The sequence below is a fragment of the Streptomyces sp. TSRI0281 genome (assembly GCF_001905125.1).
In the GTDB taxonomy this organism is placed as follows: Bacteria; Actinomycetota; Actinomycetes; order Streptomycetales; family Streptomycetaceae; genus Streptomyces.
Genome location: NZ_LWLE01000037.1, coordinates 1 through 57,671, shown reverse-complemented (window position 1 = coordinate 57,671; position 57,671 = coordinate 1). Strand labels below are relative to the sequence as shown.

The following is a 57,671-nucleotide window of genomic DNA, read 5'->3' as shown; positions in this document are numbered from 1 at the left end:
GGCGCGCTGCCTCGCCGCCGATCTCCCCGCCGCGGTCTCGCCCGCACCCTCGGCATCCCCGTCACATCACCACGAGCCGCCGCCGGAGGCAGGGCGGATGGGCAGCCGGGATCAGCCGAAGGAAGAAGCGCAGAAGATCTCCTGTCACCGAAGGCTGAGGGGGCATCACGGTGCTTCGGGCCATTGCCGAGACCTGTGCACCGGCTCAGGCAGCGAACCACGGAACACGGCAAGCGTGGGGCGCCATTCCTTCCGGACACAGAGCTTTGATCACTGTCTTGCGGATCGCTCGCCATGTCCGCAGGGAACACTCCAGGTGGACGCGCAGTTCAACGGCTTCCCGCTCGCCGCTGTTCTGGCCAGGGTGTTCGAAGGCCCACTGTTCCGCCAGAGAGTCGTACATTTCAGCGGTCGTGAGGTCGCTGTCAGGATAGGTGCGCGCAACGTTCGCCCTGATGATCCGGGCGCTCCGGGAAGCTGTGGCCCCGTCGACGAGCTCCCTGACCCATGCCAGCCCCTGCTCGTCCGCGTACAAGCCGAACCTCAGAATTCGCGTCGTCATGATGGCACAAACCTACTGATCACCAGCCTTCAGCGACAACCTTTAACGCACCACGACCGACGACGGCCTCAAGAGCGGATCGAAGGCCATCCCGTCCGACCCCGACTGCTCCGGGAGCGGGCGACAGCGTCGACGGGGCCCAGCCGCGGTCGTTGATTGCCCCGCTACGGGAGGCGGGACATGCACTCCATGCCAAGGAAGCGTGCACTCTCGGTCAAGGACTTCTCGGCCCCCGTGATCGACAGTGGAACCGCTTCGCGACATGGACGCATCAACCCAACGGAGGAACGCATGTCCTTTCAGCGTCGGATAGCAGCGGGGGCGACCACCCTCGCGCTGGCGGGCGCGAGCCTGGTCGGCCTCGCGATACCTGCTTCGGCCGCCCCGCCCACGATCCAGGACTGCTATCACGAATACGTGCAGGGCAGCCTGGGACACCTGGGAGCGGCCGTCACCTGTCAGGGCGGGTCGAACGATTGGTTCTACGGCTCTGTCAGATGCCAGCGCTTCGACAATGGCGATCAGTACGACCACCACGGCCCGATCGTGCGGGCAGGACAGACCTCGACAGCGTGGTGTGACTACAACGCCAAGGTTGCCGAAGTGTGGTACACCCCGGCCTGACCAAGGCGCGTCGTCGGCGTGGCGGGTCAGTGGGCCGCCACGCCGACGGCCTGGCGGCCCACGGTGCCCGCGACCTGGTTCCCGCCGACACCATGACGGCTCCGGTACGCGAGCACAAGGAGGACCTGCAGGCCCCTGCCGATGTTCTGATCGCCGCCGGTGCGGTCATCGCACCGGCGGCGACGGGCGTCGAGGCAGATGACATCTGACGGCCGAACACGGGTCCGGTGGCCGCGTAGGGGCGCCTGCTCGGTCTGTGGCAGCCGTCGCGAAACGGCACTGCCTCCCAGGTAGTGTTGCGTAGCTCATCATCACGACGCCATTGATCAGGGAGCCAGCCCATGACCATTCGCCCCGTAGTGCGTCGCAGCGCGCAGGGAACGACCGAGCAATGGTCGGATGAGCGCGGAACGCTTGAGTTCACAACGATGATCGGCGACGGACTCACCCCGACCGAAGAGCTGACAGGAGGGACGTGCCGCGTCCCTCCTCACAGCTCGTTGCACAGGCACAGTCACGCGGCCACGGAGATCTACTACATCCTCAGCGGTTCCGGGGTCGTCGACCTCGCCGGCACCGCGCACGATGTCGGCGTCGGCGCCATGGTCTTCATCCCTTCGCACTGCGCTCACGGAATCACGAACACCGGCAGCGTGGAGTTGGAGTTCGTCTTCATCTACGCAGCTGATTCCATCGAGGACGAACGCACGACATACGCCTGAGCCCACAAATGACGCTGTTGCTCCGGGCTGGGTGTGACGTGGAGGCATCACCGAGGCAGTGTCGGCGCCGATCTGGACCGGGGGAGGCCGTGCACTGCGCACGTCACGTCCGTCTTACCTCGCCAGCATCCACCGTGAGGAGTCGCACCGGGAGTTGCTGCAAGCGGAGGTGAGTCCGGGTTGTCGTGGCGGGAGCGGGGGTCTTTCGGTGGGGAGCACGGCTGCTGGGGCGGCGGCCCGCGGCCAGTTCACCGATGAGTGCGGCTCACCCCCCACTCGCAGCCTGTGCGGCTACTCACCACGCTACGTTGCCGGTGAGTGCCGCTCACCATCCCGGCCGAAGGTCCGCGCACGAAGTGCCTCACACCCTCGCGCCGGAGTTATGTGTAGCGAGCCGAGCGTGCGCACCCCTTCAGGGCCCACGTACTCAAGCAGCCCGGCCTCCCACGCGCGGGTCGACCGGTGTGAGAACTCCGAGCCGGTCCTCGATCGCCTGGGCCGCCTCCAGGCACAGGTCCTCCCGGAACGCGCGCCCGACGATCTGCACTCCGGAAGGGAGCCCGTCGGCTGTCCCCGTCGGTACGGCCACAGCGGGTACGCCCACGAAGCTGGTCACGGTGCACAGACGCATTCCCGACCCGACCCGCTCCCTGCCCGACCTGTCACGTGACTCCAGCCCAGGCTCGACCGGTGGCTCGGTGAAGACCGGGCCGAGCAACAGCGGGTACTCGTCGAGGAATTCGGCCCATGAGCGGCGGATGTTCATCCAGGTGCCCATCAGTTTCATGAACTCGGCCGCGCTTGCGGGCGGGGTCTGCTCCATCGTCATCTCGATATAGCGGTCCCCGCCCTTGCCGAGCAGCTTGCGGACCATCGGCCAGGTCGGGGCGAACTCGGTCACGGTGATCCGGCCGTACACCTCAAGGGCCTCGTCCATACGCGGTACGTCCGGCACCTCGCGCACGTCGTACCCGGCGTCGCGGAGCGCGTCGGCCGCGGTCGTGACGGCTGCGCGGACCGTGGGGTGGACGCCGTGACCGCCGGGGTCCGCCACCACCGCGACCTTCACCGGCCCGACGAGCGGTTGGCCGTAGGCAGGCACCGGCACGGCGCGTGGGTCTCGCGGATCAGTCCCGGCCAGCACCTCGTAGGCAAGCCGAAGATCACCCACGCTCCGGGCCAGCGGGCCGTCGGTGACCAGTATCTGGGACGCCGGGCCGGGGTCCTCCGGGCCGAAAATACGGTGGTCGGCGGGGAACCGGCCCGTGGACGGCTTCAGCCCGGCCACGCCGCAGAACTGGGCCGGGATACGCACCGACCCGCCGGAGTCGTTGCCGAGTCCGAGCGCCGCCATGCCCGTGGCGACGGCCACGGCGTCGCCACCGCTGGAGCCCCCCGGGGTCCGGCTGCTGTCCCACGGGTTGACCGTGTCGCCGAACAGCTCGCTGCGCGTGTGCATCCCTGCCAGGATCAGTGTGGGGATATTGCTGTGCCCGATGGGGATGGCCCCGGCCGCGCGCAGCCGTGCCACCGGGGGTGCGTCGGCCGACGCCACCAGATCACGGAAGCGCTCCGAGCCGAACGTAGTGGGCACGCCTTCGATGGCGGTGCTCTCCTTCACCGTGAAGGGGACGCCCGCCAGGGGACCCAGCGCTTCACCGGCGGCCCGCCGACGGTCCATCTGTGCCGCGGCCTCACGTGCGCGCTCCGCCAGGAGCTGGGTGACCGCGTTCATCTGCGGGTTGACCTCGGCGATGCGATCCAGATGACTGTCGACCAGTTCGACGGCTGAGACCTCCGCGCTGCGCACAGCCTCTGCCTGCGCGGTGGCCGGCATCTTCCACAGGGCGTCCTGCATGGCTCTTCCTCCCTCATCCACGTACCAATGCGCTTGCATCGGAACCGTACCCCTGGAACCGATACGAGCGCATCGCATAAAGTGCGACGCAAAGCAGAGCACTGTGAAACGAAGGAGGTGACGGGCATGCCCAGGCAGGTCGATCATGTGAGCCGACGCCGTCTCATTGCCGAGGCCGTCTGCGAGCTCGCCGACGAACGCGGGCTGGAGGGTGTGACCCTTCGCGACGTCGCCTCCCGCGCGCAGGTGTCGATGGGCGCCGTGCAGCGGTGCTTCCGTACCAAGGAAGAGATGCTCGTGTTCGCGCTCGGGCACATCGGCGACCGGGTCATCGAGCGTGTACAGGCCCGCCTCGTCGGGAGCCCGGCCCAGTCGGCCGGCACCGCGCTGGGGCACGCGGTCACCGAGATCTCACTGCTCCGGGAAGAGCACCGCGCCGAGGCCAGGGTCTGGCTCGCCTTCGTCGCGCAGGCGGCTGTCAGCGAGGCGCTCGCAAAAACGCTGAAGGCGAACTACGCAACCCTTCAGACGACGTTCACCCGTCTCATCTCGGAAGCCGGTGAGGGCGCCGACCGCGCCGTGCCCCTCGACCCGCAACGCGAGGCCCGCACCCTGCTCGCCCTCGCTGACGGGCTCACCGCGCACGTCCTCATCGGCCACCTCACTCCGCAAGAGGCACACGACGTCCTCCACGCGCACCTGGCCAACCTCTGGGAGCAACCGGTCCGGCCTCCTCGTGCCACCGTGGAGTCATCGTCGTCATGGAGTGCCCCTCCGAGCGGCCGAAGGGGGAGTTGAAGATGGTGCGGTCCGTACTTCAAGGAGCGGCGGCCCTGTTTGACCTTGACACAGTGACAGGGCCTTTACTGCTGCCGAGGAGGTGATCTCGATGACGATCACGAGACAGGACACAGACGCGGTACGAGCGCTCCAGGGGCTGGAGGACGGCCGTCCGTCCGTGCGACTGCGGGCCGCACTGGCTGTCGGCACGACACCTGACCCGCGCTTCATCGACAAGCTCATCGAGCGATGTGCGATCGAGCCCGAGTTTTACGTCCGCGACATGCTGACCTGGGCGCTCACCCGCCATCCGGCGTCCCTGACGCTTCCCGAGCTGCTCCGCGAAGTCCGCTCGGAGCGCGCGCAGGCACGGAGCCAGGCGCTGCACACACTGTCCAAGATCGGGAACCGGCAGGCGTGGCCGGTGATCACACGGGCGCTGCTGTCCGACGCCGACGACGGGGTGGCGCGGAGCGCCTGGCGGGCCGCGGTCGTGCTCGTACCGGAGGGCGAGGAGTCCGGGTTGGCCGCGATGTTGGCGACGCAGCTCGGACGCGGCGGGAAGGAGACGCAGCTGAGTCTCAGCCGGGCACTGGTCGCGCTGGGTGAAGCGATCGTGCCGGCTCTGTGTGCTGCGACGACGGCTCCTGACCCGCGCGTGTGCGCGCACGCGCTCGCCACGCAACGGCTGCTGCGTGAGCCGGACGCCGGATTCGAGTTCGCGATCGAGGAGGCCAAGCGCATCGTGGCCCTCGGCGGGGCCGGCCAGGAGGGACAATAGGTCGTGTTGATCGGTGAGGTGGCCCGACGGTCCGGGGTCAGTGCCCGCATGCTCAGGCATTACGAGTCGCTCGGCCTGGTGCGGCCTTCGGGCCGTACGGGCTCCGGCTATCGGGAGTATTCCGGGGAGGACATCCGGCGTATCTTCCACATCGAGAGCCTGCGGTCGCTGGGGCTGTCGCTGCGCGAGATCGGGTGCGCGCTCGAAGATCCCGGTATACCTTCGGCGCTCGTCGGCGACCTCATCCGGCAGACGCACGAACGCATCGCCGCGGAGACCGAGCTGCTCACACGGCTGCGCCGGATCGATGCCGCCGACCCCGCAGACTGGGAGGACGTCCTCCAGGTCGTCGCGCTCCTCCAAGCACTGGGGTCGAAGAGCGCCGACGCGCGCCAGCGTGCGGCCCTCTCCGCGGCCGACGAGATTCCGGTGCCGGTGGAAGCCCTGGTCGAGGCGGCACTGAGCGAGACGGAGCCGAACGTCGCCGGAGCCCTTCGATGGGCGCTGGCGCGATCGGGCGACGGCGGCCCGGCGCTGCTGGCGGAAGGCCTCGGCTCACCGGTGGCAGCGGTGCGGGAACGCGCCGTTCGGTCCCTCGCCGAGATGCCCGGTGACGAGGCCACCGCGCAGCTGCGGGACGCGCTGGCCGGTCCCGACGTCGTGGTCCGCGGGTACGCGGCTCTGGCTCTCGGGACACGTGGAGTGGCCGATGCGGTCCCGACGCTCATCGACATGATCGTGGAGGGAGGGAACGACACCGATGCGGCCGACGCACTGAGCGTGCTGGCGAGTGACGGGGCGACGGCGGACCGGATCGCGACAGGGCTCGTCGACCGCCTCGCCCACGACAGCGCACAAGCGCCCGCACGCGGACGACTGACCCAGGCGCTGGCGGGCATTCCGGGGACGACGGCCTCACGTGCCCTCGTGGAGCTGTCGCACGACGGGGACCGTGCCGTCGCGCTGACTGCGGCGTACCTTCTTCAGCTACGCGACACACGGTGACGGACCTCTCCCGGGTGCCGCGTACGCGGTGCGGACGGGGCGGGACCTGTCGGGAGGTCCCGCCCCGTCTTCAACGGGTCATGCGGCAATGGGCCGTACGACCGGGCTCAGAAACGGTCAGGCGCGCGCTGCGGGAGCGGAGACCCGGGGCGCACGTCCTGCTTCTGGTTCTTCCGTGCCTCGGCGTTCGAAGCGGCCGTCGCCGTACAGGTGACGTCCTTCGCGGGGAGCTTGCCGGTGAGCAGGTAACCGGTGACCGTGCCGTCCGTGCACGCGTTGCCGTTCGGGTAGACGCCATGGCCCTCGCCGCCGAGGACGGTGACCATGCGCGATCCCTTCAGGTTCGCGTGCAGGGCCTGACCGCTGGGCAGCGGGGTCTGCGAGTCCCACTCGTTCTGGACGACCAGGGAGCCGACCTTGTTGTTCACCTTGGTGGCCGGTTCCACGGACTTGTCCCAGAACGCACAGGGCTTGATGCTGGACGTGAAGTCACCGTAGAGCGGGTACCGGCCCTTGTCCTCGATGGCTTCCCGCCGGTAGGTCTCGGGATCGCGGGGCCACGCGGCCGAGTTGTCGCCGCACACCACGGCCCAGAAGCTCGCCGTCATGTTGTCGGACGGCGCCTCGGCCGCACCGGCGGCGGCGCCTGCCGCCCCGGCCTTCCCGGATCCGGCGAACGCCGCGAGCTTCTTCGCGGAGGCGGGTACGCCGGCCGCTGCCTTCTTCAGCTCCACGATCGCCTCGGTGGCTTCCTGGGGAGAGAAGACCGCTCCGCGCATGCCGCTGCGGATGTCATCACCGGTGACCGGCTGCCCGTCCACCTCGATGGGCTTGTCGTTGGCCTGCGCGACCAGGTTCCAGAAGGTCCGGTCGACCTTCTTCGAGGTGTCACCGAGGTCGTACTTCTCCGAACGCCCGGCGGCCCAGGCGGTCCACCGGTCGAACGCGGGCTCGGCACCCTCCGCCCACCACTGGACCATCCCTCGCCAGGCGCGCGCCGGATCGACCGCGCTGTCCAGCACGAACCGGTCGGCCCGGCCCGGGAAGAGCTGGGTGTAGACGGCGCCCAGGTAGGTGCCGTACGAGTAGCCGACGTACGAGATCTTCTTCTCACCGAGGACCGCCCGGAGCAGATCCATGTCGCGCGCGGTGTTGCGCGTGGTGATGTGGGGGAGCGTGTCGCCCGCCTTCTCTCTGCACTTGTCCGCGACCGCGCGGGCCCAGGCGACGTCCTTGTCGAACGTCTCCTCCTTGTACGGTCGCAGCCAGTCCTCCTCCTCCGGCGTCAGGCCGCAGGAGACCGGGGTGCTGCGACCCACACCACGCGGGTCGAATCCGATGAGGTCGTACTTCTGCTGCGCTGACTTGGGGAGTCTGTCCTGCATCCCCAATGGCATGTAGATCCCTTCTCCACCCGGGCCGCCCGGGTTGGAGAGCAGGACACCGCGCCGCTTGTCGGGCGCGGTGCTCTTGATCCGGGATATCGCCAAGTCGATCCGCTTGCCCCCGGGAACCCGGTAGTCCAGCGGGACCTTGATCGTGGCGCACTCGAACGATGCCGGGGCGTCGGCTTCGCACCGCTTCCACTGCGGCTTCTGCTTCACATACCGGTCCAGCGCGCTCCTGGCGGCGGACGAGGACGAGGACGCGGTCGACGGGGCGGCGGCCGGAGCGGCGGTGGCCGTCGAGGTGGCGAGAGCGGGAGCCAGCGTGGCTGTGACACTCACGGCCAGCAGAGGCACGAGACGTCGTCTGCGCACGATATGGATTCCTTCCGGTCTTATGTTCGGACAGGAAAGATCCTTCAGGACCGGTCATGCCTCCGGATCCCCCCGCCGGGGTGCACCTCCCTCCACCCAGGGAATGACACAACGGTCGTGTGTGGTCCCGAAGTTGTAGGGGGAGCGATGCGGAAGCCTGACGGGGCGGCGTCGGGTCCGAGCCGGTCAGGGGGTTCGTGCGGGGCGGCGGGCAGTCCGGTGATGCCTGCTGGAGGGATGGGGCGCGTGCCGGCGCGGGACAGCGCCGCGAGCGCGGCCCCGGACGGCCGTCGGGCGCGTCCCGCCTGCTGCTGTGCGTGGGGGCCGGACCGGGCCCGTGGACCGTGGCTGCTAGAATGGTTCCTGTTCGGTTGAGGTCATCATCGAATCAGGGTTGATCACTTGATCCCCGTCACAGCATGAGTTGTCACAGCATGAGTTGCAGGCTCCAGGTCACCGACCTGGAGCCTTTTTTCTTGTCCCACCACGTTCTGGCTTCACGTCGCCGTCGCCGTACCGCAGGCCGCGAAGCCCTCGCAGAGATGGTCAAGATCATGGATATTGAAGGATTTCCCCGCCAGTTCGCGCGAACCCGCCGCTTCTCTCTCGGAGTCCCACGCGAGTTCACCGTCTCCCCGGACGGCGACCGGGTGCTGTTCCTCCGGTCGGAATCCGGCGTCGTTCCGCGCGTCCGACTGTGGATGTACGAGGGGGGTGACGAGCGGATCCTTGCCGATCCAACAGCCGGCGGCAGGGAGGGGGCCCGGGAATCCGAGCGCATCCGTCCCGAACCGATCCCTGTGCGCTCGGCCGGAGTGGTGTCCTACACGACCGACCGCCGCGTTCGGGTGGTGGCATACAGCCTCGACGGTTCGCTGTGGACGGTGCGTACGGACGGTGGCCCGCCACGTCGCATCCAGACCGTCGGCCCGGTGAGAGATCCCCGCCCCTCCCCGGACGGCACTCTGATCGCCTACGTCGCTGGAGGCGCCCTTCGTGTGGTGGGTACCGATGGGGCCGGAGACCGGCCGCTCGCCGTGCCGGAGACCGCGGATACCACCTACGGGCTTCCTGATTACAGCGCTGCCGCGTCCATCGGAAGATCGCGCGGCTACTGGTGGTCTCCGGACAGCGGTGCGCTGCTCGTCGCACGGGTCGACACCTCCGTGGTGGAGCGCCGCTATCTCAGCGATCCCTCGGATCCCGGCCGATCGCCCCGGTCGTTTCCCTATCCAGCGGCAGGTACGGCCAACGCCATCACCTCGTTGCACCTGGTGACGGTCGTCGGCGGTCACACGCCGGTACAACTGCCACGTCAGGCACGTGCGAGTGAAGCCCCCGCCAACAGCTGGGGGCTCGCTTTCGAGTACGTCGTCAGTGCCGACTGGCAGGGTGCGGGCCCGGTGATCAGTCTTCAGACCCGGGATCAGCGAACGATGCGGGTCCTGCGGGCCGACCCCGTGACCGGCGCTGTCGAGCGGCTGTCCCAGCACACCGATGAAGGATGGGTCGAGTTTCCGCCGGGTGCTCCGCTGCACACCGCATCAGGAATGCTGGTGCTGCCCCAGGTCCGCGGTGATGAGCGGACGATCCGGATGGGTGAGGTCCTCGCTCCGGCCGGACTCCAGGTACGCGCGGTACTGGGGTCGGTGGGCGAACGGGTGTTGTTCACCGCGAGTGAAGAGCCGACAGAAGTACATGTGTGGGCATACGAGGCCGGCCACGGCTTCGAACGGCTGACGCACACTCCGGGAGTGCATACGGCCACCGCCGGGGGTGACACCCTCGTGTTGGACAGCAGAACGCCGGACGGGCAGACGGTGACGGTGCTGCGGGGCGGCAAACAGGTCGGCCGGATCGCGGTCCTGGCGGAACAGCCGCTGGTCACACCGCGGCCGGCACATCTGTCGCTGGGGAAGCGGCAGTTGCGCAGCCGACTCCATCTGCCCTCCTGGTACGAACCGGGCATGGACAAGCTGCCCGTACTGCTCAGTCCGTACGCCGGACCCGGTATGCAGGTGGTGACGAAGGCGCACGATTGGTACACGGCGGTGTGCCAGTGGTACGCCGAGCACGGCTTCGCCGTACTGGCTACGGACGGGCGAGGCACCCCCGGGCGCGGGGTGCGGTGGCAGCGGGCCATCCTTGGTGACCGACTCACCCCTGTTCTCGACGACCAGATCGACGGGCTGCACGCCGCTGCTGAACGGTGCGAGGCCATGGACCTGGAACGAGTAGGCATCCGGGGCTGGTCGTTCAGCGGCTATCTTGCCGCCGGCGCCGTGCTGCACCGTCCCGATGTGTTCCACGCGGCGGTCGCGGGCGCGCCGCCGACCGACCGGCGCCTGTACGACACGTACTGGGAGGAGCGCTTCCTCGGCCACCCGCACCTCCAGCCGCTCGACTACGAGCGCAGCTCGCTGATCTCACTCGCTGAGAACCTGACCCGGCCCCTGATGCTCGTGCATGGACTGGCCGACGACAACGTGGCCCCAGCACATACGCTGCGCCTCTCGGCGAAGTTGCTCGCTGCGGGGCGGCCGCACAGAGTGCTGCTGCTCCCGGGGGTCGGGCACCTGGTGACCGGGGAAGGGGTCGCGGACACCCTGCTGCGGCTCGAACTGGACTTCCTGAAGAGCTCACTCGGAGAGTGAACAGGCGCCGGAGCACCGGCTGTTTCCGGGGCGGTATCACTTCGTCGCCTCCTCGGCGGTGGTTGTCGCGGTGGCCGCAGCGGTGCGCGGTTGGTAGCCACCGGCCTGAAGCGTGAACATGGCGGCGTAGTCGCTGCCCAGGGCCATCAGTTCGTCGTGGGATCCGGACTCGACGATGCGACCGCTGTCGAACACATAGATCCGGTGGCAGTCGATGACGCTGGCCAGTCGGTGGGAGATCAGCACGGTGATCTGGTCCTCGCGCAGCCGGCCGCGCAGTACCGCCTCGTAGACAGCGTGCTCGGAAGGGGGGTCCATGCTGGCCGTCGGCTCGTCCAGGAGGAGCAACGGTGCCTTCTTGTACAGGCCGCGGCCCACGGCGACTTTCGCCCACTGCCCGCCCGACAGCTCCTGGCCGTCCTTGAACCGCTTGGACAGGATCGCTTCCCACTGGCCGGGCAGGGCGGCGATGACACCGTCGGCGCCGGAGGCCCGCGCGGCGTCCATCGCCCGCTGCGGATCGACGTCCACAAGAGTGCCGGTCGAGATGGCGATGTTCGACAGGGCGCTGAAAGGGAAGCGGACCGGCTCCTGCAGCACACAGGCCACCTGCCGGTGGACCGACTGGGCGTCCATGTCACGCATGTCGACGCCATCCCAGCGCACGCTGCCCTGCTGCGCCTCGTACAGGCCCGCGAGGAGCTTGGCGCAGGTGCTCTTGCCCGAACCGTTGAGGCCGACGAATGCCACCGTCTCCCCGGCGCGGAGGCTCAAGCTGATCCCGTCCAGGGCCGGTGTGTCCTTGCCGGGGTAGGTGAAGCGCACGTCCTCCAAGGTGATCGTCTTCACCTGCGCGGGCGCCTTCAACGCAGCTTGACGAGGCAGTAGTTGGCGACAGCGCTCCTGCACGGCAAGGAGGTCGTCCACCCATAGGGCGTGCTCGTAGACGAGATGGGCGACCTCGACGAGCCGGGTCAGCGACGCCTGGCCTGCCTGGATGGCGATGACGGCACCGGCACCGGCTGCCAGGGGAAGCCATCCGGCGATCAGCATGGCACCCAGCACCGTGTAGGTGGTGCCGGTGCCGAGCCCGCCCACAGCCCGCCCGGCCAGATTCAGCATCGCGGAGTGCATGCCCAGCCGGCTGTCCTCCGCTGCGATCTTGGTGGTCAGCCGCCGGTGCTCTTCCAGGAGCGCACCTTGCGCGGTGTCGGAGCGCAGTTCGGCGGCCGAGTCCACGTCGAGCATCAGCCACGAGAAGACCCGGACCCGGCGCTGCAGCGTATTCCAGCGTTTGAAGGAGTGGAATCTGGCACGTGCGCTGCGGACGGCGGCCGCGCCGACCGGGACGACGGACAGCAGTAGCAGAGGCAACAGGAGCGGGTGCAGGAGGCTCAGCACTCCGGCGGTGCCGACGAGCCCCAATGCGGCGGACGCGAGGGAGACGACCTGCCCGACGATCTGCCGCGCGTGGAACAGCCCTCGGTCGTTGGCGCGGTGTACCTCGTCGTGCCACTCGGCGTCCTCGACCGCTTCGAGACGCACGTGCGCGGTGAGCCGGAAGAATTCGCATTCCAGGGCCGTGCGGATCTTGGGCGTCACCCTGGCCTGAGCAGCCGCGACGGCGGCCTCCATGAGCGCACGGGCCGCGAGGAAACCGACGACGAGGAGGATCTGGGGAATGGCGGCACGCACACGATCGGGCGTGGGGCCCTGGGCGAACAGGTGCTGGAGAACAGCGACCGAGGCGATCAGCCCGAAGGCGCTCATGGCCGCCGATGCCAGTTGGCAGACGATGACCGTGACCGTGGCGGCGGGGTCCGCACGCCGGGCGAGCCGCCCGATCAGAGCCGTGATCCTGGGCAGCCGGGCGAGGACCTGCCACACCGTGGCGTTCGCGGCCGCGCCATCGTGGACGGACCAGTACGCCTCCTTCATCCCGTCGGTCACATCGCCGTCCTGCGGGCCGGTGGGGAACGTCGCGGGAGGCAGCGGGAGCGGGACGGACCGCGGCGCCGGAACACTCCCGTCGACAGGGACCTTCGGACCGTGAGTGTTCGTCATCCCTCCCGCCTCGCATCCGGCCGTGTCGAGCAGTGGGTGGAGGTGCCGACCTGCCGCACATCAAGGGTGGGAGGAGCCGGGACAGGCCGCCGTCGTTCGAATTCGAGGGGCTGGCACGCGGGGGCGGGGAGCGGAGTCATCGTGTCCTCCAGCAGATCGTCGAATGGCACGGGTGCTCTAGAAACGGGTCACCCGGCACGCCGTAACGGGTGACGGCGAGGGGATTCCTGGACGCTTGTACGAATGTCGCCGCTCGCACCAGGAGCGCGGGGTCATGCCTTTGAAACGCCCTCGTTCGAGCGATGGTCGCCCGTTCGGCCGCTTCCTCCGAGGGTTTCCGGCCAACCTGATGCCCTGGCCGCCCCGTGCGGCGGCTGCGCCCGACCGTGCCCGGCGTACGGCGGCACGGCGGCGGCGATGGCCCGATTCCGCTCGGCCGCTCCAACGCCACGGAATCGGCGTGCCAGGCTGCCCACCCCGGAGCGCCCTCACCCACCCCGGAGGACCCTCACCCGCCTCGAACTCCGCCCGTGGGCCCGTCGTCTTGCGGCGAGCCGACGCGCGTGTCCACCGTCCCGGCCGTGCCGCGACAGCAAGGAACTCCCGTGTCCAGCGACCCGACATCCACGACAGAGGCATCCACCGGCGGCTGCCTGTGCGGCCACATCCGTTTCGAAGCGATGGGAGAGCCCTACGACCCCCACGTATGTGCCTGCCCCCACTGCTCCCGCCTCTCCGGCGGCCCGATCATGGGCTGGGTCGGCTTCCGCCGGACCGGCTTCAGCTGGACCGGGCCCGGAACCCCCAGCTCGTACCGGTCCTGGCCCACGATGCAACGCTGGTTCTGCGCCCTGTGCGGTACGCCCCTCGGGGCTGCCGCCGATGGTGCGGAATACCTCGGAGTCTGTCTCTCGGCCCTGGACAACGGTGCCGGGATCATCCCCATCGGTCACAGCTTCCGCCACAACACACCCGCATGGCTTCCGCCCATCCCCTCCACCCGACCGCCGTCCGAGTGAGCGCTCCTCGGCGTTCCATGGAGGGGATTTCGGGCGGACAGTGTCCGCGTGGATCTCGCCCGTTGTTTCGCTGGTCAGTCGGGGGTACGTGCTTCGGCTCCGCACTCCCTCGATGCGTGGGACCCAGGGCCGAGAACGGGTGATGCCCACACTCCGCTGCCGGCCCGGACCGAAGGCCGAGCGGTCATCCTCCCTTGTCTTCAAGGCAGTTGTTCTCGGTCAGGTGGTCGGCAGGGTTCGGTCACCGGACCTGCCGTAGCCGTCGGCCTGCAGGTGGAAGAGCTCTGCGTAGGTCCCGCCGAGGCGTATCAGTTCGTCGTGACTGCCGCTCTCCGTGATGCGTCCGCCGTCCAGCACGACGATGCGGTCGGCCATCCGGACCGTGGAGAAGCGGTGCGAAACGAGCAGGGTCACCGCCCCGGAGAGGGCTCCCTCCCGGCTCGCACGGGTGTAGCGCTCGAAGATCGCGTGCTCGGTCACGGCGTCGATGCTGGCGCTGGGTTCGTCCAGTACGAGCAGGAGAGGGCTGGTGCGCATCGAGGCGCGAGCCAGTGCGAGCCGCTGCCACTGTCCGCCCGACAGGCCCACGCCTCCGGCCCAGCGGGGGCCGAGCTGGGTATCCAGGCCGTGCGGCAGGCCGTCCAGCACTTCGGTGATGTCCGCCCGGAGCGCGGCCGCACGGACCCGTGACTCCTGCTCCACGTCAGCCAGTTGTCCTATGCCGATGGCCTCCCGGGCAAGGAGCTCGAAGCGTACGTAGTCCTGGAAGCAGGCCGACATGGCACCGCGCCACTCATCGGCGGGCAGTTCCCGGAGCTCCTGGCCATCGACGGTGATCTCGCCGCCGTCGGGTTCGTACAGGCGGCAGAGCAGTTTGATGAGGGTGGTCTTGCCCGCTCCGGTCTCGCCCACGACCGCGACGGTGCTGCCCGGCTCCAGACAGAGGTCGATCTCCCGCAGTACGTCGCGCTCCGCGCCGGGGTAGCGGAAGCTCACTCCACGCAACTCGATGCCGCGTGCCAGACGCGCGGGGACCTGCCCTGTCGCCGGCGGAGCGGGCGTTCCGGCGGCTTGATCGATGCCGTCCACCAGGCGAAGCAGGCGTCGTCCGTCGATCAGTGCCCGCCGCGCACCCGCCACGGCCATGGTGATGTCGTCCACCTGCTCGATGAGTCGCACCGCCAGACCCAGGATGATCAGCGCGGCGCCGACGCCGACCCGGCCGTGTATGGCCTCCTGGACGAGCAGGACGAGCGCGGCCAGCAGGCCGGTCGAGAACACCAGCCATCCGGCCGCCGTGATCCCAGCGGCCCGCCGCTCGGCGCGACCCCGGACCGCGGCAATGTGCGCGGAGCTCTCACGGAACCGTTCGCGCAGCAGCGGTCCGCTGCCGGACAGCCGGATCTCGGCTGTCGCCTGCGGCCGGGTGGCCAGTTCGAAGATGCGGTCGGTGTGTCGCAGAGGCTCGGCCAACTGCTCCTCGGCGCGCATCCGCACGGACTCCGCGCGCCCCGTGGCAGCGACGGCTGGTATCGCCACGAGCAACAGCAGGGCCAGCGCCCCATGCACGGTGACCAGGGCGGCCACGGTGATCGCCACCATGATCAGAACCTGCACCAGGGCGACCAGCCGGACCACCAACGCGCCCAGCGAAGACGACTGGTCCCTGGCCCTCTCGACCTGGTCCAGGTAGGCGGGGTGTTCCAGGTGACCGGTCGTCACCGGCTCGCTCACGGCTTTGACGACCCGGCGTTCAAGGAGGAAGTCGGTCTTCTCCCTGAGAGTCAGCTCCAATTTTCCCGCTGGGTGGTTGAGCGCCGAACTCCCCGCGTCGCACACCGCGAACATGACGGCATAGCCGAGCGATGCCGTGGTGTTCCCGCTCAGGGCCGCGTCGACGAGGAGCCCGAGGGCGACGGCGTCGAGCGGGGCCAGGACGCCCGCGGCGATCCGCAGGGCGATGACCGCGGCCGTGAGCCGCGGGTCGGCGCGCAGGGAGTCGGACAGGACCAGACGGATCAGCCGGAGTGTTTCCTTCACGGTGTCCTCCCGTCCGCGAGGTCCAGGGCTGCGACCTCAATGTCTCCGGCGTTCGGGTCGGGGACATCGAGATCTGAGGCGTCCGGGGCGGGGACGTCCGGGCGCCCTGCGGCCGGCTCCATGGCCTCATCGGTGAAATGGGCGGCCTGGAGACGGAACATCTGTGCGTACCGGCCGTTCAATCGCATCAGCTCGTCGTGGGTTCCCTCCTCGGTGACGGAGCCGCCGTCCAGGACGACGATGCGGTCGGCGCGCCGGACGTTGGCGAAGCGATGGGAGACCAGCACCGTGGTCAAGCCGGTGTCCGTGCCGATGATCCTCTCGAACAGCTCAGCCTCGGCGCGTACGTCCAGACTCGCCGTCGGCTCGTCGAGCACCAGCAAATGGGCGCCCGTCGCGGTGCCGGCCAGTGCACGGGCAACCGCTATGGACTGCCACTGCCCGCCGGAGAGTTCGGTGCCTCCCGTGAAGTCGCGGGACAGCACAGTGTCCAGTCCTCGGGGCAGCCGCCCGATCAGCTCCGACGCCCCTGCCTGCCCGGCCGCGCGCAGTACCGCCGCGTCATCGACCGGACCGGCCGCTCCGACGGCGATGTTGTCGCGGACCGAGAAGGGGTAGCGCACCTGGTCCTGGAAGACCGCGGCGACCCCGGTCCGCCACTCGCCGGACGCGAGGTCCGCGAGATCCGTGCCATCCGCTGTCACCCGGCCACCGGTGGGCCGGACAAGACCGCACAACAGGTTGATCAGAGTGCTCTTGCCCGCACCGTTGGCCCCGACCACCGCCAGGGTTCCGCCCGCCGGGACGGTCAGGTCGATGCCATGGAGAACCTCGTCGGCTGCCGCCGGATAGCGGTAGGTCACGTTCTCGAACCGGATGACGGGCCGGTGCGCGGGTGCGGGGCGTACGGCCCGGTGCGACGCGTTTCCGGTGGGCTCGGGCAGCCGCGCGGCCGCCGAGACGGCGCCGGCCCCGATGGCGAGCCGGGAGAGATCGTTGAAGCTCGGTACGATCCGCCAGATCTGACCGGCCGTCTGGACGTACAGCACCGTGGCGGTGAGCCCGAGCGTCCCGTTCGACAGCTCGCGGCCCATGGAGCCGTAGACCACGGCGTAACCGAGCGCCACCAGCGCCACGCGGGGAAGAAACCGTCGCAGATCGGTGCCGCGCCCGCGCCATACCGGGCTCATGGCCCGCCGGAAGTGCCTGGCGAACCGGTCGCCGACGAAGCCCGCGAGGCCGAAGATCCTGATCTCCTTGCCCGCCGCCGGGTCGAAGGCGAGGTCGCGGTAGTACCTGGCCCGTTCCTGCTCCTCGGTGCGGCCCGCCCAGCCCTTCGCGACCTTGGCGTGCTCCTGGCGGAAGTAGCGGTCCCAGGGGAGGAAGGTGCCCAGTAGCACCAGCGGCGCCCACCATTGGAAGGTGGCCAGGACAGCGGCCGCCGTCAGCCCGTGCAGACGTCCCGCGACCAGACCGGACAGTCCCCCCACCGCGGCGGACGGTCCGAACGCGGCGGTCCTGATGTCCCGCGCCCGCGCCACCGCCTCCCGAAGCCCTTCCCCGCCGTGCTCCTCGCCGTCCGCCGCCGCCATGACCCGCATCCGGGTCCGTTCCTCCAGCCGCGTACCGAGGGCACGGCACAGCGACCTCTGGAGCGGAACGGCGGCCTGCGCGGCGAAGAACACCACGGTCAGCACGGCGAGCACCAGCAGGAGGCGAGTGTGGGCCCTGGTGCCCGCACCGTGGCGCACGGCGTCAGGGAGCGAGCCGATCGCGATGCTGGTGAGCCCCATCTGGACCAGGGGCAGCAGGCCGGTCAACAGCGTGACGGCCAGGAGCCCGGCCGAGAGGCCCCGGCCGGCCCGGGGCAGGGCGGCGGCCAGGTCACGGACGGTGCCCGCAGCCCGCAGAACGCCGTCCGTCCGTGGCCGTCGCCATCGCCCGTGCGGCCGTTCATCGCGCCCGGCATGATCATCGGTGCTCATCGTCGTGCCCTCCTTTCCTGCGAAGTTTCCTGGGGTGTGCGTGATGTTGGTCAGCCAGCCTGTGAATGCTGAGCAGCTTGTGCTCAGATCGGGGCCCGGTTGTGCGGGGCGTGGGCCGGTCGTTCGGTGTCGGACACCAGGGCCAGGAACTCGCCCGGGGTGTAGTGCAGCGCGCAGCAGACGGGCCATCCGATCGCGTACTGCGCGCAAAGTACGGTGAAGCGCTCCCAGCCGACCGGCTGCCGTTCGGCGTACGGCGCGAGGTCAGGAACTTCGCGAACGTCAGGTCCTGCCCGGGGGTGACGTCTCCCGACCGCCGCGCCACCTGCTCCGCCGACAGGTCGTACCCACGGCCCGGCAGGAACTGATCGAGGCAGACGTCCTCGCAAGGATCAGTCCATTCCCGGCTGTACGGTCGCTGGTCACGCGTCACCTCCGGTCCGCCCGGGGAACGACCGGACGTCCTGCGCGATGGCGTCGTCCCCCAGGGTGTGCTCCACGACCGGGAGCACCTGGGGGCTGAGGAAGTAGGTCTCGAACAGCGCCCTCTTGGCGCGGGCGGTTCTCCAGGCGCATCGTGCCCAGCGGGCTGCGGCGCTCGGCTGCCACGCCGGGGTCATGGGCGTACAGATACTCGTCCCGTTGCCCGACCGCCGCCACGGCCGCCGGGTCGAGTACGTCGTCGACCACCGTGAATCCGTACAATTCCAAGCGCTTGGCCACACCCCGCTGGGACGCCTGCCACGACGCTCCTGCTGAACAGTTGAACGGATCGTGCCCCTCGGCCGATACATCAGCGCCGGGTAACCGCACCCTCACTCGTCCCGTCCCCAAACTTGTCCCCGAACAGGGCCGCCACCGAGTAGTAAATCGATCCACCGATGCTAGGAATCCGATCGGAGTGGCGTCAATCGCTTGTAGCCCATAATTTCAAGGAAGTTAACGGAGACGGCGGTTGGCAACATGTAGTGCATCGGTACACAGCCGCCCTCAGGGACTCCGAACCGGACGCGGTCGAGGCGCCCGTGGGGGCCAGCCATCCCAGGACTCTTCTCAGAGCCGGTAGTTGCTCGATGTGATGGAGGCCTCGGGGGCAGCATGCCCGCCAGCCGTTCCCGGGGAGCATAGAAGTCGACCAGGCCGGTGAAGCGCCTCAGTGTGCGTCAACCTCCGGACATGCTTGGACCCGTTGATGTGCCGGCCCGACCCGCCCCCGAGTCCACGACCCAGGGGCGGGCGACTGCCCAAGCACGGCGGTGAACTTCCGGTCGTCTCCGGCACCGTCAGCCGCCTCGGTTTCGAGCACTGGCCGTTCGACGGTGACCCGAAACCGATCAAGTGACCGCTGCCGGTCGAACGACAAGTTCAGGCACGGCGGACCCGCCAGAGCCATGTTGCCGTGCCGGCCAGCACGGCGAGCATCGCCAGGTTGGCCAGGAGCGCCGGGGTGTCGCCCGCCGGGCCTCCGCCGGACAGGTTCCAGGTGGCGATGACGGCACTCGGCAGGACCGCGGCAAGCAGAACGCCGGTGGTCTTCTGGACGGCGACCCAGTGCACCGAGGTGCAGAGCAGTACCGCACCGGTGACGCGCAACAGGACGCCGAACAGCGGCCCGGGGAGGTCGGGGAAGACCATCATGAAGGGCAGTGACAGGGTGAGCATCAGGAGCGGGACCAGGGGGTGCACCTTGCCACGCCGGGCGGGTGTGCCGACACCGTTCCGGGCCGGGGCTCCGGCGGCCCCGTTCCCCGCCTCGGCCAGCGCCGTCGCCGCGATCGTGCGGGGGTCCCCCAGCTCCGCCAGGACCTCTCCGATCGCGGTATCGGGGCGTTCGGCGCGCGTCACCTCGATGTGTTCGGCGAGGTCGGCGAGGAGTTCCTGGCGACGGTCGGCGGGGAGCGCGGAGGCCTCGCGCTCGACGGCGGAGAGGTAGTCGCGTACGGGGTCGGCAGAGGTCTTCATGCGGGGTCTCCGGTACTGGGGTGGGGGGTGGCCAGGAAGGCGTCGACGGCGTTGCGGAAGCCGGGTCGGACGCGGGTGAACTCGTGGAGGAGTTCCGCGTCGTAGCGGGGGCGGTTCCGCATCAGGGCGAGTACGCGGTACTCCAGGACACCCTTGTGCAGCTGGGTGGCTGCCCGGATCTGCCTGGCCGAATCACCTGGTTCCATGCGATGCAAGATACCTGGTGGGGCAAGTGGATGGGAAAGGGGGGCGCGGATCCCCTCGACCCGTCAGACCGGTGGTGCCGGTGCTCACGGCCTTCCGGGTCGTCACCGGGTCGTGTGCAGGCGGGTGGCTCCGACGAAACCCGGAAATCGGAAGCAACTTCTCACCGCCCCGTGCGCGATGGGCAGTCGGGCGCGTCAGTGGAGCCTGCTGTCACGGGGGCGAGGCTGTGCCCAGCGGGACGCGGCGGCGCGAAGGTGTCAGGGCCTTGCCGCACACGAGGTCGTTGGGCAACGGGGCCGGGTCAGCCGACCGGGCCCGCGTCCGCGTCGTTCTTCTTCACGCAGGCGTCGTCGAAGGCCGACAGGGTGATCACGCCGTCCTCCTGGAAGGTCCGGTACTCCGCGACCACGCTCCAGCCGCGCTGATTGAGGACCACCCGGGCCAAGTTGACCACCCCGTCGTCCGCGTCCTTGCGCTCATAGCGTTCCTGTGGCTGCTGCCAGTCGCGCTCGCGCAGCTCGCCCACCACCGCCTCGTAGCGGGCGATGTCCACCGGGGCGGTCTTGGTCCCGAACCCCTTGAAGGCGACGCTGCACGATTGCGACGCCGAGCCGGCCGGGGTGTCGTCGCTCATCCGCCCGTATTCCGGTGCGTTCGCCGGAACGCCCGCGTCCGCGGCCGAGGTGTCGAGGTCCGTACGCACGACTTCCTTCGTGAGTACCCCGGTGCCCTTGGGCCGGGGCGACTTCGGGGTGGCATCCACCTCGGTGCCTGCGTCGCTTGTGCCGCAGCCTGCGGCTCCGAGCGCGATGACTGCTACCGCCACGGTGGCCCACTTCGTTCTGCGCACAGTCACTTCCTCCCAGGTCGGGGGCAGTGCGCCCCGCGATCAAGGGGCGAGTGTGCCACGGCGTACGGGCAGTGCGGCCCCGGCTACCCGGCTGCTCTTTCTACGGGAACACCGGATGCCCGCCGGCCGACGGGCATTCGGCACTCTCCATCGAAGAAGGAGTTCCCGCTGCCGTGCCTCTGGAGCCCGCCGACCACGGGTCCTTGAGCCCCTTACCCACCTCGGGCGGAGGTGTGATGAAGGGCGGTGCTGTGGTGGGTCTGAGGTACATCCGCGTCGGGGCGCGTGCCCCGGGCGGACGCCGGCGGTCACCCCGTTCGATGCGGTGGCTTGTAGAGGTCGTCAAGGCGGAGCGGCGCGGGCTCGGGCAGGGGTGTGCCGTCCGTCGGCAGGCAGGACTGGAGGAAGTAGGCGAGCAGGCGGCGGGATGCGGCCATGGAGGCCGCCGGGGACTCTCGCGCGACGCCGTTGTTGGCCAGAAGCAGAAGGGTGACGTCGCTGGGGTCGAAGTCCTTGCGCAGCTGTCCGGTGTCCTTCGCGCGCTGTACCAGCGGGGCGAGGGATGTCTCGGCGCGGGCACGCTCACGATGGACGTCGGGCGCGTCGGGAAATGGGGAGAGGAACGCGGCGCTGAACCCGCGGTCCTGGGCCTGCATCATGCACACCTTGGTGAGGACGTTGCGAAGTCCGTGCCAGGGATCGTCGTCCTGGAGGGCCTCGTCGAGGGCTGCGACGCACTGGCTGAGTTGTTCGGAGAACGCGGCGGCGATCAGTGAGCCGCGTGTCGGGAAGTACCGGTAGAGGGTGGCGGCACCCACGCCCGCCCTGCGGGCGATTGCGCGCTGGAAGATATGTCGGTGCCGTTGAGGGCGTACGCCTCGCGGGTGGCCTGGAGGAGCCGGGCGCGGTTGTGCCGGGCGTCGGCTCTCTGCCCCGGGGCGGGGGTGCCGGAGGCGGAGGGGGCGGGTTCCGAGACGGTTGAGCAGGCATGTCTCCCGCTTACTGAGGTTTTCGTGTTGTCGTCGGGTGGTGACAGTTCATGATCCCTGCGGTACGCCGGTGGGGTGAGGTATGCGGAGGGTGGGGGCCTGACCGTCGAGCGTCGGGCGTTTCGTGAGGAGGTCCGGTGTCAGGCCGGGCAGCGGTTCGCGGCGGGTGAGAAGACCTCGGTGATCGCGAAGGATCTGCGAGTGAGCGTGCGGTCGGTGGGACGCCGGCGTCGTGCCTGGCGCGAGGGCGGCATGGAGGGCCTGCGTTCCGCAGGTCCGGCGAACTCGCCGACCCTCACCGATGCCCAGTTCGCCGTGGTGGAGGAGGAACTCGGCACAGGCCCGGCGGCGCACGGCTTCGAGGTCGAACGCTGGACCCTGGTCCGGGTCCAGGTGGTGATCCGCCGTCGGCTGTGAGTGAGCCTGCCGGTGGCGACGGTGTGGCGGCTGATGAACGGCACCGCTGATCCTGGCAGGCGCCCGCCCGCAGAGCACTGGAGCGTGACGAGCACGCGGTGGAGCTGTGGAAGAAGAAGGTGTGGCTCCGGGTAAAAGGCTCGCGGCGGCCTCTGGGGCCTGGAACGTCTTCGAGGACGAGGCCGGCTTCTCGATGACGCCGCCCCGTGCCCGTACCTGGGGCCAGCGCGGACATACCCCCGTCATTCGCGTGCGTGGCAGGTCCCGCCGCCGGACCTCGGTTGCCGCGCTGTGTTGCTGCAAGGCCGGAGGGAAGAGCCGTCTCATCCACCGGCCCCGCACGCACCTCCTGCTCAAGGGCGCCCGCGAGAGCTTCTCCTGGCAGGACTGTCGCGACCTCCTGGTGCGGGCACACCTCCAGCTCGACGGACCGATCGTGGCGGTCCGGGCCGACGCTGACAGCCGCTGGGTATGGGGAGCGGAGCACGCGACCGGCGCAACCGACGACGACCGATGGGCCGACGCCGTCGCCGCGAAAGCGGTCCTGCCGACCGGCACGTGCGACGACACCAGCACCATCACCTCCACACCCAGCCGTGAATCCGGCGCGCAATCGACAGCGTGCCTGCGCGGGACCGGGACAGCGGGTGAAATGGCTGGCGGGAGGACGACCGGACCGCCGTCGCTATCGGCCGGGTGGGGACGTTCCGACAGCCCCGGGGGAGTGGACAGTGGCAGTTTCGGCCGGAGCGAGTGGCAATGTCCATCTGACGCGCAGCCTGCGGAGCCGCACATCTTCCCGATCCGCGTGCTGCCTACGAGACCCTACGGCCGGGGAAACCGAGCCGCTTCGTCAGGGCGCGGTTCACCCTTGGGTCTCGTCCGGGTACATACGAGGAGCGCGGCGTGTATCCGCAGCGTTGGTAGAGCGCCAGGGCGTCGTGATTACGGAATCCGGTTTCCAGCACGAGCCGTATGGCGCCGTTGACGGCAGCGTGGCGCTCCAGGCATTCGAGGATGTGCCTGCCAAGGCCGTTTCCGCGTGCGCTCTCTTTCACGTACATGCGCTTGATCTCCGCGGTCTCCGCGTCGAGGAGGCGGATCCCGCCACAGCCGACGGCGCCCCCGTTGTGGTGGGCTATGAGGAACAGGCCCTGCGGCGGGTCGAATTGTGCGGCGGGGGTCTCTCCTGGGTCTTCGGCGAATCCGTAGGTCGCGACCTGGGCGAGATGCAGGGCTCGGGTGAGGTAGTGCGCGTCGGGGTGGTCGTAGGGCACCGTGCTCAGTCGGGGAAGGGCTGAGCCGACTGGGGCGGAGCTGAGGTTGGTCATGTAGTTGATAGTGCTCGGTCCCGGCCAGGTGGCGATGCTCAGGTTGTTGGCCTCGGTGGCGCCGCGGGTGAAGAAGACGTCTGAAGCCTTCAGGCCGATGTTCAGCTGGCTGCCCAGCAGTTCGGCCATGACCGCACGGGCGCCGCCCGTGCGGGGCCCGGCATACGTGGAGAGGTCCCCGTCACGGATGAAGCGGTTCAGCAGCGCGGAGAGGCAGTGGGCAAGATCCGGGGAGGGCGGGAAGCGGTTGCAGCCCTCCCCGTCTTTAACTTCAAGGCAGCGGGTGGGTCGGGCGGGGGTGTACCCCCAGCCCACCCTGCTGTCACGGCTTGTAGTCGTCAACCCTGGTCAACCCCGATCTACGTCGGCACGGTGCGGCCCCTCCGGTCTCTACGCTGTCGCCTTCCACCACCCCTGGGAGGCGCCCGGCTTCGTCACGAGGCCCCGGGCGACGTCCCCGGCGGCCATCAGCTGGTGGTGACCAAGGAACCCGGGGCTGAGCAGTCACCCCCCGGGAGTTGATTCGCTGGACTCGGCCGAGCTCGGCGCCTGAGTAGCCGTCCACGGCACCTTGGTGAAGTGGCCGGTGTGGTAGGCGCTGGTGACTGCCCCGCTGCGCGAGCGGCACGGCGAGCCGGGGGCGGCCTTGCGCTTCGGACACGGATGGCGCTCGACGAGATCGGCTTCGGACTCAGGTCCGGCGAAAGGTTCTTGAGGGGCCGTCACGGAACCAGGCCTTCGCACAACGGCCGTCTCGGACCCCCCTCCTGCCACCTTTGAGCGCGAACGGGTTCTGAGTGGGCGTTTGATGTTGATCTCTGCGGGCCATTTTCAGGCAGTTTGCACAGTCTTGTGACCACGCATCGCGCGGTGTGACATGGATCACCTTGGTGCATTGGGGGCGCCATGTGTTTACCTACAGCTGTCCAACATTTGGAGGTATGTATGGAGGGGTTGAGAGAGCCGCGTCGTGGCGCGACCCTGTCCGCCCAGGCCGCTGATCAACTACGGGAGCAGATCGCCTCCGGCCGCTGGCCGGTCGGTAGTCGGATACCTCCCGAACACGAGTTGGTCGCGATTCTCGGAATCAGTCGCAACACCGTGCGAGAGGCCTTGCGCGCTTTGGTGCACCTGGGCCTGCTGGAAGCCCGCGCCGGAGACGGCACCTACGTCCGGGGCGCCAGCGAGCTGGAGGCAGTGCTGGTGCGCAGGGCGGCAACGGCACACCTGTCCGATGTCTTCGAGCTGCGCGCGGTGTTGGAGGAGCATGCTGCGGGGCTGGCCGCGCAGCGTCGGACGAGCGCAGACGTGAAGCGACTGCGGGAGCTGCTGCACAAGGCGCAGGAGACCAACTGTGCCGGTGAGATGACCGCGTTGGCCGACGTCGATGGCTCATTCCACCTGGCGGTGGTGGAAGCAGGCGGGAACAGGTTGCTTGCCGAGGTCTACAAGCACTTGGGGAGCGCGCTGGCCGCAGCGGTCGCCGGGCTGACCTGGGGCAGTGATATCGCCGCCGAACACGACCACTGGCACACCACCCTCGTAGAGGCCATTGCGGCGGGAGATGCGGTGACTGCCCGCTCCGCCGCCTCCACGCTCGTACGGATCAGCCGCCGCGCCGCGCCGGGGCAAGAGGGGGTGCATGAGCGTGACTGTTCCGAAGGGCGCTGACGCCCCCGGGGTCGAATCCGACGGTCACCAGGGCGGAGCGCCTCGCATGGGGGTTGCTCCTGGTTGGGAACTTGCTTGTTGCGGCGAATCTGCGGGCGCCGCTGACAGGTGTCGGCTCGGTGCTGCCGATGATCGAACACGACACCGGCTTGTCCAGCCCCGCGGCAGGACTGCTCAACGCTTTGCCACTGCTGGCTTTCGCGGCCACGTCACCGCTGGTGGGCAGGAGTGCGCAGCGCCACGGAACCGAGCGTGTCTTGTGGATCGCTTTGCTGGTGCTGACGGTCGGCATTGTGCTGCGCTCGCTGCCAGGCGTGCTGACCTTGTTCGCAGGCACCGTGATCATGGCAGCAGCGATCGCCTACGGAACGTGCCGCTGCCCTCGCTGGTCAAGAGCACTGTTCCCGAACGGCGGATCGCCGCAGTCACCGGGCTCTACGTCACTGTCATGGGGTTGATAGCCGCGCTCCTCCGGGGTGTCCGTGCCCCTGGCTGACCATCTTCCCGAAGGATGGCAACTCCCCCCGGAGCGGGGCAGGCGCATACTCTGTGGCGTTACCCACTGATCTGGCAGGTCAGTGCGTTCATGGGACCGCAGTCCCTCGATTTCTCCACCACGATCGCGTGGTTACCCAGCATCGTGCACGACCACGGCGCCTCCGAAGGCGCCGCCGGCCGGCAGCTGTTCCTGCTCCAGGTGACCGGTCCGGTCTCCAGCAGTACTGTGCCGATCCTCGCCCGACAACTCACTGACCAACGGCTGCCGGCCGTCAGCGGTTCATTGACGTGCGCCACCGGATACCTGGGGCTGCTCCTGGCCCCCGAGATGGCGACCGCGTGGAGTGCGCCGATCGGCCTTGGCGGCGGAGCCTGCCTGGTGTTGACGCTGACGTTCCAAGGACAGCATGCGGCCGACGCGTCCCAGGCCGCCCCCCGTCCGGCATGGCCCGAAGCGTCGGCTACCTCCTAGCCGCCGTTGGGCCCCTGCCGTTCGGCTCAGCCCATTTGACCTCGCCGATGGGTGCACTGTCCCGCTCGGCCTTCTTGTCGCGCTGACCCTCGTTCAGGGCCTCTTCGGCCTTGGAGCTGGTCGCGCCGTCCGCCTTCCGCAATCAACGACTGCCCAGCCGGCACCGGAAAGGATTCGATCCGCATGAACGGAACGACCTGCTTCAGTTACTTGGACACTCCTATGGCAGCACCGCTGTCCATCACCGAACTCATGCCCGGCGCCTATAACGTCATGGAGTACACCGCCGTTGCCGCCGGCGAACAGGTGCTGATCCTGACGGAGAACTCCGTGGACCCTGTGGTGGTGCAGGCACTGGCGGCAGCAGCCGCCTACCGCAACGCCGAGGTGCACGTTCTGGCCGTTCCCCCGTTCAGCGCGGGTGGCTGGGACTCCGAGCAGCCATCACCCATGCTGTCGGCCATCCACGCCGAGGCCGATGTGGTGCTCTCCTGCACATGGTGGGGTGAGGTGCACAGCGACCGCTTGTTCTTCGACGAGGTCGCCAAGCGCAAGGCCAGGTTCCTCTCACTGCACCAGACCGCGACCGCATCGGCTCTGGCCACCGGTGCCCGCTTCCCACTGGAGCTGTATTTTGCTTTGGAAGCCAAGGCAACCGCACAACTCGCCGCAGCCGGCGAGATCCGGGTAACCACCGCTGCAGGCACCGATGTGACCTTCCGTGACTTCGCCACCAGTGGCCATCACGCTCCTCTCATCGCTGGAATGTGGCGGCCCTTCCCTTACGGTGGCGTCAACTTCTACCCCAACCGCACCGACGGGCTGCTGGTCATCGAGGAGTCCACGGTCACCGGCACACCGGCCGAGCCCACCACGATCGAACTCACCAACAACGTGGTAACAGCGATCGAGGGCGCGACTGCCGCCACCGAGCTATGTCACTATTCACCAAGGGGCTACTACCTGCGGCACGCCCTGATCGGACTCAACCCGAAAGTGCGCTCAAGCGGTGGCACCCAGTTCGAACGGGAGAAGCACGCCGGTGCGTTCTACCTTGGCCTGGACGCCCTGACCAAGGAGGGGGAGCCTGACCGTAGCGGGCCGGGACACGCCCACTGCGACTGCCAGTTCGACAAGCCGACCATCACCATTGACGGCACACCCTTTATTGAAGACGGCCGCCTCCGCCTTCTCGAAGATCCCGAAATCCGCGAACTAGCCACACGGTTCGGTCCCGCCGATGTGCTCCTCGATCCCAATCCCCGAATGGTGCTACCTGCCAGATACACACGGTATTAACCAACCCCCTGCGGTAGCCCAAGACATGGTGCATGGGCTCCCGAGGCTGAACTCTTGTCCGCATCGACGCCCAAGGAAACCCAACTCGTCCTGGACGCCCTGGACATGGGCCTTGGGGAACGCGACCGCGAGGGCCACCCCTCGCGGTCGCGTGGCTGGCCGGCCTGACGCCCCTTCAACCAAACAAGCAAGAACATGCAGCTCGGGTGACCACTGCCCGGCACGAAACCCACACCGCCGAATTTCGATTCTCGTGCTCTGCCCGTGGGTCCGTGCGTAGCTTCACGGCCCGGAAAAGTGACTCGAAGGGCGCCTGGCAGGTAAAACACCTGCTCAGGCGCCCTTTGCCTGCGGCTGGAAGAAGCCGAGCTTCTTCGGCGAGTACGGCACCAGGAGGTTCTTCGCTTGCTGGTGGTATAGAGGAGAATGGTCAGCGCTGTCAGTGCGGTCCAGAAGTCTTGCAGGTCGGGATCTGGTTCAGCCAGGAACATGGCAGCCTCGCGTCGTGAATGAGGCAGGTGATGGCTCTGGTCGCTTTCAGCAGCAGCGTTTGTCCGCCGGTTTGGGAGGCAGCGGATGATCTAAGCCTCCGCAGATGTGGACGAGAGATGACGGCGCTCGGGACGTTCGGGACATGATCGGGGACGACCGCGGATCTGCGAGACGAGGGGGTACTGCGATGGCGATCAGAGGGCTGCATCCGGAAAGGACGGCTCGGCTTGAGGCGCTCGTGGAAGAGTGCCGACCCGCTGCTCACGAGTGCTGGTGGGATGGCTTTCGTGCTGAGGCTACTGAGTGAGCGCTGAGTCGAGGTGCTTGACGCGGTGGTGATCACGCGCGAGCTACTGGTGGCTGGTCCCACGGCACTCGGGGAGGCGAAGGCCATCGTCTTGACGAGTCCGGGCAGAGGCCACGAGCTTCGAGTGCACGAGCAGTTCGTGGATGACCTGGAGCAAAGCGGCGGTCTCGACCGGTGATGAGCGGTTTCATCCCGTCTGCTCCGGTGTCTCATCCGGGCCCGCCGCCCGCTGGGTGGCGGGCCCGGATGAGACCAGTGGAGGGTCAGCCGACCTCTCCGTACCGTCCGCCACGTCACGCCGTGCTTGCGCTCAAGCTCCCGCCTCACGTGCCGCCACGATGGTCACGCCGGATCGCCGCGTACAGCTCGACCTACGACATCTGCGGCAGGACCAGGACCTTTCACCAGGAGCAGCCCGATGCTGCCCCGGCAAGAACCCCAGTGCCTCCCGAACTCATCAACATCACCCGACCGTGGTTCTGGGCGCTCCTCAAACCCCTCGACAAGTGACGTCACTCCTGCGGCTCTGGTCCCCTTCTTCGCCAGGTAATGGAGTGTGCCCCAACGATGCACCGGCGTGCGCTGAGACAGGCGCTCGGAGAATCGTTACCTCTGTCCCCGGAGCAGGTGGCTCTGCCATTTCTGCGTCTGCCCTGTGGCTCTTGTTTGTAATGCTTGGTGGTGATCTGGGCGAGTTGGACATGAGAGTCAGGAGTCAGAGATGGTCATCCCTGTCCCGTCCGGCCCCTACGTCAGGGTGATCTTCGTCGGCGTGGGTCAGGGGGACTGCACTTTGATCGTTTTCCCGGATCCGCCCGCCGGGAGTGGCGAGGTGGTGTTGATCGACTGCGGAAGCACCAAAAACGCGTGCTGTCTTCTCGACAGCACCAGCAACAAGCGCGTGGACGCACTTACCAACGTTCGAAATGTTCTGAATAATTATGTCCCGAAGAGAGAGATCGACTATCTCTTCATCACTCATGCGGACGAGGATCACTACAATCTCCTGGTAAGGGCGTTGGAGGGTTTTACGGCGAAGGGAATCTTTTATACCGGAGTGCTGGAGGATTATAAGAACGGACGCGACAATTTCTCCGGAGTCAAGGGAGATGCCACCTATAAATGGCTTAAAGGTCATGGTGCGCTGCCGCTCGCCAATTCCCTTGCGTTCAGTGGCCCGCCGCCCGGCGGGATTGTCGATGTTCCTTGGCGGTATGGGCAGCCGGTTGTCCGGATCGGAAGTGATGAAGGGCTCTACGTCGTCGCTGCAAATGCCACGGGATCGTACGCGACGCGCCAGCAAAAATGGGTGAAGGTACTGGAGGCAGGGACGGACCCGCATGAAGTGGTGCGGCTCAAGAAAGAGTTGAGTCGCTACGATCCGAATCCCGACAGCACAGTGCTTTCGCTGGTCTACAAGAAGAGTCTGGTGATGCTCATGGGAGACGCGACTGTCCTCACCGAAAAATTTATCCTGGGCGCCTGGGCACCCAAGATCCCCTCTGACAGCGTCACCCTCAAGATGGGCCACCACGGTAGCGCCACATCGTCCCACGAGCAATGGGTCAAGCTGCTCAAACCTAAACGCCTGACCGTCAGCTCAGGGACCAAATTCTTCCAGGAATCTGGAATTCCCACACTCGCCCATCTGAATAACGTGCAAGGGTGGTCCGGAAAAATCGAGGAGTCCACTGCTCACGAGTACACGTATTTTAATGACAGGTACTTCAATAACGATCAAATTAGTATGTCTGTTTTTACCTCGCAGTTGATGGTAAATCCGGACTGGACCGAAACGATGGCGTACGAACAGCGCTTCATCTGCGGTAACTGGCACCTGACGATCGACGACCAGGGAAGAGTTGAAGTTGGCTACTAGCCCACCAAGGGGGGCGGTAGCAAGGCGAAGAGCGCAGGTCGCGGGTCAAGGGGGTACTTCATGGCGCTGACAGTTGAGGAACTCAGGAGGAAGTTCCCCGCGATCGGGGGCGACTTCCTCCTGAGCAAGGAAGAGTTGGCGTTACCAGGTTCCGAAGGGCTCTTTGACAGCTACCTCCGTGGAGCGCTGTCCGTAACTGGCCTGACCGTGTCCGACCCGGTCCGCCTCAGGCTCTCAGGAGCAATCTCCATCCCCGGGATCACGTCGGGAGCTGAGGCGACAGTCGTCTTCCGGGTCGATTCGGCGGCATCACCGCAGGCCGTGGCCGGGCTGCGCATCGACGTCACGGTGACCGATGCCTCGGATCCGCACCAGTGGAAGATTGTCCTGCCGTATCTGAAACTCGACGCCGGCTTCTTGCGGACGTACGGGTTCACGCAGCTGCTGCTGGTGCTTTCCTTTGATCCTGAGGGAGGAGACGCGGCCGCCGCACATGCGACGGTCGGCGGTGACCTGCCGTTCGCCGGTGCCCCCTCGGGAACGCTGCGTCTACGTGGTCTGCCGCAGGCGGGCGCAGCCTCAACCACATGCACTCTCGCCGGTGAGTTCACCGGCGTGTCCACCTCGCTCACTTCCCTTGCTCAACTCGTACCGGGGGCGAGCGGCGAACTCTTTGCGCTCCCCGACAATATTCCCGGTCTCTCTGTTCCCGGCACGGTCGACCTGAAAAGTGTGAGCGTTGTTGTCGCACCGGACCGCTCGGAGGCAGGGCTGAACCCGGTGCTGACCGCCTCGGTGCGGGTAACCATCCCTGTCAGCTGGTCTCTGCTCCCCGATGTGTTCGAGATCGAGGAGATCGACATCGAATACGCCATCGGGTCACCGAGCAGTTCAGCGAACGTGTATACGCGGCTCGGCGGGATTCTCCATATTGGTTCTTCCTGCGTCGGCGTTTCGGTGTCGGTTCCAGGACTGGATCTCCAGGCAACGCTTCTTGAACCGTTGCCCCTTGCCGACGTTCTCGGGATTTTTCTTCCGGGCACTCAGATTCCGGGAGTGGCCGAAGCCTTCACCGCGTGGATCAACGCACGGTCGCAGAGCTACCGAGTGAATCTGGACCTCGCGGGTCCCTGGATGATCGGTGACGTCTTCGCGCTCACCGGCTTCCAACTGGCAGTGGAAGGTACGGGCACGGGGCGCCCCACAGGCCGCATCGGAGCGCAGGCAGCTGTTGGCCGGACGACGCTGAGCCTCCAGGCGACCTACGACGGGGGCCGGTGGAGGTTCTCCGGCGTAGCCCGGGACGTGTCACCCGCTGACTTGTTCCCTCGCTTCCACATCGCGCCGCCTCCGGTGCTGTCCGATGTGACCGTACGCGAGGTCACTGTGTCGTTCGACAGCGCGGGGCAGGCATTCGATGTGGTCTGCGCCTGCGCATTCCCGCTGGGGAACGTCAACGCGTCTCTGCGTCTGGAGGTGGCTCTGGAGAAGCGACAGGGCAGCGGGACGGGGTACGGCCAGACCTACACCGGCGCTCTCGTACTTGAGGTGCCCCAGAGCATTGGGGATCCGCGTGTCCTGACGTTCCATGTCGGCAAGGTCCAGGAGGGGGAGTTCACCGCCGGCTGGACCGACTCCCAGGGGGTGTCGCTGGCGGATCTGGCCAAGCTGCTGGGCGCTGAGGAGGAGAGTACTGCCGAGTTGCTGGGGAAGCTGGGCACGGCAGACAGGATCACCATCGGCTATTCGTCCACGCGCAAGTCGGTGGTGTTCGCCGCTCATGCGAAGGACGCCGGCGGATCGCTGGTCGTGGCGTCCGTCCAGCCGGAGAGCGGTGAGCGCGAGTGGGCGGTGCGCGCCGTCGTGGGGATCGGCGTGGGCTTGTCGCAGGTGCCGCTGCTGAAGGACCAGATCCCGGCCGGGCAGGATGTCTCCCTGCGCGGAACGGGTGTGCTCGTGGCGTCGAAGCAGTTGTCCGCGCAGCGGGTGGCGGTGCTGAACCAGGCACTGTCGGCTTGCGATCCGGACCTTGCACCGCTGCCCGGTGAGGGGCTGGCCAAGGGCGTGGCGTTCGCGGTGGACGTGCAGTTGCCCGGGACGGCCCACCCCGTGTCCGTACTGGTGAAGGGCGGACGGGACACGAAGGATCTACCGCCCGGCGCCCCGGCTGCCCCGGCCGCCCCGGTGGTGGCGTGGGTGGACGTGCAGCGCACGGTGGGGCCGGTGCGGCTGGGCCGCGTCGGGGTGAGTTACGTGGACGGCACGGTGTGGGTGCTGTTCGAGGCGTCGCTGGGGATGGCCGGGCTCACGCTCGGCGTCGAGGGACTTGGTATCGGTGTGCCGCTGCGGGACCCGGCGAAGCCGGAGTTCCGGCTGGACGGTCTGAGCGCGGGATACAACCGTCCGCCACTGACGGTCATGGGCGCGCTGGTCAACCGCACGGATCCCGCGTATGCGGTGCTCATCGAGGGCGTGCTGGTGGTGTCGGCGAGCAAGTTCGGGCTGACCGCGCTGGGCGCCTACGCGCAGCCCAAGGACGGCGGCTGGCCGTCGATGTTCCTGTTCGGGAAGGTATCGGGGAGGTTCGGGGGACCGCCTCCGGTGGAGATCACCGGAATCCTGGCCGGGTTCGGTTTCAACAGCACGGTCAGGGTGCCCGAGGGCGACAAGGTCCTGGACTTCCCGTTCCTGAAGAACCTCACCTCCACGGACCCGGACACCGAGCCGTTGAAGGTGCTGAAGACGCTGACGGACGGAGGTGAGAAGGCTGTGGTGCGGCCGGCCGCCGGGCAGATGTGGTTCGCCGCCGGTCTCACCTTCAACGTGTTCGAGTTCCTCCAATGCCAGGCGCTGCTGGTCCTGGAGGTCGGTGACGACTTCGCCGTCGCGGTCCTGGGCACGGCGGAGGCCCGGTTCCCCAAGCAGGGCAAGGCGTATGCGAGGGCCCGCCTGGGCATGTCGGTCAAGTACCGAGCCAGTGAAGGGATCCTGAAGCTCACCGCACAGCTCGCACCGGGCTCCTACCTCATCGACGAGGCGTGTGTCCTCACCGGGGGCTTCGCGCTCTACGTATGGGTGGACGGCGCCCGGTCGGGGGACTTCGTACTCACCCTGGGCGGCTACCACCCCGGGTATGCGGTGCCGGCCCACTATCCACAGGTGCCCCGCCTCGGATTCTCCTGGCCGGTCACGTCCAAACTGGCGATCACCGGAGGCGCGTTCTTCGCGCTGACCCCGGGGGCGGTCATGGCCGGTGGTGACCTGGAGGTGAACTACCGGTCCGGGGACCTGCACGCCTGGCTGACCGCGCACGCGCGGATGCTGATGGAGTGGGCCCCGTTGCGCTTCGACGTCAGCATCGGTATCAGTGTGGGCGTCAGCTACGTCCTTGATCTGTGGCTGGTGCGCGAGACGATCCGGGTGGAGATCGGCGCGACGCTGGCCCTGTGGGGTCCGCCGACCGCCGGAACCGTCACCGTGAAGCTGTGGTTCATCAAGTTCACGGTCGCGTTCGGCAACCACAGTTCCGCCGGTGACCGGATCGCGACTTGGGAAGACGTGGCCAGGCAGCTGCCCGCCGCCACGGATGCCGTACGGCTGGCAGCCACCGACGGGCTGATCCCCGTCACGTCCAAAGACGCCCTGGAGCAGGGGTTGTGGGTCGTCGGTCCGGGCGCGTTCTCGTTCACCGTCCGCACCGCCGTCCCGGTCACCACATGGACGCTTGTCGGCCCGTCCGGATCACAGCCGGTCGAGCTGAACGGCAGTGCCGGCGTCCATCTACGGCCCATGCGCGCCACCGAACTGACATCCGTTTTCACGTTGACCCTGACCGATCAGCAGAAAACCGTTCACGACCTGAGCGACTGGTACGAGGCGGAGCCCTCGCCCCGGGTGGACAGCAGCCTGCCCGCCGCACTGTGGGGCCGCTACGGCGGAAAGCTGACCCCATCCAGCCCCCAGCGGGTTGATCAGCAGCTCACCGGAATCAACCTGCGGCTGCCCAAGCCCGACCGGGGCAGCTCCCCGGGAAGCATCGAGGCCGACGCGCTGTCCCATGACGACCGGATGCCGGACGGGGCTCTGCCGCTCGGCCCCCCGCTCCCGGCTGAGTCCGTGCGCGACGTGGCCGGGCGGGTGCACCCGCGGGAGACCACCTACGGGGGCACCCCCGGCGCGTCGTTGCCTGTCAGAGGCTGCCCGGCTCCCGGCCCGGGCGGCGAAACCCGGGGCACCCTGCTCCTGGACACGGAGCCCAAGACGGTCTGGGCCCGTAACCGGCTGTTCGACGCGATGACCGTCATGGGCGTCGGCCCCGGAACCAACGACCGGCTGGACCCCGACGACTATCTCGTACCGGGCGACATCGAAGCCCTGATGAAACAGCTGCCGAGCCCGCCCCTGCCCCCAGGACCACGACTGTTCGTCCTCGACGACCACGGCGTGCTGAGCACAGTCGATACTGACAGCCTCACCATCGCCGACCAGACAGCCGAAGGCGCCGTACCCGCCGGGAACCTGGCGGTCAGCCCCAACGGACAACGCACCTGTAGCGGCAACTCCAGCCAGCACCCCCTGATCATGCGTACCTCCTTCACCCCGCCGACCCCGGCGAAAGCGCTGGACACCACCGGCGTCTGGGTGGGCCAGGGCGCCCGGGCAGCGGCCATTTCCCCCGACAGCGCATGGGCGTTCCTCGTCTCCACGACGGCGGGGGAGCTGGAGCAGATCGCGCTCAAGACCCCGGAGAAGGTCCGCAGCACAGGGTTGAACAACGGTGCCGTGGACGTCGTGTGCGGGGCGAAGCCCGATCTGTGGTCGAAGAAGAGCGGATGGGTGTACGTCGCCCACGGGGTGCGCAACAGCGTGGTGGCCGTAGAGGTCAAGGAGGACGCGCTGATCACGCGTTTCGAGCGGAAGGCCGGCCCCTGTCCGACCCTACTGGCGATGGATCCCCGTGGCCGGTGGCTGTACGTGCTCAACGCGGGGCAGTCCACCGTCAGTGTGGTGGACCAGCTCACCCTCGATGAGAAGGAGAGGGAGCCGGTGGCGGTCCTGATGACCGGGACCGATCCCAGTGCTCTGGCAGCGTCACCGGACGGGAAGCGGCTGTATGTGGCCAACCGTGTGGCGGGCACGGTGTCGGTCTTCGATGTGTCCGGCACAACGCCGCGCGAGGTGGGGGTTCCGGCGTGGGTCGGCTCCCAGCCCTTGGCGTTGGCCGTGTCGCTGGACAGCAATCGGGTCTTCGTCGCCCGGTCCACCAGCCAGGACACCGCTACCGTCAAGACCGGGAGCGATACCGGGCTCGGCTGCGTCCGTGTGCTCGACACCTCGGGCGACGCTCCCGTCCTGCTGCCCCTCTCGCTTCCCCTGGCGGCCACGCCGGTGGCGATCGCCCTCACCAGGGAGCCGGAGATCCCCAGGAAAACAGGCCCGGGTGACACCGATGACGAGGCCGAGAGCAGCACGCGGGACGAAGGGCAGGGGACATGACTCACACAGATGACACCGCACAGGCCGACCCGCGGCTGAGTGTGGGGTTCGTGGACTGCCTGGTACCGAAGCTGGCCGCGGGCACCTACACGCTCACCGCCCACCAGAGCCTCACCAAGAGCGGCGAGGCGGTGGACAAGGGCTACCTGCCGACCGCGCAGAAGCCCGTGACCCAGAAACTGGAGGTGCGTGCGCCGCGCTTCACCGTAGAGCCGGACTGGATCCACGGCACCTACCCTCCCCCCGGATCGACGGGCCTGTACGCCGACGTGCTGCCGCACGTGACCATCAACCGCGACACCCTGCCGTGGGAACGGGAAGCCTTCGCGGCGGACGGGGCGACGCGGCTGCCGTGGATGGCTCTGCTCGTCTTCGGTGAGGCCGAACTCCTCAACGACCCGCACTGCTTGGGCCGGAGCGATGCGCGCACCGTACGGCAGCTGTCCGATCCTCTCAGCCGCCTCCCGGAGGACAAGGACGTCACCCTGCCCCCGCTCGCCCACCCCGAGGACATCCCGGCGGAGGATCTGGAGGTGGTGTGCGGCACGGTCCTGACCACCCGCGGCGTGTTCGACGCCCTCGCCCCCACTGCGGGGGACCTGCCGTATCTGACGCACGTCCGGGTGGTCGACGAGCGACACCAGAGGGCCGTTGACGATCCGGACCTGATCGAGCCGGGCTCCTACGCGGTCGTCGTCGGCAACCGTCTCCCCAGCGCGGTCGGCGGACGCTACGCGGTGCACCTGGTGTCGCTGGAGGGCTGGACGCTGCCCTCGGCCGCCCCGGGCACGGAGCACACGGCGAAGGACCAGCCGCTGCGGCTGATCTCGCTGTGGTCATCGGCGTTCGAGACCTTGCCCGACCAGGTGCCGGGATTCGCCTCCCTCACCGAGAACTTCGTCGACCGCCAAGGCCCCGACGGGACCGGGCTGCTGCTGAGAATCCCCGCCGACAGGACCAGCCTGGAGGGCACGGCACAGAGCGACGTCGCCGACCGGCTGGACCAGGGGTACGTACCGCTGCCCTGCCGTACGGAGGCGGGGCACGCCACCTTCGGCTGGTACCGCGGCCCGCTCACACCCGCACCTGTTGCCCCGCCGGCCGGCCAGGCGCGCCGACGCTGCGCCCGGGAGGCGCTGACACACCTGGAGGAGTACGGGGTCTACGACCTGAGCCTCGCGGTGGCGTTCACCACGGGCCGGGGTGCCGCGCTCGCAGACCACGCGTTCGCCGCCGCGCTGCTGCGCGTGCGCGCCAAAGCCCTGAAGACCGTCACTGCTCTGGACACAACGGTGTTCTCCGCCACCCCCGAGGCCCCGGCCGACGCCGGGAACGCTGCCCCGTCCCTCGTATACAAGGGCCGCGACGGGCTGGTGCCCGGCGGGGCCAAGGCACGGCTGGACCAGTGGGTGAAGGCGGGCCTCGGCGGACAGCTCACCCGGACGCTGGTGGCGCCGGGAGCCGCCGCCGTGGAGAGGAAAGACGGGCTTGCGGGTGAGCCTGCGCGAGTGACGCCCGTCGCGGCGGCGCCGCGCCTGCCCGGCGCCGCCGGGCTGACCGCCGAACGGGTACGTGACGACGGTGCGCTGCGCGAGCGGCTGCGGGCGGCTCTCACGGTGCTGACCGGAACCGGCGACAGCTCCGAACCGCCGGAGGAGGATGAGGATCTCGCCGTCGTGCGTGACTGGCTGCTCAGGCTCCGGGACCTGAAGGGGGTTCCCTTCGCCCATCTGGTGTCCGACGGACGGATGCTGCCGCCCGAGAGCCTGCGGTTCTTCCATGTCGACGCGGGCTGGATCGGGGCGCTGCTGGAGGGCGCGCTGAGTGTCGGGCTCGCCCACGACCTCAACTTTGCTCTGGACGATGTGCTTTTCGGTCCCGGCGGTCTGGCCCTGCCCGCACAGGGACGGCTCACCGGTGTACTGATCCGTTCGCAACTGGTGCCCGGCTGGCCCGCCCTCGAAGTACGCCCCTACCCGAACAAGCAGGCCACCGAGGGCGAGCAGGCACTGTCGGTGATCCGCCGGGACAAACTCGCCGACGATGTCCTGCTGCTGCTGATGCCGGGCGTGCCGCAGCGGGTCGAGATCGCCGAGCCTCAGCAGGGTGTTCACTTCGGCATCGACGAGCCCGCCGGCAGCACCGAGAAGGACCCGGTGACCAGAGGCATCATCCGGCTGCGGGACCTGTCCCCGGGCACCCTGGGCCAGGAGCTGCCAGGCCAGTGCTTCCCCGATCCTCCGGGCCTCATCCCCTATCTGCGCACCCCGGCACCGGGGCTGCCGGACCGTGTGTTCCGCACGGCCTACCTCGCCGACCGGCTCGGCAACGCGACGGCCGTGAGACGGGCCCTGACCCCGGCCGAGTTCGCCATCCAGCTGATCAACGCCGCGCAGCGCCGCACCTTCCGGGCCGCTCAGCGCGAGAGCACACCCGGAACAGGAGAGCACTCCCATGGCTGACGACGACACCAATCCGCTGATCGTGCCGGTACGCGTGGACGCCCTGGTCGTCAACCGGGACGTACGTAAACGCGACGGGCAGGGCTTCAGACGCTGGGCGCCCCACTTCCAGCGGCTCGCGCATCACCTCAGCCCGGAGCCCGGACCGTTCCAGAGCGAGATCCCCTGGTCGGACCCCACCACAGAGGAGCCATACCTCAAGTACGACGGCGTGTACGTGCGCTGGGAAGTACCCGCGGGGCTGCGGCACGCCGCTCCCCGCACACCGGGTGGCAACAGTGTCTTCCCCCTGGTACCCAACCGCTGGCTCGTCGTACGGCACGTCGAGAACAACCCGGGACTGGCGGCCGGCTGGGTGGTGGAGAGCGACTACCTCGACGACCGGGACGGCACCTCCGCCACCATTCACCCCGTCAGGCCCAACCCCGGGAAGACCGAGGACACCCCGTACCGGTCCACGGTGACCCCGACGATGATGGGCAGGCGTCAGGACATCGGCCCGCGCGGGACACCATGGAACGAACCCGCTCGCCGGGAACTCAAACGCAAGGAGATGTTCCTCTCCTCGGTCGGCCCCGGGCTGATGACCTTCCACGCCTTCCAGCCCTACCACCAGAACGTCTTCTCCCTCCACGACGAACTCAAGGACGACAGCCTCAAGGACATCGACCGGGCGACCGTCAACTACCAGGTGGTGGGCTGGCATTCCGACCCCGGCCAAGAGGAACTGCTGCGCCGCATCAAGACCGGGGAGAGCCCGCAGCAGGCACTGGCCGCGCTGGAATGGACCGGGCCACCGGCCGGATGGCAGCCGACATCCACCGTGTACTGCGGCCGCACCGCCGGCGTCGCGTGGAACCGGCCCGGGGGCATCCCCGCATCGGACCGGCCGGACCCGAACCCGGGACTGCACAAAGTGAAGATCGCGTTCGGCAGCGGCGCGGACGAGGCAACCGCCGCACTGCTGACCGCCTCCGCCACCACCAGCGGCGAGTCCGGGGCGGAGGACGGAATGCTGCTGCACGCACTGGGACGTGGCCTGGTGGACACCCTCGACGAGCAGGACGGGGACATCCTCACCGCGCAGGCCATGCACCGCGGCTGGTTCGAACAGCACCCCGGCGGCTATGTCTGGCGGATCGTGGACACCTCCGAGGAGGTCAACCCCCCGGGCACCCCGGAATCGGTCACCTGGTCCGGAGCCGGCCCGGACGCCGAAGCGCTGCTCGCCCAGCTCAACCGGGACCAGGACGCCCACGACACCGCCACCCGGGAACTGGCCGCACTCCAGAGCAGGCTGTACGCCCTGTGGTGGATGAACGGCCTCGCCTTCCTCCCCAAAAAGCCCTTCCCCAAGAACCTCTCGGACGAACTCGACACGTCGAAGCCCGCAAGCCTCGTCGTGGAAGTGGCCCGGCGTCAGTCAGCCGTCACCACGCTGCTGGACAAGATCCCGCACGGGCGGGACGCGACCGAACTCGCCGACTCCGTCCGCCGGTACCTTTCGGCGAAGAAGCTCCCCGACGGCTGCGAGCTGCGCCGCGAGGCACTGCCTCCCTTCTTCGAAGCCATGGACCCCACCGTCGTCCTCGGCGGCGCCACCAGCCATCAGCGCTACCGCGACCTCGACGACAGCGTCCTCGTCTGCCGGCAGCCCCGCGACATCAAGGGCACGGTGAAACCGGGCGACACCTTCCCCGAACCGTTCAGAAACAGGCTCAAGCCCGGGGAACTGCCCGGAATCGTGGCCGCTCTCCTGGGCGAGTTCGTCTATCTCCTCGCCAGCCCCACACCCGAACTCCTGCCCGTGTGGCGCCAGCCCTGGAAACCCCTGCTCTACCAATGGACGGTGCAGCACTGGCCCGTCCCCTTCAACACCACGTCCCCCAGCTGGGAGTTCGACGGCGCCACCTACCAGTGGAAGAATGGTGACGCCGCGCCACCTCTGGAAAAGTACGGCCGCCGCTTCCTGGTGCCGCTGCCGCAGTACACGATGAGCAGCCAGCTCGACCGGTACGCCGCCGACCTCACCGGAGAGGGTGCGGACTCCTTCGCCACCGCCTGCGCCGAGGTGAAGGAACTTGACCTGCTCTCCCAGAGCACCGACGGCCTCACCGATGCCCTCGCCTGCCGGGACGCGGCCCCCAACGTCCGCCCCTCCGACCCATGGATCGCCAACCTGGTGGGCGAGGAATTCCGCTACCTGCCCAACCCCGGCCCAGTGAAGCAGGGCACCTACGACGCCTCCGGGTTCACGCAGATCCGCGCGGGGCAGATCGCCCTCACCCGCCTCAGCGTCATCGACGAATTCGGCCAGACCCTGGACGTCGTCCTCTCCGGCGACGCACAGAAACTTAAGCCCATCGTCGCCGACAGTGTCCGCCCCGGCATCAAACGCGCCGACATGGACTATCCGGACCGGCTCGTCCAGCTCCCGCCACGCCTGCTGCAACCCTCCCGGCTGCGCTTCGACTTCGTCAGCGAGCACAACGACAACGAACGCGTCGACCTCAACTCCGGCACCACCCCCGTCTGCGGATGGATCGTCCCCAACTACGTCGACCGTGCACTGCTGTGCTACGCGCCCACGGGAGCACCACTGGGCGAGATCCGCCTGGCCCAGAAGACCAGCGACACCACCACGGGCTCCACCGTCGTCCAGTGGGCACCGCTACCCGACTCGAACGCCCACCGCCTGGAAGACCTGCGCGACAGCCGCCCCCACCTCTACCGCTTCGCCGCCCACCTCCTCGCGGCCGGTCCGGCCACCTTCCTCGCCCTGCTCTCCAGCACTGACAAAGCACTGGCCTGCATCAACCCGGGCAACCCCTACGGTGACGAAGTCCTGGGCACCCTGCTGGGCCGCCCCCTCGCCCTGGTCCGTACTCGGCTCGGCTTCGAACTCGACGGTCCGCCGCTCGCCGACCCCGGCTGGAAGTACGCCCTCGACTGGAAAGCACTGACCGAGTGGCGGGAACGTATCAAAAAGGGCATCCCGCCGGAGATGGGCCACCTCGCCTATCCCTGGCCCGTGCGCCTGGGCAACCCCGGCCAGCAGGGCGACGGACTCCTCGGCTACTTCTCCGAAACCGCCTATGAGCGCCTGTACGCCGTCGTCACCTCTACCGTCCCCGACCCGGAGAGCTACGTAGAGGCGATCGGCTCCGGCAACTGGCCCCGCCTGAAGGCCGACTCCACCCAGACTACCCACCTCACCCTGCTGATCGACCCCCAGGCCGCCGTCCACGCCACCACCGACGTTCTGCCCGTCACCGAACTGCGCCTGCCCTCCCGCTTCACGCGCACCGCTATGGCCGCCATGCGCGTCGCCCTGCGCCTGAGCCCCGTACTGACCACCACCCGCCGCGTCCCCGCCGCCACCCGAGACACCGTGGCGCCCGGCGCAGGGGCCGCCGAAACCGGCACCGCCTGGCCGGCTCCGGCTCAGACGCCGTTCACCGAAGCAGTCGCACTGCCCCACCCCGCGACCCCCCAAGGAACATGGGACTGGTCCGAACTCGTCCTCCCGGACCCCGCCACCCCCACCGAGGACAACCCTTCGACCCCCCAGTGGGCCCACCACCCCATCGTCCCCACCGACCAGAGCGCACGCCTCGACGCCGACAACCCCACCATCCGCACCGGCTACCTGCGGCTGACCGACGGCTTCGGCACCTGACCACCCCGCCACGGCCCCGCACTCATTCCGCCCCCACTCACACCAGAGAAGGAGACCCGGTGACGCAGGAAACCGGCGGGACTCTGCTCGACTACACGATCGTCAGCGACCCCTACCCCCTGTGTGCTTCGCTGAACGCCGGCACCCCCACCTCCACCCTCCACATCCTCATCGCCCCGCCCGGCGACGAGACCGTCCACTGCCAGGACATCCAGTTCGCGGTGCCGTACGGCAGCGGAGCCCACGACCTGGTCAGCGTGCAGGGCGGGCAGGGGAGCAGTCCCGACAACTGGACGGTCACCTGGGAGCCGGCGAAAAGCGTCTTCCTCGCCGTGCCGCCCTCCGGCTCCGGCGGCACAGTGGGTGCCGCCGGCGTCCAGCTCACGCTGAAGGGCCTGCACATCAACACGCGCCCCGGCATCGCCACGATCGAGATCGCGGAAATGGCCGGAATCACGACCGGCTCGTACAGCATGCAGCGCGACGAATGTACCGTGACGAAATTCCCGCGCCCGGCCGTACCCGCACAGAACGTCAGCGACTTCGCCGCGACCACGCCCGAGGTGGACGCGGGAAATACGGTGACGCTGTACTGGACCGGCCCCCAGACCCTCACCTACGACATCGCCCACGGCACCGGCGCGACGCCCGCCACGGGACAGGCCGAAACCAACATCACCAACTTCACCTGGAAGGGTACCGTCACGCGCGACACCACCTTCCACCTCCACTGCCGCCTCGGCGAGACGACCCACACGCTCACCGCCACGGTCGCCGTCAACAACCCCCGCCTCACCGGACTGCAAGTGGACGGCACGCTCATCGCGAACGGTCAGGTGGAAGCGGTCGCGACAGACCGGTCCGTCCGCATCCGCGAACTGCAAGGACCATCGAGCATGCCGCTGACAATCAAAAGCTCGACCGACTTCCTGGCCGGATGTCCCGTATCTGTCACCGACTCCGTCACGGTAACGGGAAAACTCATCGCGAACGGAGACCTGCAAGCGATCCACGAAGACCATTGCGTCCGGATTCGCGACTTGCGCGGCCCAATGGCCGGGCCCCTCACCATCAACAGCAGCGGAATCGAATACATCGACTCAAAACACCCCGTGAATCTGGCAGGTAATTTGATCGCCAAAAATGATGTCACTGTAACGGGGAAACTCGTGGCGAATGGTGGCATTGAAGCAGTCGCGGCAGACAAGCTCGTCCGCATCCGCAAACTGCTGGGACCATACGGTCAGCCGTTGGAAATCAACAGCTCGACCAACTTCCTGGCGGGTTGCAATGTGCACATTGCTGGCGAAATGAAAGGGAGTGTCGGACAATTCGCCCAGTACGGAGACACCATGCACATCCAGAACAAGACGAAATCGAACTGCTACCTCGGCGCAAGCGTTAAGGGCGACAAGACGCATGCGTCGAATTGGAACAGCTGGACCTACTGGGCCAGTTCTCGTGACAACGAGACCTACCTGGTGATGAAAAAAGGCTGATTCCATGGCACTCGGACGGACCCCGCCGCTCCGCATTCGAATATCAACACCGCCGTGGGCCGACCCCCGCCGAGCCCCATGAACTCCCAGGAAGTGTCATCCCATGCCCAGTCCCCCCGCGTAGTCACATCGGCGCTCATGCTGACCGCCGCGCTCACCTTCGCCCCCGTCACCCCAGCAGTTGCTCTTGTCGGGAACGCGGAACACACGCCCCAGGCGCTCTCCTCCAGCCCCGACCCCCAAGGGATTCCAGGAAAGCGCCGATCCCTACAAGGACGCGGACTGCAGCCGAATTTCCGGCCGCGTCTTCGCGGAATTCAGTCGAGGCTCCAGTATGCAGGGATGGTTCGCGGAAACGGCGGAAGCGCTACCCGTCCGACCCACGGCCGGGTCGCTCCGGTGAACAGTCTGTTCAACGAGTTGATGGAGAAGGCCGACCACACGTATTAGGGTCCCTGCCGTCTGATCGCTCCATTGCCCGCCCGTCAGAGACCCGAGGCTCCAGACGTGCCTGAATCGGGCCTCCCCCGTAAGGCATCCGGCCCGCTGGGCACGTGTGGGTCGCGCTGGTCACGGACTCCGAGTCGAGGAGGGTCGGGCCTGAAGCTGTTCCACACGAAAGGCGGCGTGACTGAGGTTGCGCCGCGTCTCGCCGATATCGAGGCAGATGTGCAGTGCCTCGTCGAGGCGCGGATGGAGATGCTGCTGGGCGTCCGATTCCTGGCGAGCGAGTACGGCACCGGGCCGGTCCACGGCGGTCGGATCGACTCGCTCGGTCTCGACGAGAACGGGTCGCCGGTCGTCGTCGAGTACAACCGCGGCATGGGCGCCGGTGTGATGAACCAGGGGCTGTTCTACCTGTCGTGGTTGATGGACCACCGGGCTGAGGTTGAGCAACTGGCCCGCGATCGGCTCGGAGCAACGGCTGCGTCAGAAGTGCTTGGAGCGGCCCGCGGCTGATCTGCATGGCCGGGGACTTCACACGCTATGGCGTGCACGCGGTGCGTGAGCATCGGCGCAGTATCGACCTGGTTCGCTACCGGTTCTTCGGCGACGAGCTGTTTGGTCTTGAGGCCGTGGCGTCTGTCGGCGGCGGGACACGTGGACGCTGCTGCGTACGGCGTAATGGTCGCGAGCCCGGAAGCACGTATTCACCCGGGTCGAACTGGCCTCCGGCCTGGCCAAGCGGTCCTATGACCTGCGACATGCTGGAATCTCCTGCTGGCTTTACTCGGGTGTGGATCCCACGGAGTGTGCTCGTCGAGCGGGCCGGAGCATCGAGGTGCTGTTCCGTTCTTGGTTGTTTCCGCATCGAGGAAAAGGTGCCTGACCGATGAAAGCCCAGGTCAGGCACCTTTTCTCATGCCTCTAGAAGAAGCCGAGCTTCTTCGGCGAGTACGACACGAGGAAATTCTTCGTCTGCTGTTGGTGCACGGCGTCCACCGCTTGTGACCTGCAGAGACGGCTGAAAGTGCGTGGCAGGAAATTTTGTTGGCCCGTACCTGGTCCGGATCTTGCATTTCGGTGCTGACGGGGCACCGGTCCCACCTGGTCGCGTCGGGCCCCGCCGGTCGCGAGCTCTGTCGGCGCGCCCTGTTACGAATCTTATGCCGGGGGGCATAGCAGATGGCATCAACACTGCAGGAAAGGATTCTCATGGCGCCCAGGGACCGCACCCCCCGCTACACCGTGCCCGGCCTCAGTACCAAGGACAGCAAGCAGCTCATCTCGCTGCTGAGCATGCGTCTGCACGCCCTCAATGATCTGGCGCTCACTCTCAAGCACATTCACTGGAACGTGGTGGGGCCGCACTTCATCGCGGTCCACGAGATGCTTGACCCTCAGACCGAAGCGGTCAGGGGAATGACGGACGACACCGCGGAGCGCATCTCCGCGCTGGGCGGCGAACCGCAGGGTACCCCTGGGGCCCTGGTCACCGAACGGACCTGGGACGACTACAGCCTCGGCCGCGCCGATGCCCTCGCGCACCTCGGCGCCCTCGACCTCGTGTACACGGGGATCATCACCGGACACCGTGCAGCGGTCTCCAAGGCGGGAGACGTTGATCCCGTCACCGAGGACGTTCTCATCGAGCATCTCCGTTCCCTGGAACAGTTCCAGTGGTTCGTCCGCGCCCACCTGGAGAGCGGCTCCGGCGCTCTTTCCACGGCTGGGGCGCGAACCGAAGAGCAGGCGGCCAAAGCCGCAGCCCCCTCTCGCAGGCCTGCTGCCAAGCGGTCGGCGAAGAAGAGCGGCGCCGCCAAGTCCTGAGCCGTGTCCTGCCTCCAAGGCACACCGCTGTGTCCCTGCCCGATTCGGTCGCTCAACAGTGTTCCAAGGCAATGGCGCTGAAGAGTTTCGCGGGGTCCCGCCGACGATCCGGACGACTTCGAGAAGCGGTCCGCTGGACTCCGTGAGCCTTTCGGGCGGGGCGGCGGGGCGGCGGGCCGCCGCGGCCGCGCCGACCCATTCGCCTCCGACGGCGGCGGCTGTTCCCTCTTGTTGTCGGAAGTTGTCGGCGAGAGTGCGGTGTGCGACAGGGGAGGGGCCTGGCGGCCTCCCGCCCGCCCGAACCGTCATGGATGTGAGGGCCTGGCCCTTCAGCGCTGCCCCTTGCGGTCGCGGTGTGTCAGCCGGCTCTGGAGGTGGGACAGGGCGCTGGTGCACTGCCGGCGCAGAGCGGCCCGTGCGGCGTTGGAGCCCGGGGCTCCGTGGACGCCGCCGCCCGGGTGCGCGGAGGCGGAAGCGAGATAGAGACCGCGGACGGGTGTCTCGGGGCGGCCGGTGCCGGGGGAGGGGCGAAAGACCAGTTGCTGGTGCATGGCCGTGGTTCCGCCGTTGATGGCGCCGCCATGCAGGTTGGCGTCCAGGCTCTCCAGCGTGGGTGGGGCGAGGATGCGCCGGGCTCTGACCGAGTTGCGGAAGCCCGGGGCATATCGCTCGACCTGCGCCTCGATGCGGTCTGCCATCGTCTCCTGTTCTCGTACATCCCAGGAACCGGTCAGCCCGGCGTCCCCGGCGTCTCCCCGCACCCGATGCGGTACATGCGTGTACGCCCATGCGGACTCGGTGCCCCGAGGCGAGCGGCTCGGGTCAGTGGTGCTCATCTGCCCGAAGAGGGCGAAGGGCTCGTCAGGAACGCGGCCCATGGCGATTTGCGCGGCGAAGCGGGTGAGGCCGTCCACGCCGTCCGCGAGGTGGACGGTCCCGGCCTGCGCGGCCCCCAGGCAGGCCCAGGGCACTGAGCCGTTCAACGCCCAGTCGACCTTGAACGTGGCGAAGTCCCACTGGAAACGCTTCAGGTCGGCGAGCAGCCGCCCGGGAAGGTGTTCTTCGGCCACCAGGGAGCCGTAGAGCGCAGGCGCGGACACATCGGCCAGGACCGCCTTGCGGGCCTGCACCGCCTCGCCACTCGTGGTGCGGACCCCGATGGCCCGGCCGCCGCGGATGATGACCTCGCTGACTTGCTCCCTGCAGCGGACAATCCCGCCGCGCCGCGCGAGTCGGCGGACTAGTGCGGAGGTGAGTGCCCCGGAGCCTCCAGTGGGAACGGGGAAGCCGTAGGTCTGGCCGAGCATGGACATGAGCCAGCCGAAGCCGCCGCTGCCCGCCGCCTCCGGTGAGAGGTCCGCGTGCAGGGCATTGCCCGCGAGCAATAGTCTGCCGCCCTCGCCGCGGAACTCCTCCTCTCCCAGACGCCGTACCGGCAGCACCATCGTCCTGGCCAGTCGCAACCCGCCCGCCGCATGCAGCCGTAGCGCCAGCCGGGCCCCGGCGCGGACCGGGGGGAACGGCGTGAACAGGGCGTCGAGAATGCCGGGCCGCAGCGTCTCCCAGACCTCCCGCAGCTCCTTCCACGCGGCCCCGTCCCCGGCGGCGAACGTCTCCAGGCTCGCGGCCGTCTCCTCCAGATCACGGCTGAGAACGGCGCAGCGACCGTCCAACAAGGGGTGGGCGAGCACTTTCGGGGCGTGGCTCCAGCTCAGCCCCTCACGTTCCAGATGCAGGCCGGCCAGGACAGGGGAGGCGGCTGCGAGGGGATAGAAGGCGCTGAAGAGGTCGCTGACGAACTCGGGGTCGACCCCCCGGTCGTGCCGGACCGCTCCTCCGGGCTCGTCCTGAGCCTCCAGGACCTGAACGCTCCAGCCCGCGTCGGCCAGGAGATTCGCCGCGACCAGCCCATTGGGGCCCGCCCCGATCACTACGGCGTCCGGCATGGCGTACTCCCCGCTCGGTGGTTGGCGCCCCGTTCGGCGGAGGGGCTGGATCCAGCGAGGTGCGGGTTCAGGCCCTGCGCGGTCGCGGGCGCCCGGGATTCGTGCGGGGCGGGTTTTCATCGCCCTCGCACAACCGGGCGAGGCGGCCCAGCATCGCGCGGTTCCGCACTTGCTGCGCGACATCGATAAGGCCGTTGTGCAGAGCGCCCCCCGCCCCGCGCAGCGGGTGTTCGTCGAGGATGACCAGTGTGTGCTCGCCCCAGGGCCGCAGTTCCATCGCGATCCTCGCCGTCCCCAGAGGCCCGCTGTCCGCCTCCAGTTCGAGGACGCGGGTCGGCTCGCTGCGGCGCACGACGGTTCGGTTGTGGAGGATGATCGGCCCGATCTTGATCTCGTAGCGGAGGGCTGCCCCCAGCTCCGGCCACTGTCCCTCGTCCTGCTCGGACCGCGAGGTACCGACGACCCAGTGGCCGTACTGTTCGACGTCGGACAGGACCTCCCAGACGTCCGCGGGAGGCTTTCTGATCAACCGGTGTCGTACAGCCATGCGCTCCTCCGTCGTCCGAAGTGTCGCGTCCCTCACCGTGCCTTCCCACGCTAGGTCCAGGTTCGCACTCCCGCGCGGGGACATCAGCCGTCGCGGACTTCGGCCGGCTGCCGGAGCGCACCCCGACGAGGACCGGGGCATCCTTGTTAGGGGCGTCGGCGTGTTTCGCTGAGTGGAGGTGCCATGCCCGTTGCGAGCCCCCTGGACTGCCGTACCGCCGTCGGGACCGGAGCCGCCCGCGGTCTCGGTACCGCAATGGCCCGGGCGATTGGCGCGACGCGGCGCCCGGGTGGCGCTGCTGGGCCTCAAGGAAGAGGAGCTGGCGAGGACGGCGGCCGAGCCTGCCGAAGAGGCCGCCCGCTGGTGCGCCGTCGGTGTGAGCGGTGCGGCCGCCATGGAGGACACAGCCGCGTGCGTACGGTCCCGGTTCGGCTCTCCCCCGGTGGTGATCGGGAACTGGGCATCGCAGCGGCCGGCCCGTCTCTGGGCTCCGGATCCGAGCCTGTGGCGGCGGATGTCGAGGTCAACGTGGTGGGCATCGCGATGACCGCACGCGCTTTCTTGCGTTGCGTCCTTCGCGCAGGTGTTGTGCGCCGGAGTGGCGCACCGGGGCGTGGGCGTGGCCCATCCCCGGGCGGCAAGGCGGCGGCGGACAGTCCGGCCGACGGAGGCTCCCGTCCCGACTCGACTCGCGAGGGGGATGGAACCGGCGGCCCGCACCATGGCGCCGCCGGATTTCCAAGGCCCGGCCGGTGACACCACCGCTGGTCGCGGGTGCCCACTTCGGATACACGGCTGTGAACGTCACTGGCCGAAGAACAATCGAGGAGGCGGACACCATGCGTGCTCTGACCTGGCAGGGGCGGCGGGACGTCCGGGTGGAGACGGTCCCGGACCCGGGGATCGAACAGCCCGACGACGTGATCGTGCGGATCACCTCCACCGGGATCTGCGGCTCGGACCTGCATCTGTACGAAGTCCTCGGGCCGTTCCTGGATCCGGGCGACATCCTGGGTCACGAAGCCATGGGTATCGTCGAGGACGTCGGCCCGGAGGTACACGCTCTCTCCCCCGGGGACCGGGTCGTCATCCCGTTCAACATCTCGTGCGGCACCTGCTTCATGTGCTCCCGGGGCCTGCAGTCGCAGTGCGAGACGACGCAGGTGCGCGCGTACGGTTCCGGCGCCTCCCTGTTCGGCTACACGAAGCTGTACGGGCAGGTGCCGGGCGGGCAGGCCGAGTTTCTCCGGGTTCCGTTCGGCAACGCCCTGCCCATCAAGGTGCCTGAAGGGCCGTCCGACGACCGGTTCGTCTATCTTTCCGACGTCCTGCCGACCGCCTGGCAGGCTGTGGAGTACGCGGCGGTGCCGCCCGGCGGCTCGCTCACCGTCCTCGGGCTCGGCCCGATCGGCGACATGGCCACGCGGATCGCCCAGCACCGCGGCGCTGGTCTTGTCATCGGCGTGGACCTTGTCAACGAACGCCTCGACCGCGCCTCCGCGCACGGCGTGACCTGTCTGGACCTGCGCCGTCACGAGAAGGATCTCGGGGACGCGGTGCGTGAGCTGACCGGCGGGCGCGGCACCGACGCGGTGGTCGACGCGGTCGGCATGGAGGCGCACGGCAACCCGGTGTCCAAGGCCGCCCAGTGGGCGGCCGGGCTGCTGCCGGATGCGCTGGCCCAGCCGTTCATGCAGAAGGCGGGTCTGGACCGGCTCGGCGCGCTCTATGCGGCGATCGATCTTGTACGGCGTGGTGGGACCGTCTCACTCTCCGGCGTGTACGGCGGGGCCGTGGACCCCCTGCCATTGCTGCGCATGTTCGATAAGCAGCTCCAGTTCCGGATGGGCCAGGCGAACGTGCTGCACTGGGTGCCGGACATCCTGCCGCTGCTCACCGACGAGGACGTCCTCGGCGTGGACGGTTTCGCTACCCACCACCTGCCGCTGGAGAACGCGCCGCAGGCGTACGCGGACTTCCAGGCGAAGCGGGACGGGATGATCAAGACCCTGCTGCGCCCCTGAACCGCTGGTGCCCCCAGCCCGGGAGTACACTGCCCGAGGCTCTTTGCCCTCTTACACCGGGAAGTGGGGGCGGCCTGGACCCGGTTGCCCCGTTCGATGAGGGTGAGGAAGGCCGCTGCTGTCTTGAACAGCGGCTGCTTGGAGGCGGGGTCCCAGTCGGTGACGGTCGTTTCGTTCGCCGCCGGGCGGGTCTGGTCCTGTCCGGCCGTGTCCGTTTCGCTGAGCTCGGCCCCACATGTCGGGGGCCGCCTCGTTCAATTGGGGTGTGCGGCCGATCTTGGTGCGGGTGTGGACGGCGTCACAGATGTTGCCGCCCACTCGGGAGTGCTGTCCCTGACCTGGGCAACCAGCCCCTGGAACGCGGGTCCACGCACAGGAGCCGCGGGGCTCGGTGCTTTCCAGGCGGTCGAGGATCCTCATCCATACCTCGGCTCGGTCATCAGCACGGACGTCGAGGAGTGGGACCGCATGGTCAAGATCAACGTGCAGGGACTGCTGAACACCACCCACGCCGTCCTGCCCGCCTCCCCCAGGCCGCCGAGCAGGATCCGCAGCGGGGGGCCGGCACCGTCACCATCAGCTCCGTGGCCGGCCGCCGCGCCGACAACGGCTACGGCGTATACAACCTGACCGAGTTCGGCGTCAACGGATTCACCAAGTCGCTGCGGCAGAAACTCACCCAGCACCACGTGCGCGTCGGCGTCATCGAGCGGGGCGGCATCGCCACCGAACTCGGTTCCCACAACCGTTCCGAAGTCCATGACAGCACGTTCAACTGCGAGGTCCCGGAGACCTGCCGGTTCGACGCCCGGCGCCGTCTCGCGGCTGCGGTTCTCCAGTTCGGGCCGAGTGATTCCAGCAGGCCGGTCATTGCCGCAATCTCGATCTCGGGCCCCCTGGCCCCCTGCCCCGGACTGAGGTCGGGGCCAAGAGGCGGCGGACACGGATGCGCTGCGCTGCTTGGGCACTCGAATGGCGTATGTCTGGATCCTGGAGCACCGTGGAAGGGGACGTGGGCGCGGGCGGCGGAAAACGTCTGCCACTTCCGGTTCACCCCTCACGGAACTCTCGTTACGAGGTACTCATGGCGACGAACGGCAGTGAAAACGGAATGACACTCGGTTCGAACGAATCGTCGGGCGGAACGAAGGGGACAACGGTCATAGCGGATACCGTCGTCTCGACAATCGCGGGGATAGCGGTGCGTGAGACCGATGGGGTTCACGCCCTCGGCGGGGGAGCCTCCCGGGCCATGGGAGCGATGAAGGACAAGGTGTCCCGCTCCAACGACCCGGGCCGCGGAGTGAAGGTCGAGGTGGGAAAGAAGCAGGCCGCCGTCGACGTTGACATCGTGGTCGAGTACGGAACTCTTATTCTGGAAACCGCGAAGAGGATCCGTGTCCATGTCACCGATGCGGTGGAGACGATGACTGGGTTGGAAGTCGTCGAGATCAACATCAAGGTGCTTGATGTCTACGTGCCAGGGGAGGACGACAGCGCGGACGGCGGCGAGGAAAAGAGCGCTCCTGAGAGGTCGCGCCGCGTTCAGTGAGGCGCCGGCCAGGGGATGGCGTCCTGGTGTGGCCGGTCTCGGGCAGGAGCCGAACCACTCGGCGTCGAGGCGAAGTCGGCGCCGTCGGCCCCGTGCACTGCGCTGCGGGCGCATCCGACCGTCCCCGACCGTCCCCGGCCCCTTCGATAACGCGCCGGTGCTTCGGCCATCTTATCGCTGGGGCGGTTCGGTGCCCGGGGGAGAGTGTTCGGGTGGCTGTTCTGTTCATCGTTCACGCACGTCCCGTAATCTCCGGCGGGCGCGCGACGACAGCTACGCCACCTCGCGGCGTTGTCGGAACGCCGAATACATCCAGTATGCGGACGACCCTCCGCCTCGCGATGCACCGCATCTGACGCCGCCCTGATCCACCAAGGATTACGGGAGAGCCTTTAGGCCCCGATGAGGATCAGGGGCCGGACAGGCCGGAGACGGCAATTGCCGCGTCGATCTCCCGCACGAACGGTTCCAGATCGTCCGGGTTCCGTGAGGTGATGAGCTTCCAGCCGCCGGACTCGTCCGTGACGACCGGCTGATCCACCCAGTCGCCGCCTGCGTAGCGGATGTCGGTCTGCAGAGAGGCGTAGGAGGTGAGCTGCTTCCCTCTGACGACGTCGGCTTCCACCAGTACCCAGGGCCCGTGGCAAATGGCCGCGACGGGGCTGCCGGCTGCGGAGAACGCGCGCACGATCCGGCCGGCGGAGCTCTGCATGCGGAGTGTGTCGGCGTTCAACGTCCCACCTGGTACAAGCAGAAGGTCGTAGCCGGCCGGATCGGCATCGTCCAGTGTCAGGTCGGGGTCCAGAGTTCTGCCGGGCGTCTTGTCACCGACGAGGGTTTCGACGGCGTCCATCGTCACGGCTGCGACATCGACCTGAGCGCCCCACCCGCGCAGGTGGTCGAGCGGGACAACGAGCTCGTCCTGCTCGACGCCGTAGTTGGTGACGATGACCAGCACCTTCCGCTTGCTCACGTCGTGGTCACTCATTAGCTGTCGTCCAGCCTGTCTGCGCGGGGCGCGCCACCCTCCGGGATCGCATCTCTGGGGTTCCGAGTGGGCCGCGGCTCACTGGCGGCACAGACAGAACGGATGCCCGGCCGGATCCGAGAAGACCCGGAAGCCACGCTCCCCCCGGCGGTCGTCGACGTCCAGAGGTTCCGCCCCCAGCGCCAGCACCTCCCGGTGGGCCCGTTCCATGTCCGACACATGGAAGTCGAGATGCTCCTGCTGAGAGTTCCGGTCACCTCGGGGCCACTCGGGCGGCCGGTGGTCGGGGGCACGCTGGAAGGCGATGCGAGCCCCGCCCAGGACGTAGAGGTCGTACCAGTCGTCGGTTCCCCGCTTCACCTCTCCGCCCAGAATCCCCTGATAGAACGTGGCGAGCGCCTCGGGGTCGGGGCAGTCCAGCGCGACCAGGCAGTACGTGGCAACAGCCATGTGATTCCTCGATCTTTCGTCTGCGGTTCGTACCTCGGGTTCGGTGACCTGTTCCGCCGGCCGGTCGGCGGGTGGACGTTGAATGCCGACCGCTGGGCCGCGACCTCGTGCGGCAGGCAGCGGCCCGAGCGGCTCAGCGGCTCACCGCGTTGCGGAGCTGCTCCTTGTTCATCGTGGAGCGGCCCTCGATGTTCTTCTTCCTGGCCTCCTCGTACAGCTGGTCCCTGGTACGGCCCTGCGCCCCCTTGTGCGAGCGCTCTCCGCCTCGCTGGGAGGCCGACTTCGGGTCCTGTGTGGACGTCTTGCTCGCCGTCTTCGACTCACCCGAGCGGGCACGCTCCTTGTTGACGGTACGGGCGGCGATCTCCTTCGCGCGCTTCTCCGGCTCGCCGCGCTTTTCGGCGCTCTCCTTCACGTGCTCGTACTGACGCTCGCGCTTGCGATTGGAACCTGCCGGCATGGCGTTCTCCTTCTGGCTCTCACGTCTCTTCTCCGGGCGCACATGGCCCGCACCGGCAACAGCGATGCGGCACGGCCTACAACCGGGTTGCCACTGGTCCCCGTCCGAAACATGCCACCGCCGTCCCGGGTGTGCCCACCGGGCCGTGCGCTCGGGTGACCTGGCCCGGGGGCTCGTCGGACACGGTTTTCGTGATCTGCGACCCCGAGGGACCGTGTTCACCGTTTCCGACTCACGAGGGGCTGACGGCGCCGAGGGCCGCAGAGCCGCCCATTGACCAACACCGGGCTTCCGGAACCCTCGGCCGTCGGCCGAGCCCGGCCCGGTCACCCCGAGCCTGGCCGTACGACGGGAAGCCCGGCGGTACGAGCGGCGTCGACGAGCACGTCGCGCAGCATGGCCGGGGTGAGGCGGCCGGTGAACACGTTGCGCCGGCTGACGTGGTAACAGCCGAAAACCGTCAACGCGGCTCGGGGCCCGTCCGTGGGCGCCAGCGTCACCCGTACGCCGTGTCCGAATGCGGGGCGTGGACGAGGCAGCTTCCAGCCTGCCTGCCGCAGGGCCGGCAGGGCAGCCTGCCAGCCGAAGCCGCCCAACACGACAACGGAGCGTGCCGTCGGTCGTAGCAGCCGCAGCTCCCGAGCCAGCCAAGGGCGGTAGGTATCGCGCTCACCGGTCGTGGGGCTGTTGGCGGGCGGCGCGCAGTGCACGGGCGCGGTGACTCTGACTCCGTACAGCTCCAGCCCGTCGCCGCGGCGCGTCGCGACGGGCTGGGACGCCAGACCGAGCTCGTGCAGCGTCGCGAACAGAAGGTCGCCGGCCTGATCACCAGTGAACATCCGGCCGGTCCGGTTCGCGCCATGCGCGGCGGGCGCCAGCCCCGTGATCACCATGGCCGCGTCCGCCAGCCCGAACCCGGGCACCGGGCGCGCCCAGTACTGCCAGCCGCGGAACGCGGCACGTTTGATGAGCGCGGTTTCCTCGCGCCAGGCCACGAGACGCGGGCAAGCGCGGCACGTCACCAGGCTCGTGTCCAGGTCGGCCAGCGTGCCGGCCTTGGCGGCGGCCGACTCGGGGAATTCCTCTGCGGAGGACATGATCGACCCGTTTCGATGTAGTAGGCGGCTCCCGCATGGCTGTCACAGCCTTCCGGAAAAATAGACCGGGTATGGGCATCAGACATCAGATATAGCCGGTGTTCCGTACCGGGAAGCCCATTGCCGGTGCCGGCCCGGGGCGATCTGGGACGACAGGAGCTCTCGTCTGCCGCCCGGGCTGCGGCGGCGCCCTCGCTCTGCGGGGGAGTGCGGCAACGGTGCGGCGCACGCGGACGATCCGTGTGCGCAGCCCGACCAGAACGTCTTCGTGCTTGCGCAGCGTGCCGTCCAGGAAGCGCAGCACACGCTGCCCAGCGGCCTGCCTACCCAGTAGGTTGGCGAAGGCGATCGAGGACTACCTCGGGCGGCGGGTGCTCGCTCCAGTCACCAGTCGCGGCGAGACCGGAGGTAGCACAGCTGCCACGCATACGGGCCGAGCCGGGCGTGTTCGTCGCCGGCCTTGCCCCGGCCGCGCTCCAGGCTCACAGGTCCTCGTGACCGAGTGGCGCGGCCAGCCCGACTTCGAGTTCGGTGAGCCGGGCGTGGTCGGTGGCAAGGGCTGTGCAGCGCCAACCGCTGCCGTTGGCCGGGTGGTCGACGCAGAGGAGTACGCCTTCGGCGTCGCCGGGCCGGAAGCCGAGTCCGGCTTCGGCCAGGCGTGTCACGGCCATGTCGATGGAGAGCGGCGAGGCGGCGATTGTCGTGCCGGTGTCCCATGTGGGCATGGGGTGGCCCGCGCCGGCCAGTCGGCTCACCAGGGCGTGGGCCGTGGTCGTCGCGGTGCGCCGCACGTTGCATTCCAGCCCATACAGAATTCCGTCAGGGGTAGATACCGCGTCCAGGCTGTACGGCCCGCGGTGGCCTTTGAGGGCGGATGGCGGCCCAGTGCCCGGGGCCAGGCGGTCAGTTCCCTGCGTGCCGGGTCGGACAGGTCAGCGAGGGGCGAGCGGTAGCCTGCGAAGGAGCCGCCATTCATGCGCATCTCGCCGTCGTATGTCACCTCGATCCGGGCTGCGGTGACGTGCCCCTGTGCGCTGACGGCCCTGTCTCGGGCTTCGCCTTTCCGCCCCCGGGACGATCTGTCGACGGGACGGTGGCCTATCCTCCGCGCGACCCGCGACCCGCGACCCGCGACCCGCGACCCGCGACCCGCGAGCACCTGCGCGAGAGCGCGATCCGAGCCAGGACCCGTTCAGCCGGGCCGCGCAGCCGGCGGCCTCGTCACCGACGCCGAGTCGGCGTGTCCTATCCGTACGTGTGTGCAGACGGGCTGTCACAAGCGGTGGCCCGGGTGTCAGGACCGCGATCGTCCGGTTGCCTCCGCTGCGCGTCCGCCGGCCCCCAATAGCCCCGTCGCTTCGAATGGCGATCGCGCCAGGTCCCGGCGTGTCAGCAGTGAGACCAGTCCCGGCAGACCGGCGCGCACCGCCTGGACACTCCGGAGCCAGCCGGGCACATATACGGAAGGTGCCCGCCGCTCGACTGCGTCGACCACCAGCCGGGCCACGTACTCCGGGGGATAGGTCTTGCGTGCCGGTGGAGGCATATGGGCCCGAAGCTCGCGCAGCACACGATGCTGGTCCGCATCCCGGATCATGTCAGTGTCGATCCAGTTCAGATACGCGATTCCCACGCTGACCCCGCGGGGTGCCAGTTCCGCGCGCAGCGAGTGCGAGAAGGACTCCACGCCCGCCTTGGAAGCGCAGTACGCACTCATCATCGGCGCGGCGCCGATGGATGCGAGCGAGGCGATCTGCTGGTAGTGACCGCGCGTGCGCAGCAGTTGCGGCAGGAACGTCCGCGCGGTGACCGCGCTGCCCACGAGGTTGACCTCGATCACACGCCGCCAACTGTCCGGATCGGAGTCGGCGAACGGACCTCCCTCCGCCACTCCGGCGTTGGCGATGACGACCGAAACGGGGCCCAGCCGAAGGCCCACCTCTTCGGCGACGCGGGCCATCGTCCCGTCGTCGGTGACATCGACGTGCCAGTGCTGTGACTCTGTGGGGAGTTCGGCGGCAGTCCGGGCGAGTGTGTCCTTCTCCAGACCGAGCAGGGCCATGCGGACGCCTCGCGCGGACAGCTCCCGGGCGATAGCTGCTCCGAGGCCGCGTGCGGCCCCCGTCACCACGGCTGTACGGCCGCTCAGGATGTGCTTTCGGTCAGTCACGAGAACTCCTGCGGATAGGCGGCGAGGGTGGGTGGGTGATCGGACTGCTGACGAAGGGCTGTCCCGGAATCCGCCGACTGACGGCGCTGCCGCTGGGGCAAGGTGAGAGCCATTCCCATCCGCGAGCACTACAGCTCGACCGTCTCGGCTGTCGTGACGGTCCCTTGCGTGTCGCGCTCCATTATGAGGAGGGCTGCATCAGCGAGGTTCCTGTGGATATGGGCAACGGCGTTCTCGGGAATGGCTACCTGCAGATGACGAACGTGTGCGTCAAGGGCGGAATAGAGCACGCGCTGCTCGTGACCTGGCCGCAAAGAATGACATGGCGGCCCACGTCGAGCGGGGACAGGAGGTAGGGAAGAGGAGCTTCGTAAAGATCGAGTGTCTTGCCTTCACCACGAACAGCGAGTCCGTATCCGCATCCGGTTGTATCGGGCGGACGAGTTCGGCTCTCGGCCCGGCCATGGCGGACGCGACGATCTCTCCATGCGCTCATGATGTCACCGCATGGAAGGCGGCGCGCATGGTGAACTCATGCGGGTATTTCCGAGGTGAGAGCCCGGGGGCGCGGAGAGAGGAGACCGGGACCGAGGTGGGGGGCGGCGGTTGGTCCGCTATCGGGGTGTCGTGCTGCCCGGGCAGGATGTGGCTGTGCCGTAGCGCGGATGGCGCAGTTCGGGTGTCGGTCGGCGTATCGAGGGGTACTCGTGGGCAGTCGATGTCTGACTGCTCTGCCTACGGAGTTGTGAAGCTTCCCCTTGATCGTGGACACCTGGAGACTGGGATCTTGAGGTTCCAGAGG

At 68.3% G+C, this 57,671-nt stretch carries 42 protein-coding genes and 3 pseudogenes; 23 read left to right on the top strand and 22 right to left on the bottom strand.

Annotated features, from left to right (window positions below):
* Positions 1-205: 205 nt before the first annotated feature.
* Entirely contained in the window at positions 206-562 is a 357-nt protein-coding gene (locus tag A6A29_RS39205; protein WP_073728261.1) for a hypothetical protein, read from the bottom strand.
* 291 nt (positions 563-853) lie between these two features.
* Between A6A29_RS39205 and A6A29_RS39200 the strand changes: the two genes are divergently transcribed.
* The 3 genes from A6A29_RS39200 to A6A29_RS46125 all read left to right on the top strand — a co-directional run bounded on the left by A6A29_RS39200 (position 854) and on the right by A6A29_RS46125 (position 1,908).
* Positions 854-1,186, top strand: a complete 333-nt coding sequence (locus A6A29_RS39200; RefSeq protein ID WP_073728259.1) for a hypothetical protein — start codon at positions 854-856, stop codon at positions 1,184-1,186.
* A gap of 29 nt (positions 1,187-1,215) precedes the next feature.
* Entirely contained in the window at positions 1,216-1,395 is a 180-nt protein-coding gene (locus tag A6A29_RS39195; protein WP_073728257.1) for a hypothetical protein, read from the top strand.
* A 132-nt stretch (positions 1,396-1,527) separates the two neighbouring features.
* A complete protein-coding gene (locus A6A29_RS46125) occupies positions 1,528-1,908 on the top strand; it encodes a cupin domain-containing protein (protein WP_079183217.1) in 381 nt (126 codons plus the stop codon).
* A gap of 427 nt (positions 1,909-2,335) precedes the next feature.
* Here A6A29_RS46125 and A6A29_RS39185 read toward each other — a convergent pair whose 3' ends face one another.
* The gene (locus A6A29_RS39185; RefSeq protein ID WP_073728255.1) at positions 2,336-3,766 is read right to left on the bottom strand and encodes an amidase; all 1,431 of its coding nucleotides are present in this window, start codon (positions 3,764-3,766) and stop codon (positions 2,336-2,338) included.
* Positions 3,767-3,892: 126 nt separating this feature from the next.
* Here A6A29_RS39185 and A6A29_RS39180 point away from each other — a divergent pair, with 126 nt between their 5' ends.
* From A6A29_RS39180 to A6A29_RS39170, 3 genes are all read left to right on the top strand, one after another.
* Entirely contained in the window at positions 3,893-4,564 is a 672-nt protein-coding gene (locus A6A29_RS39180; protein WP_073728253.1) for a TetR/AcrR family transcriptional regulator, read from the top strand.
* Between the two features lie 91 nt (positions 4,565-4,655).
* The gene (locus A6A29_RS39175; protein WP_073728251.1) at positions 4,656-5,327 is read left to right on the top strand and encodes a HEAT repeat domain-containing protein; all 672 of its coding nucleotides are present in this window, start codon (positions 4,656-4,658) and stop codon (positions 5,325-5,327) included.
* Positions 5,328-5,330: 3 nt separating this feature from the next.
* Complete coding sequence (locus tag A6A29_RS39170) at positions 5,331-6,332, top strand: MerR family transcriptional regulator (protein WP_073728249.1); 1,002 nt, start codon at positions 5,331-5,333, stop codon at positions 6,330-6,332.
* A 107-nt stretch (positions 6,333-6,439) separates the two neighbouring features.
* On the opposite strand, the gene A6A29_RS39165 is transcribed toward A6A29_RS39170, so the two are convergent.
* Positions 6,440-8,092, bottom strand: a complete 1,653-nt coding sequence (locus A6A29_RS39165) for an alpha/beta hydrolase (protein ID WP_073728247.1) — start codon at positions 8,090-8,092, stop codon at positions 6,440-6,442.
* A 554-nt stretch (positions 8,093-8,646) separates the two neighbouring features.
* Here A6A29_RS39165 and A6A29_RS39160 point away from each other — a divergent pair.
* Positions 8,647-10,746 (top strand): S9 family peptidase, encoded by a 2,100-nt coding sequence (locus A6A29_RS39160; protein ID WP_073728863.1) that lies wholly within the window; start codon positions 8,647-8,649, stop codon positions 10,744-10,746.
* A 36-nt stretch (positions 10,747-10,782) separates the two neighbouring features.
* On the opposite strand, the gene A6A29_RS39155 is transcribed toward A6A29_RS39160, so the two are convergent.
* Positions 10,783-12,810 carry an ABC transporter ATP-binding protein gene (locus A6A29_RS39155; RefSeq protein ID WP_073728245.1) on the bottom strand — a complete coding sequence of 676 codons (2,028 nt, stop codon included), beginning with the start codon at positions 12,808-12,810 and terminating at the stop codon, positions 10,783-10,785.
* Between the two features lie 605 nt (positions 12,811-13,415).
* On the opposite strand from A6A29_RS39155, the gene A6A29_RS39150 reads away from it, so the two are divergent.
* On the top strand, positions 13,416-13,829 hold the full coding sequence (locus tag A6A29_RS39150) for a GFA family protein (protein WP_073728243.1): 414 nt from the start codon (positions 13,416-13,418) through the stop codon (positions 13,827-13,829).
* 219 nt (positions 13,830-14,048) lie between these two features.
* On the opposite strand, the gene A6A29_RS39145 is transcribed toward A6A29_RS39150, so the two are convergent.
* The 7 genes from A6A29_RS39145 to A6A29_RS39115 form a co-directional block, all read right to left on the bottom strand.
* The gene (locus tag A6A29_RS39145; protein WP_073728241.1) at positions 14,049-15,869 is read right to left on the bottom strand and encodes an ABC transporter ATP-binding protein; all 1,821 of its coding nucleotides are present in this window, start codon (positions 15,867-15,869) and stop codon (positions 14,049-14,051) included.
* Complete coding sequence (locus A6A29_RS39140) at positions 15,866-17,854, bottom strand: ABC transporter ATP-binding protein (protein WP_073728239.1); 1,989 nt, start codon at positions 17,852-17,854, stop codon at positions 15,866-15,868. Before A6A29_RS39140 ends, A6A29_RS39145 begins: the two co-directional genes overlap by 4 nt.
* Positions 17,855-18,276: 422 nt before the next feature.
* Positions 18,277-18,474, bottom strand: a complete 198-nt coding sequence (locus tag A6A29_RS39135; protein ID WP_073728237.1) for a hypothetical protein — start codon at positions 18,472-18,474, stop codon at positions 18,277-18,279.
* A 745-nt stretch (positions 18,475-19,219) separates the two neighbouring features.
* Positions 19,220-19,816, bottom strand: a complete 597-nt coding sequence (locus A6A29_RS39130) for an HAAS signaling domain-containing protein (protein ID WP_073728235.1) — start codon at positions 19,814-19,816, stop codon at positions 19,220-19,222.
* Positions 19,813-20,022, bottom strand: coding sequence for a hypothetical protein (locus A6A29_RS39125; RefSeq protein ID WP_073728233.1), 210 nt, complete (start codon positions 20,020-20,022; stop codon positions 19,813-19,815). The genes A6A29_RS39130 and A6A29_RS39125 overlap by 4 nt, the downstream gene beginning before the upstream one ends.
* A 302-nt stretch (positions 20,023-20,324) precedes the next feature.
* A complete protein-coding gene (locus A6A29_RS39120; protein ID WP_073728231.1) occupies positions 20,325-20,873 on the bottom strand; it encodes a hypothetical protein in 549 nt (182 codons plus the stop codon).
* A gap of 308 nt (positions 20,874-21,181) precedes the next feature.
* A complete protein-coding gene (locus A6A29_RS39115; protein ID WP_338012916.1) occupies positions 21,182-21,691 on the bottom strand; it encodes a TetR/AcrR family transcriptional regulator in 510 nt (169 codons plus the stop codon).
* Positions 21,692-21,937: 246 nt separating this feature from the next.
* Between A6A29_RS39115 and A6A29_RS48295 the strand changes: the two are divergent.
* A pseudogene (locus tag A6A29_RS48295) lies at positions 21,938-22,724 on the top strand (winged helix-turn-helix domain-containing protein); the annotation flags it as partial.
* Positions 22,725-23,094: 370 nt separating this feature from the next.
* On the opposite strand, the gene A6A29_RS47350 reads toward A6A29_RS48295, so the two are convergent.
* Positions 23,095-23,952, bottom strand: coding sequence for a GNAT family N-acetyltransferase (locus tag A6A29_RS47350; protein ID WP_241838814.1), 858 nt, complete (start codon positions 23,950-23,952; stop codon positions 23,095-23,097).
* Positions 23,953-24,114: 162 nt separating this feature from the next.
* Positions 24,115-24,336: a zinc finger domain-containing protein gene (locus A6A29_RS48290; RefSeq protein ID WP_443333371.1), complete on the bottom strand. Its 222-nt coding sequence runs from the start codon at positions 24,334-24,336 to the stop codon at positions 24,115-24,117.
* Between the two features lie 219 nt (positions 24,337-24,555).
* Here A6A29_RS48290 and A6A29_RS39095 point away from each other — a divergent pair, with 219 nt between their 5' ends.
* The 11 genes and pseudogenes from A6A29_RS39095 to A6A29_RS39035 all read left to right on the top strand — a co-directional run bounded on the left by A6A29_RS39095 (position 24,556) and on the right by A6A29_RS39035 (position 45,635).
* Positions 24,556-25,281, top strand: a complete 726-nt coding sequence (locus A6A29_RS39095) for a FadR/GntR family transcriptional regulator (protein ID WP_073728229.1) — start codon at positions 24,556-24,558, stop codon at positions 25,279-25,281.
* A 53-nt stretch (positions 25,282-25,334) separates the two neighbouring features.
* Positions 25,335-25,739: an MFS transporter gene (locus tag A6A29_RS46075; RefSeq protein WP_338012914.1), complete on the top strand. Its 405-nt coding sequence runs from the start codon at positions 25,335-25,337 to the stop codon at positions 25,737-25,739.
* A gap of 128 nt (positions 25,740-25,867) precedes the next feature.
* A complete protein-coding gene (locus tag A6A29_RS46070; RefSeq protein WP_073728225.1) occupies positions 25,868-26,251 on the top strand; it encodes a hypothetical protein in 384 nt (127 codons plus the stop codon).
* Between the two features lie 183 nt (positions 26,252-26,434).
* Positions 26,435-27,550 (top strand): hypothetical protein, encoded by a 1,116-nt coding sequence (locus tag A6A29_RS39080; protein ID WP_073728223.1) that lies wholly within the window; start codon positions 26,435-26,437, stop codon positions 27,548-27,550.
* Positions 27,551-29,070: 1,520 nt separating this feature from the next.
* Positions 29,071-30,228: a ComEC/Rec2 family competence protein gene (locus A6A29_RS39070; protein WP_073728221.1), complete on the top strand. Its 1,158-nt coding sequence runs from the start codon at positions 29,071-29,073 to the stop codon at positions 30,226-30,228.
* A 60-nt stretch (positions 30,229-30,288) separates the two neighbouring features.
* A complete protein-coding gene (locus A6A29_RS39065) occupies positions 30,289-35,724 on the top strand; it encodes a YncE family protein (protein WP_079183216.1) in 5,436 nt (1,811 codons plus the stop codon).
* A complete protein-coding gene (locus tag A6A29_RS39060) occupies positions 35,721-38,186 on the top strand; it encodes a hypothetical protein (RefSeq protein WP_073728217.1) in 2,466 nt (821 codons plus the stop codon). Before A6A29_RS39065 ends, A6A29_RS39060 begins: the two co-directional genes overlap by 4 nt.
* Positions 38,179-41,865 carry a hypothetical protein gene (locus A6A29_RS39055; protein ID WP_073728215.1) on the top strand — a complete coding sequence of 1,229 codons (3,687 nt, stop codon included), beginning with the start codon at positions 38,179-38,181 and terminating at the stop codon, positions 41,863-41,865. The genes A6A29_RS39060 and A6A29_RS39055 overlap by 8 nt, the downstream gene beginning before the upstream one ends.
* Positions 41,866-41,924: 59 nt before the next feature.
* Positions 41,925-43,364 (top strand): hypothetical protein, encoded by a 1,440-nt coding sequence (locus tag A6A29_RS39050; RefSeq protein ID WP_073728213.1) that lies wholly within the window; start codon positions 41,925-41,927, stop codon positions 43,362-43,364.
* 693 nt (positions 43,365-44,057) lie between these two features.
* A pseudogene (locus A6A29_RS39045) lies at positions 44,058-44,461 on the top strand (DUF5655 domain-containing protein); the annotation flags it as partial.
* A 559-nt stretch (positions 44,462-45,020) separates the two neighbouring features.
* Positions 45,021-45,635, top strand: a complete 615-nt coding sequence (locus A6A29_RS39035) for a Dps family protein (protein WP_073728211.1) — start codon at positions 45,021-45,023, stop codon at positions 45,633-45,635.
* A gap of 329 nt (positions 45,636-45,964) precedes the next feature.
* On the opposite strand, the gene A6A29_RS39030 is transcribed toward A6A29_RS39035, so the two are convergent.
* Together A6A29_RS39030 and A6A29_RS39025 are read right to left on the bottom strand one after the other, a co-directional pair.
* Positions 45,965-47,581, bottom strand: coding sequence for a phytoene desaturase family protein (locus A6A29_RS39030; protein ID WP_073728209.1), 1,617 nt, complete (start codon positions 47,579-47,581; stop codon positions 45,965-45,967).
* 67 nt (positions 47,582-47,648) lie between these two features.
* Positions 47,649-48,128 (bottom strand): SRPBCC family protein, encoded by a 480-nt coding sequence (locus A6A29_RS39025; RefSeq protein WP_073728206.1) that lies wholly within the window; start codon positions 48,126-48,128, stop codon positions 47,649-47,651.
* 839 nt (positions 48,129-48,967) lie between these two features.
* On the opposite strand from A6A29_RS39025, the gene A6A29_RS39020 reads away from it, so the two are divergent.
* The 3 genes from A6A29_RS39020 (at position 48,968) to A6A29_RS39010 (ending at position 51,704) form a co-directional block, all read left to right on the top strand.
* Positions 48,968-50,152 carry an alcohol dehydrogenase catalytic domain-containing protein gene (locus A6A29_RS39020; protein ID WP_073728204.1) on the top strand — a complete coding sequence of 395 codons (1,185 nt, stop codon included), beginning with the start codon at positions 48,968-48,970 and terminating at the stop codon, positions 50,150-50,152.
* Positions 50,153-50,415: 263 nt separating this feature from the next.
* On the top strand, positions 50,416-51,267 hold the full coding sequence (locus A6A29_RS48285) for an SDR family NAD(P)-dependent oxidoreductase (protein WP_443333370.1): 852 nt from the start codon (positions 50,416-50,418) through the stop codon (positions 51,265-51,267).
* Entirely contained in the window at positions 51,237-51,704 is a 468-nt protein-coding gene (locus tag A6A29_RS39010) for an Asp23/Gls24 family envelope stress response protein (RefSeq protein WP_073728200.1), read from the top strand. The genes A6A29_RS48285 and A6A29_RS39010 overlap by 31 nt, the downstream gene beginning before the upstream one ends.
* A gap of 409 nt (positions 51,705-52,113) precedes the next feature.
* Here the strand turns inward: A6A29_RS39010 and A6A29_RS39005 are convergent, their stop codons facing one another.
* The 7 genes and pseudogenes from A6A29_RS39005 to A6A29_RS47335 all read right to left on the bottom strand — a co-directional run.
* Entirely contained in the window at positions 52,114-52,692 is a 579-nt protein-coding gene (locus A6A29_RS39005; protein WP_073728198.1) for a type 1 glutamine amidotransferase domain-containing protein, read from the bottom strand.
* 78 nt (positions 52,693-52,770) lie between these two features.
* Positions 52,771-53,142, bottom strand: a complete 372-nt coding sequence (locus tag A6A29_RS39000; protein ID WP_073728196.1) for a VOC family protein — start codon at positions 53,140-53,142, stop codon at positions 52,771-52,773.
* Positions 53,143-53,275: 133 nt separating this feature from the next.
* Positions 53,276-53,602 carry a plasmid stabilization protein gene (locus A6A29_RS38995; protein ID WP_073728194.1) on the bottom strand — a complete coding sequence of 109 codons (327 nt, stop codon included), beginning with the start codon at positions 53,600-53,602 and terminating at the stop codon, positions 53,276-53,278.
* 326 nt (positions 53,603-53,928) lie between these two features.
* Positions 53,929-54,699: a uracil-DNA glycosylase gene (locus tag A6A29_RS38990; protein ID WP_073728192.1), complete on the bottom strand. Its 771-nt coding sequence runs from the start codon at positions 54,697-54,699 to the stop codon at positions 53,929-53,931.
* Positions 54,700-55,181: 482 nt separating this feature from the next.
* Positions 55,182-55,490, bottom strand: a complete 309-nt coding sequence (locus A6A29_RS38985) for a peptide ligase PGM1-related protein (protein WP_073728190.1) — start codon at positions 55,488-55,490, stop codon at positions 55,182-55,184.
* Positions 55,491-55,993: 503 nt separating this feature from the next.
* Positions 55,994-56,869: an SDR family oxidoreductase gene (locus A6A29_RS38980; protein ID WP_073728188.1), complete on the bottom strand. Its 876-nt coding sequence runs from the start codon at positions 56,867-56,869 to the stop codon at positions 55,994-55,996.
* A 128-nt stretch (positions 56,870-56,997) separates the two neighbouring features.
* Positions 56,998-57,358: pseudogene (locus A6A29_RS47335) on the bottom strand (isochorismatase family protein); the annotation flags it as partial.
* Between the last annotated feature and the right edge of the window lie 313 nt (positions 57,359-57,671).

Coding starts and splice junctions, on each gene's coding strand:
- A6A29_RS39025 (WP_073728206.1), bottom strand. CDS start 48,128: ATGGCTGTACGACACCGGTTGATCAGAAAGCCTCCCGCGGACGTCTGG.
- A6A29_RS39070 (WP_073728221.1), top strand. CDS start 29,071: ATGGTCATCCCTGTCCCGTCCGGCCCCTACGTCAGGGTGATCTTCGTC.
- A6A29_RS39020 (WP_073728204.1), top strand. CDS start 48,968: ATGCGTGCTCTGACCTGGCAGGGGCGGCGGGACGTCCGGGTGGAGACG.
- A6A29_RS39200 (WP_073728259.1), top strand. CDS start 854: ATGTCCTTTCAGCGTCGGATAGCAGCGGGGGCGACCACCCTCGCGCTG.
- A6A29_RS39135 (WP_073728237.1), bottom strand. CDS start 18,474: ATGACCCCGGCGTGGCAGCCGAGCGCCGCAGCCCGCTGGGCACGATGC.
- A6A29_RS39125 (WP_073728233.1), bottom strand. CDS start 20,022: ATGGAACCAGGTGATTCGGCCAGGCAGATCCGGGCAGCCACCCAGCTG.
- A6A29_RS46070 (WP_073728225.1), top strand. CDS start 25,868: ATGGGACCGCAGTCCCTCGATTTCTCCACCACGATCGCGTGGTTACCC.
- A6A29_RS39030 (WP_073728209.1), bottom strand. CDS start 47,581: ATGCCGGACGCCGTAGTGATCGGGGCGGGCCCCAATGGGCTGGTCGCG.
- A6A29_RS39035 (WP_073728211.1), top strand. CDS start 45,021: ATGGCGCCCAGGGACCGCACCCCCCGCTACACCGTGCCCGGCCTCAGT.
- A6A29_RS39055 (WP_073728215.1), top strand. CDS start 38,179: ATGGCTGACGACGACACCAATCCGCTGATCGTGCCGGTACGCGTGGAC.
- A6A29_RS39010 (WP_073728200.1), top strand. CDS start 51,237: ATGGCGACGAACGGCAGTGAAAACGGAATGACACTCGGTTCGAACGAA.
- A6A29_RS39065 (WP_079183216.1), top strand. CDS start 30,289: ATGGCGCTGACAGTTGAGGAACTCAGGAGGAAGTTCCCCGCGATCGGG.
- A6A29_RS39095 (WP_073728229.1), top strand. CDS start 24,556: ATGGAGGGGTTGAGAGAGCCGCGTCGTGGCGCGACCCTGTCCGCCCAG.
- A6A29_RS39160 (WP_073728863.1), top strand. CDS start 8,647: ATGGATATTGAAGGATTTCCCCGCCAGTTCGCGCGAACCCGCCGCTTC.
- A6A29_RS39000 (WP_073728196.1), bottom strand. CDS start 53,142: ATGGCTGTTGCCACGTACTGCCTGGTCGCGCTGGACTGCCCCGACCCC.
- A6A29_RS39205 (WP_073728261.1), bottom strand. CDS start 562: ATGACGACGCGAATTCTGAGGTTCGGCTTGTACGCGGACGAGCAGGGG.
- A6A29_RS39180 (WP_073728253.1), top strand. CDS start 3,893: ATGCCCAGGCAGGTCGATCATGTGAGCCGACGCCGTCTCATTGCCGAG.
- A6A29_RS39080 (WP_073728223.1), top strand. CDS start 26,435: ATGAACGGAACGACCTGCTTCAGTTACTTGGACACTCCTATGGCAGCA.
- A6A29_RS39060 (WP_073728217.1), top strand. CDS start 35,721: ATGACTCACACAGATGACACCGCACAGGCCGACCCGCGGCTGAGTGTG.
- A6A29_RS38990 (WP_073728192.1), bottom strand. CDS start 54,699: ATGTCCTCCGCAGAGGAATTCCCCGAGTCGGCCGCCGCCAAGGCCGGC.
- A6A29_RS39005 (WP_073728198.1), bottom strand. CDS start 52,692: ATGAGTGACCACGACGTGAGCAAGCGGAAGGTGCTGGTCATCGTCACC.
- A6A29_RS39185 (WP_073728255.1), bottom strand. CDS start 3,766: ATGCAGGACGCCCTGTGGAAGATGCCGGCCACCGCGCAGGCAGAGGCT.
- A6A29_RS39155 (WP_073728245.1), bottom strand. CDS start 12,810: ATGACGAACACTCACGGTCCGAAGGTCCCTGTCGACGGGAGTGTTCCG.
- A6A29_RS39130 (WP_073728235.1), bottom strand. CDS start 19,816: ATGAAGACCTCTGCCGACCCCGTACGCGACTACCTCTCCGCCGTCGAG.
- A6A29_RS46125 (WP_079183217.1), top strand. CDS start 1,528: ATGACCATTCGCCCCGTAGTGCGTCGCAGCGCGCAGGGAACGACCGAG.
- A6A29_RS39175 (WP_073728251.1), top strand. CDS start 4,656: ATGACGATCACGAGACAGGACACAGACGCGGTACGAGCGCTCCAGGGG.
- A6A29_RS38995 (WP_073728194.1), bottom strand. CDS start 53,602: ATGCCGGCAGGTTCCAATCGCAAGCGCGAGCGTCAGTACGAGCACGTG.
- A6A29_RS39140 (WP_073728239.1), bottom strand. CDS start 17,854: ATGAGCACCGATGATCATGCCGGGCGCGATGAACGGCCGCACGGGCGA.